Annotated in this window: 38 protein-coding genes and 1 pseudogene; 13 read left to right on the top strand and 26 right to left on the bottom strand. The window is 75.0% G+C overall.

What is annotated here, in order from left to right; genetic code table 11:
- Positions 1 to 536 precede the first annotated feature (536 nt).
- Positions 537 to 1,049, top strand: a pseudogene (locus tag ACIWVC_RS19345) (trypsin-like peptidase domain-containing protein); the annotation flags it as partial.
- 61 nt (positions 1,050 to 1,110) lie between these two features.
- Here ACIWVC_RS19345 and ACIWVC_RS19340 read toward each other — a convergent pair.
- Positions 1,111 to 1,896, bottom strand: a complete 786-nt coding sequence (locus ACIWVC_RS19340; RefSeq protein WP_396452788.1) for a SigB/SigF/SigG family RNA polymerase sigma factor — start codon at positions 1,894 to 1,896, stop codon at positions 1,111 to 1,113.
- A gap of 160 nt (positions 1,897 to 2,056) precedes the next feature.
- Between ACIWVC_RS19340 and ACIWVC_RS19335 the strand changes: the two genes are divergently transcribed.
- The 5 genes from ACIWVC_RS19335 to ACIWVC_RS19315 all read left to right on the top strand — a co-directional run bounded on the left by ACIWVC_RS19335 (position 2,057) and on the right by ACIWVC_RS19315 (position 5,158).
- Positions 2,057 to 2,524 (top strand): SRPBCC family protein, encoded by a 468-nt coding sequence (locus ACIWVC_RS19335; protein ID WP_396454404.1) that lies wholly within the window; start codon positions 2,057 to 2,059, stop codon positions 2,522 to 2,524.
- Positions 2,525 to 2,651: 127 nt separating this feature from the next.
- The gene (locus tag ACIWVC_RS19330; RefSeq protein WP_396452784.1) at positions 2,652 to 3,146 is read left to right on the top strand and encodes a fluoride efflux transporter FluC; all 495 of its coding nucleotides are present in this window, start codon (positions 2,652 to 2,654) and stop codon (positions 3,144 to 3,146) included.
- On the top strand, positions 3,143 to 3,505 hold the full coding sequence (locus ACIWVC_RS19325) for a fluoride efflux transporter FluC (RefSeq protein ID WP_396452782.1): 363 nt from the start codon (positions 3,143 to 3,145) through the stop codon (positions 3,503 to 3,505). Before ACIWVC_RS19330 ends, ACIWVC_RS19325 begins: the two co-directional genes overlap by 4 nt.
- Before the next feature lie 275 nt (positions 3,506 to 3,780).
- Positions 3,781 to 4,674, top strand: a complete 894-nt coding sequence (locus ACIWVC_RS19320; protein WP_396452780.1) for a polysaccharide pyruvyl transferase family protein — start codon at positions 3,781 to 3,783, stop codon at positions 4,672 to 4,674.
- Between the two features lie 82 nt (positions 4,675 to 4,756).
- On the top strand, positions 4,757 to 5,158 hold the full coding sequence (locus tag ACIWVC_RS19315; protein ID WP_396452778.1) for a DUF2267 domain-containing protein: 402 nt from the start codon (positions 4,757 to 4,759) through the stop codon (positions 5,156 to 5,158).
- A 72-nt stretch (positions 5,159 to 5,230) separates the two neighbouring features.
- On the opposite strand, the gene ACIWVC_RS19310 is transcribed toward ACIWVC_RS19315, so the two are convergent.
- The 10 genes from ACIWVC_RS19310 to ACIWVC_RS19265 are packed head-to-tail and all read right to left on the bottom strand — an operon-like array spanning position 5,231 to position 16,187.
- On the bottom strand, positions 5,231 to 6,187 hold the full coding sequence (locus ACIWVC_RS19310; RefSeq protein WP_396452776.1) for an NAD-dependent epimerase/dehydratase family protein: 957 nt from the start codon (positions 6,185 to 6,187) through the stop codon (positions 5,231 to 5,233).
- 9 nt (positions 6,188 to 6,196) lie between these two features.
- Positions 6,197 to 7,156, bottom strand: coding sequence for a glycosyltransferase family 9 protein (locus tag ACIWVC_RS19305; protein WP_396452774.1), 960 nt, complete (start codon positions 7,154 to 7,156; stop codon positions 6,197 to 6,199).
- Complete coding sequence (locus tag ACIWVC_RS19300; RefSeq protein WP_396452772.1) at positions 7,147 to 7,824, bottom strand: SDR family oxidoreductase; 678 nt, start codon at positions 7,822 to 7,824, stop codon at positions 7,147 to 7,149. Before ACIWVC_RS19300 ends, ACIWVC_RS19305 begins: the two co-directional genes overlap by 10 nt.
- Positions 7,821 to 9,227, bottom strand: a complete 1,407-nt coding sequence (gene rfaE2 / locus ACIWVC_RS19295; protein WP_396454403.1) for a D-glycero-beta-D-manno-heptose 1-phosphate adenylyltransferase — start codon at positions 9,225 to 9,227, stop codon at positions 7,821 to 7,823. The genes ACIWVC_RS19300 and rfaE2 overlap by 4 nt, the downstream gene beginning before the upstream one ends.
- Positions 9,224 to 9,823 (bottom strand): SIS domain-containing protein, encoded by a 600-nt coding sequence (locus tag ACIWVC_RS19290; RefSeq protein ID WP_396449771.1) that lies wholly within the window; start codon positions 9,821 to 9,823, stop codon positions 9,224 to 9,226. The genes rfaE2 and ACIWVC_RS19290 overlap by 4 nt, the downstream gene beginning before the upstream one ends.
- Positions 9,820 to 11,058, bottom strand: coding sequence for a glycosyltransferase (locus tag ACIWVC_RS19285; RefSeq protein ID WP_396454402.1), 1,239 nt, complete (start codon positions 11,056 to 11,058; stop codon positions 9,820 to 9,822). The genes ACIWVC_RS19290 and ACIWVC_RS19285 overlap by 4 nt, the downstream gene beginning before the upstream one ends.
- Positions 11,055 to 12,050: a glycosyltransferase family 4 protein gene (locus tag ACIWVC_RS19280; RefSeq protein WP_396449773.1), complete on the bottom strand. Its 996-nt coding sequence runs from the start codon at positions 12,048 to 12,050 to the stop codon at positions 11,055 to 11,057. The genes ACIWVC_RS19285 and ACIWVC_RS19280 overlap by 4 nt, the downstream gene beginning before the upstream one ends.
- Positions 12,047 to 13,054, bottom strand: a complete 1,008-nt coding sequence (locus ACIWVC_RS19275; protein WP_396449774.1) for a glycosyltransferase family 9 protein — start codon at positions 13,052 to 13,054, stop codon at positions 12,047 to 12,049. Before ACIWVC_RS19275 ends, ACIWVC_RS19280 begins: the two co-directional genes overlap by 4 nt.
- Positions 13,051 to 14,553 (bottom strand): HAD-IIIA family hydrolase, encoded by a 1,503-nt coding sequence (locus ACIWVC_RS19270; RefSeq protein ID WP_396454401.1) that lies wholly within the window; start codon positions 14,551 to 14,553, stop codon positions 13,051 to 13,053. The genes ACIWVC_RS19275 and ACIWVC_RS19270 overlap by 4 nt, the downstream gene beginning before the upstream one ends.
- Positions 14,550 to 16,187 (bottom strand): carbamoyltransferase, encoded by a 1,638-nt coding sequence (locus ACIWVC_RS19265; RefSeq protein WP_396449776.1) that lies wholly within the window; start codon positions 16,185 to 16,187, stop codon positions 14,550 to 14,552. The genes ACIWVC_RS19270 and ACIWVC_RS19265 overlap by 4 nt, the downstream gene beginning before the upstream one ends.
- A 221-nt stretch (positions 16,188 to 16,408) precedes the next feature.
- On the opposite strand from ACIWVC_RS19265, the gene ACIWVC_RS19260 reads away from it, so the two are divergent.
- Positions 16,409 to 17,296, top strand: coding sequence for a glycosyltransferase family 2 protein (locus ACIWVC_RS19260; protein ID WP_396449777.1), 888 nt, complete (start codon positions 16,409 to 16,411; stop codon positions 17,294 to 17,296).
- A 7-nt stretch (positions 17,297 to 17,303) separates the two neighbouring features.
- Complete coding sequence (locus ACIWVC_RS19255; protein WP_396454400.1) at positions 17,304 to 18,167, top strand: glycosyltransferase family 2 protein; 864 nt, start codon at positions 17,304 to 17,306, stop codon at positions 18,165 to 18,167.
- A gap of 47 nt (positions 18,168 to 18,214) precedes the next feature.
- Here ACIWVC_RS19255 and ACIWVC_RS19250 read toward each other — a convergent pair whose 3' ends face one another.
- The gene (locus tag ACIWVC_RS19250; RefSeq protein WP_396449778.1) at positions 18,215 to 19,684 is read right to left on the bottom strand and encodes an MFS transporter; all 1,470 of its coding nucleotides are present in this window, start codon (positions 19,682 to 19,684) and stop codon (positions 18,215 to 18,217) included.
- Between the two features lie 120 nt (positions 19,685 to 19,804).
- On the opposite strand from ACIWVC_RS19250, the gene ACIWVC_RS19245 reads away from it, so the two are divergent.
- On the top strand, positions 19,805 to 20,704 hold the full coding sequence (locus ACIWVC_RS19245; RefSeq protein WP_396449779.1) for a helix-turn-helix transcriptional regulator: 900 nt from the start codon (positions 19,805 to 19,807) through the stop codon (positions 20,702 to 20,704).
- A gap of 3 nt (positions 20,705 to 20,707) precedes the next feature.
- Here ACIWVC_RS19245 and ACIWVC_RS19240 read toward each other — a convergent pair whose 3' ends face one another.
- Both ACIWVC_RS19240 and mgrA read right to left on the bottom strand, forming a co-directional pair.
- Positions 20,708 to 21,055, bottom strand: coding sequence for a DUF6343 family protein (locus ACIWVC_RS19240; protein ID WP_396449780.1), 348 nt, complete (start codon positions 21,053 to 21,055; stop codon positions 20,708 to 20,710).
- Positions 21,056 to 21,097: 42 nt separating this feature from the next.
- Positions 21,098 to 22,123 (bottom strand): L-glyceraldehyde 3-phosphate reductase, encoded by a 1,026-nt coding sequence (gene mgrA / locus ACIWVC_RS19235; protein WP_396449781.1) that lies wholly within the window; start codon positions 22,121 to 22,123, stop codon positions 21,098 to 21,100.
- 208 nt (positions 22,124 to 22,331) lie between these two features.
- Between mgrA and paaZ the strand changes: the two genes are divergently transcribed.
- Together paaZ and ACIWVC_RS19225 are read left to right on the top strand one after the other, a co-directional pair.
- Positions 22,332 to 24,389 carry a phenylacetic acid degradation bifunctional protein PaaZ gene (paaZ, locus tag ACIWVC_RS19230; protein WP_396449782.1) on the top strand — a complete coding sequence of 686 codons (2,058 nt, stop codon included), beginning with the start codon at positions 22,332 to 22,334 and terminating at the stop codon, positions 24,387 to 24,389.
- A 61-nt stretch (positions 24,390 to 24,450) separates the two neighbouring features.
- Positions 24,451 to 25,377, top strand: a complete 927-nt coding sequence (locus ACIWVC_RS19225) for a LysR family transcriptional regulator (protein WP_396449783.1) — start codon at positions 24,451 to 24,453, stop codon at positions 25,375 to 25,377.
- A 17-nt stretch (positions 25,378 to 25,394) separates the two neighbouring features.
- Here the strand turns inward: ACIWVC_RS19225 and ACIWVC_RS19220 are convergent, their stop codons facing one another.
- Both ACIWVC_RS19220 and ACIWVC_RS19215 read right to left on the bottom strand, forming a co-directional pair.
- A complete protein-coding gene (locus ACIWVC_RS19220) occupies positions 25,395 to 26,537 on the bottom strand; it encodes an NAD(P)/FAD-dependent oxidoreductase (RefSeq protein ID WP_396449784.1) in 1,143 nt (380 codons plus the stop codon).
- A 10-nt stretch (positions 26,538 to 26,547) separates the two neighbouring features.
- On the bottom strand, positions 26,548 to 28,086 hold the full coding sequence (locus ACIWVC_RS19215) for an aldehyde dehydrogenase family protein (RefSeq protein ID WP_396454399.1): 1,539 nt from the start codon (positions 28,084 to 28,086) through the stop codon (positions 26,548 to 26,550).
- A gap of 186 nt (positions 28,087 to 28,272) precedes the next feature.
- On the opposite strand from ACIWVC_RS19215, the gene ACIWVC_RS19210 reads away from it, so the two are divergent.
- Entirely contained in the window at positions 28,273 to 30,474 is a 2,202-nt protein-coding gene (locus tag ACIWVC_RS19210) for a thiamine pyrophosphate-dependent enzyme (protein ID WP_396454398.1), read from the top strand.
- Here ACIWVC_RS19210 and ACIWVC_RS19205 read toward each other — a convergent pair.
- From ACIWVC_RS19205 to ACIWVC_RS19190, 4 genes are read right to left on the bottom strand one after another with little or no spacing between them, the layout of a single operon-like run.
- Positions 30,458 to 31,192, bottom strand: coding sequence for an ABC transporter ATP-binding protein (locus ACIWVC_RS19205; RefSeq protein WP_396449787.1), 735 nt, complete (start codon positions 31,190 to 31,192; stop codon positions 30,458 to 30,460). The two genes, ACIWVC_RS19210 and ACIWVC_RS19205, sit on opposite strands and share 17 nt — an antisense overlap.
- Complete coding sequence (locus ACIWVC_RS19200) at positions 31,189 to 32,940, bottom strand: ATP-binding cassette domain-containing protein (protein WP_396454397.1); 1,752 nt, start codon at positions 32,938 to 32,940, stop codon at positions 31,189 to 31,191. Before ACIWVC_RS19200 ends, ACIWVC_RS19205 begins: the two co-directional genes overlap by 4 nt.
- The gene (locus ACIWVC_RS19195; RefSeq protein WP_396449789.1) at positions 32,937 to 33,836 is read right to left on the bottom strand and encodes a branched-chain amino acid ABC transporter permease; all 900 of its coding nucleotides are present in this window, start codon (positions 33,834 to 33,836) and stop codon (positions 32,937 to 32,939) included. The genes ACIWVC_RS19200 and ACIWVC_RS19195 overlap by 4 nt, the downstream gene beginning before the upstream one ends.
- Position 33,837: 1 nt before the next feature.
- The gene (locus tag ACIWVC_RS19190; RefSeq protein ID WP_396449790.1) at positions 33,838 to 35,055 is read right to left on the bottom strand and encodes a branched-chain amino acid ABC transporter substrate-binding protein; all 1,218 of its coding nucleotides are present in this window, start codon (positions 35,053 to 35,055) and stop codon (positions 33,838 to 33,840) included.
- 159 nt (positions 35,056 to 35,214) lie between these two features.
- Here ACIWVC_RS19190 and ACIWVC_RS19185 point away from each other — a divergent pair, with 159 nt between their 5' ends.
- On the top strand, positions 35,215 to 36,192 hold the full coding sequence (locus tag ACIWVC_RS19185) for an ornithine cyclodeaminase family protein (RefSeq protein ID WP_396449791.1): 978 nt from the start codon (positions 35,215 to 35,217) through the stop codon (positions 36,190 to 36,192).
- Between the two features lie 6 nt (positions 36,193 to 36,198).
- On the opposite strand, the gene ACIWVC_RS19180 is transcribed toward ACIWVC_RS19185, so the two are convergent.
- The 6 genes from ACIWVC_RS19180 to ACIWVC_RS19155 form a co-directional block, all read right to left on the bottom strand.
- Positions 36,199 to 37,578 (bottom strand): NADP-dependent succinic semialdehyde dehydrogenase, encoded by a 1,380-nt coding sequence (locus ACIWVC_RS19180; protein WP_396449792.1) that lies wholly within the window; start codon positions 37,576 to 37,578, stop codon positions 36,199 to 36,201.
- 70 nt (positions 37,579 to 37,648) lie between these two features.
- On the bottom strand, positions 37,649 to 38,656 hold the full coding sequence (locus ACIWVC_RS19175) for a lactonase family protein (protein ID WP_396449793.1): 1,008 nt from the start codon (positions 38,654 to 38,656) through the stop codon (positions 37,649 to 37,651).
- 144 nt (positions 38,657 to 38,800) lie between these two features.
- Positions 38,801 to 39,529, bottom strand: a complete 729-nt coding sequence (locus tag ACIWVC_RS19170; protein ID WP_396449794.1) for a hypothetical protein — start codon at positions 39,527 to 39,529, stop codon at positions 38,801 to 38,803.
- Positions 39,530 to 39,539: 10 nt separating this feature from the next.
- Entirely contained in the window at positions 39,540 to 40,454 is a 915-nt protein-coding gene (locus tag ACIWVC_RS19165) for a WXG100 family type VII secretion target (RefSeq protein WP_396449795.1), read from the bottom strand.
- An 8-nt stretch (positions 40,455 to 40,462) separates the two neighbouring features.
- The gene (locus ACIWVC_RS19160) at positions 40,463 to 40,813 is read right to left on the bottom strand and encodes a DUF6317 family protein (protein ID WP_396449796.1); all 351 of its coding nucleotides are present in this window, start codon (positions 40,811 to 40,813) and stop codon (positions 40,463 to 40,465) included.
- Between the two features lie 26 nt (positions 40,814 to 40,839).
- The coding region (locus ACIWVC_RS19155; protein ID WP_396454396.1) for an SseB family protein at positions 40,840 to 41,247 on the bottom strand (408 nt) is incomplete at its 5' end.

The raw sequence follows: 41,247 nt of genomic DNA, 5'->3' as shown, positions 1-41,247 counted from the left end.
CCTGGACCGACCAGCAGCGCCAGGACGGCTACGCCGGCTGGAAGAAGGCCGTCGAGCGCACCTACGGCTGGGTGGACGTCGACTGAGGCGGCGGTCCTTCTCATCGGGGCGAAGATGATCTAGCATCCGGTCGGTGATGGCGCCGTCGCCGACCGGAGGGCGTCCGGCCCGCCGAGAGAGGATCGCCCTCATGCGCCGACCCCTCGCCGCGGCGGCTCTCGCCGCCGCGGCCGCCGGGACCCTCACCGCGAGCGGCGGCCAGGCCGCCCCCGTCCCGCGCGAGGCCCCGGCGAAGGCGCCGCACGGCGCCGGGGCGGAGGTCGACTTCGACGGGATCGTCGCGCTCGGCAACTGCTCCGGGGCGCTCGTGCGCGGCCCGCGCTCGCGCGACGCCGACGCGGCTCTGGTCCTGACCAACGGCCACTGCCTGGAGTCGGGGATGCCGGAGGCCGGCGAGGTCATCGTGGACCGGCCGTCGTCGAGGACGTTCCGGCTCCTCGACCGGTCGGGCCGCGGCGAGCTCGGCCCCCCTCCGGGCGGCCAGGGTCGAGTACGCGACGATGACCGACACCGACGTGACCGTCTACCGGCTGGACGCCAGCTACGCCGAGATCCGCCGCCGGTACGGCGCCACCGCGCTGCCGCTGTCCGCGGACGCGCCGCGCGACGGCACGGAGATCCGGGTCGTGTCGGGCTACTGGCGCAAGATCTACGCCTGCCGGATCGACGCCACGGTGTACCGGCTGCGCGAGGCAGGCTGGACGTGGCGGGACTCCATCCGGTACACGCCCCAGTGCGGCACGGTCCACGGCACGTCCGGCTCACCCGTCGTCGACGCGCGGACGCGGCGCGTCGTCGGCGTCAACAACACCGGCAACGACGACGGCGGGCGCTGCACGCTCGACAACCCCTGCGAGGTCGGCCGCGACGGCGAGGTCACGGTCCGCCGGGGCGCCCGCTACGGGCAGCAGACGTACATTCTCGCCCGCTGCCTCGGCGAGGGCGGCGACGTCGTGCTCGGCGGGGCGTGCGCGCTGCCCCGGCCGTGACGCCGGAGCCGTGCCCGGCACCGGACGCCGCGGCGCGCCGGACGCGGGCCGGGGCGTGCGGTCACCCTTCCGCCAGCAGCCCCATGCGGAGCCGGTTGAGGGTGGCGCGGAGCAGCCGCGAGACGTGCATCTGCGACAGCCCGATCTGCTCGGCGATCTGCGTCTGCGTCTTGTTGCCGAAGAACCGCAGCAGCAGGATCGTGCGCTCCCGCTCGGGCAGGTCGTCGATCAGCGGGCCCAGGGAGTGGCCGTCGATGAAGGCGTCCAGGGCCGGGTCGTCGGAGCCGAGGTACTCGCCCACCGTGCCGTTCTCGCCGCCCGGCGACCCGTCCGCGGGCGCCTCCAGCGACAGCGGCCGGTACGCGTCGCAGGCGATGATCACCTCGATGGTCTCGTCCTCGGTGATGTCCATGAGGGAGGAGATCTCCGCGGTCGTGGGGGCGCGGCCGCGCTCGCGGGTGAACTCCTGCACGGTGCGCTGCAGGATCGGCCGCAGCTCCTGGATGCGGCGCGACACCCGGATGCCCCACGTCTTGTCGCGGAAGTGCCGCTTCACCTCCCCGGTCACCACGGGGTAGGCGTAGGTGACGAAGCGGTCGCCGATGCCCGGATCGAAGCGGTTGATGGCCTTCACCAGCCCCAGGTAGGCGACCTGCTGGAGATCGTCCAGGGGCTCGCCGCGGTTGGCGTACCGGCGCGCGACCCCGCGGACGAGCGGGGCGTGCATGTCGACGATCCGCGCCCGGAGCCGCTCCCTGCGGGGGTCGCCGTCCGGCAGCCGGTTCATCTCCGCGAGCAGGATCTCGGTCTGGCCGTCATTGAACCGGGTGTTCTGCGCCGACGTCATGCGAGTGCTCTCCTTTGCGGACGCGGCCGGCGAGGGCAGGGGGCGATCGCTCGGTGCGCTCCCCCTACCCGGCAGGAGGGCGATCACACGGTGCCGCCGTGATCGGGCGGATAGCCGCACGTCAGGCGGGTAACCGGGCGGTGAGGCAGGAGGTGGAGCCGTGAGCACGATCACCGAATCGGTCAACGTCACCGTCCCGATCCGCCGCGCCTACGACCAGTGGACGCGGTTCGAGGCGTTCCCGCGGTTCATGGACGGCGTCGAGGAGGTCCGCCGAGTCGACGACACGACCCTGCACTGGCGGACGCGCATCGCCGGCGTCACCCGCGAGTTCGACGCCCGCATCACCGAGCGGCGGCCCGACGAGCGCGTCGCGTGGAAGTCGCTGAACGGCCCGACCCACGCCGGAGTCGTCACGTTCCACCGCCTGGACGACACCACGACCCGCGTCACCGTGCAGCTGGAGATCGACCCGGAGGGCTTCGCCGACAAGGCCGGGGACCGGCTCGGCGCGCTGACGCACCGCGTGCGGGGCGACCTGCGGCGGTTCAAGACGTTCGTCGAGTCGCGCGGGGTCCCGGCCGGCGGCCGGCCCGGCCGATCACTCCCGCCCCTGACCGCCCGGTAGACTCGCGCGCAGACCCCGGCACACGGGGATGCGGCGGTGGGGCCCGCCGCGCCCGGCACGGGCGAACCGCGGAGACGACCGCCAACGGTCCCTACCGGAACGCCGCCGCGACTGGTAGGAGATCGCCATGCACATGCCCATGCCCCCGCCCGGCCCTCCCGTGGACCCCGACGTCGATCTGCACGTCCCGGCGCAGCGCGCCGAGCTGCGCCGGGCGCCGTGGGAGACGCTGGGCGCGATCTCCGCGGGCGGCGTGCTCGGGGCGCTCGCGCGGTACGGGCTGAGCACCGCCTTCCCGTACCGCCCGGGAGAGTTCCCCTGGCCGGTGTTCTGGGTCAACGTCACGGGCTGCCTGCTGATCGGCGTGCTCATGGTGCTGATCACCGGGCCGCGGCCGGCGCACCGGCTGCTGCGCCCCTTCCTCGGGGTGGGCGTGCTCGGCGGCTTCACCACGTTCTCGACCTACGCCGTCGACGTCCAGAAGGCGGTCGAGCACGGCGCGCCGCGGATCGGGCTCGCGTACCTGGTGCTGACACTGGCCGCCGCGCTCGCCTCCGCCCTCGCCGGGGTGCGGATGACCAGGGCGCTGGTCCGCCGCCGGGGCGCGGAGGCGGGCGGGTGACGGTCCTGCTCGTCGCGCTGGGCGCCGCGCTGGGCGCACCGCTGCGCTACCTGGCCGACCGCGCGGTCCAGGCCAGGCACGACTCGGTGTTCCCATGGGGGACGTTCACGGTCAACGTCGCGGGGTCGTTCGTGCTGGGGCTGGTGGCGGCGCTGCCGGTGGACGGCGGCGTGATGGCCTTCGCCGGGACGGGCTTCTGCGGCGCCCTGAGCACGTACTCGACGTTCGGCTACGAGACGCTGCGGCTGGCCGAGACCGGGGCGCGCTCGTACGCGGCGCTGAACGCGGCGGCGAGCATCGCCGCGGGGCTGGGGGCCGCCTACTGCGGCATGGTCGTCGCCCAGGCGCTGCAGGGGTGACCTGCCCGGCCGCTGATATGTGGCGCGGCCCAGGCTCGCAGTTCGGGGCACTTGGCTCCGAGCTCGCGAGTGGGCCGCGAGATGACTCTGCCCATAAGGCCGTGTCCGTAAACCGGAAGGTGTCTGAAGTGTCGCCTGGGGGGCAGGGCGACCTGCTGGGCGCGGAATCCCGGTGCCGGCCGGCGGAACCGGGGCCGGCCGGGACATGGGACGGGCGGCCGAGGGTAGCACCCACGCCACGGGCCGATCGCTACATGGCGCGGGGAGGTCGGCGGATGCGTGTCCTGGTGGCCGGGTGGCCCAGCTTCCTGCACGGTGAGGCCACGGCGGGCGACGTCCTGGCCATGGAGGCCGTCCGCCGCGGGCTGGCCGAGGCGGGCGTCGAATGCGACCTCGCGTGGAGCCCCGTCTTCCGGCCGGGCGGGCTGGAGCTCGACCGCGCCGACCCCGCGTCCTACACGCACCTGGTGTTCGCGTGCGGTCCGCTGCACGGGCCGCAGATCGAGGAGCTGCACCGCCGGTACGCGCGCTGCACCCGCGTCGCCGTGGGCGTTTCGGTCATCGACCCGGACGACCCGGCGGTGGCCGGGTTCGACGCCGTCCTCGCCCGCGACGCGCCGGCGGAGGCGCCGCGGCGCGATCTGGCGGCGCTGCCCGCGACCCCGTCCGTGCCCGTCGTCGGGGTCGTCCTCGCGCCCGGCCAGCCGGAGTACGGCGGGCGGCGGCTGCACGACCGGATCCAGCGCGAGCTGACGGACTGGCTCGCGGCGCGCGAGTGCGCGCGGCTGCCCCTGGACACGCGGCTCGATCCGCGCGACTGGCGCCTGTTCGGGACGGCGGCCGAGCTGGAGTCGGCGCTGCGCCGGCTCGACCTGGTGGTGACGACCCGGCTGCACGGCCTCGTGCTGGCGCTGAAGAACGGCGTCCCCGCGCTGGCCGTGGACCCGGTCGGCGGCGGCGCGAAGGTGGCGGCGCAGGCGCGCGCGTGGTCGTGGCCCGCCGTCGTGACCGTGCCGGAGCCGCGTCGGGGTGAGCCGCTGCTGGACCCGGCGGAGCTCGACCGGTGGTGGGAGTGGGCGCTGTCGCCCGAGGGGGCCGCGCGGGCGCCTGCGGCGGCGGCGGACGGCGCCGTGATCGGCGAACTGCTGGACGTGCTCGGCGCGCGCTGACGGCGCACGCCATGCCGCACGCGTTACGGAGCGTACATAACGGGCATTTTCTGCATTTCATATGCAGGAAGGAGCGTCCGCCATGCGGCACGAAGAGTTCATCGGACAGGTCCAGAACCGCGCGCACCTCTCCGGCCACGGCGAGGCGGAGCGCGCGACCCGGGCGGTCCTGGAGACCCTCGGCGAGCGGATTCCCGAGGGCCTCGCCGACAACCTCGCGGCGCAACTGCCGCACGAGATCGGCGAGCATCTGCGCCGGACCGAGGTCTACGGCGGCGCGGGGACGGGCGAGCGGTTCGACCGGCACGCCTTCATCGAGCGCGTCGCGGCCCGGTCCGGGACCGACGAGCCCCGCTCGGCGTACCTGGCGCGCGTCGTGCTGGAGGTGACCGACGAGGCGACCGAGGGCGGGATCCTGGACAAGGTGCGCGGCAGCCTCCCCGGCGACCTCCGTGAGCTGGTGTCGGCCGGCCACACCGGCTGAGCACCGGCCCCGGGCGCGCGAAACGGCCGCGATGAGGCGCATCGCGGCCGCCGGGGCGCGGGCGCGCGCGGGTCAGGCGGGGCGGGCGACGAGCAGCTCCCTGCCGAACCACTCGATGGTGCCGCGCAGGCCCTGCTCGACCGTGACGCGGGGGCGCCAGCCCAGCGCCCCCTCGGCCAGGGCGGTGTCGGGGCGCCGGACCCTCGGGTCGTCCTCGGGGCGGCCGATGAACCGGATACCCGACCTGGAGCCGGTGAGATCGATGATCAGGCGGGCGAGGTCGCCCATGGACATCTCGTACGGGCTGCCGATGTTGACCGGGCCCGGATGGGCGGACAGGGCGAGGGCGAGGATGCCGCGGACGGTGTCGTCCACGTGGCAGATCGAGCGGGTCTGCGAGCCGTCCCCGGTGACCGTGAGGTCCTCGCCGGTCAGCGCCTGCCGCACGAACGTCGGGACGGCGCGCCCGTCGTCGGGGCGCATCCGCGGCCCGTAGGTGTTGAAGATCCGCACGATCGCGGCGTCGAGGCCGCGGGCGTGCCGGAACGCCGACGTGAGCGCCTCACCGAACCGCTTGGCCTCGTCGTACACGCTGCGCGGCCCGACCGGGTTCACGTTGCCCCAGTACGACTCCGGCTGCGGGTGCACCAGCGGGTCCCCGTACACCTCGGAGGTGGAGGCGAGGACGAACCGGGCGCCCTTGGCCTCGGCGAGGTCCAGCGCGTTGCGGGTGCCCTGGCTGCCGACCTCCAGCGTCTGGATCGGGAACCGCAGGTAGTCGGCCGGGGACGCGGCCGAGGCGAGGTGGAAGACGTAGCCGACGTCGCCGGGGACGTGCACCGGCTCGGTGAGGTCGCGCTTCACGAACTTGAAGTCCCGCCGGCCCGTGAGGTGCGCGATGTTGCGGGACGTCCCGGTGAGCAGGTTGTCCAGGCACACCACCGAGATCCCCCGGGCGAGGAGCGCCTCGCACAGGTGCGAGCCGAGGAATCCGGATCCTCCGGTGACGACGGCGCGTGGATGTCTCATCTCTCCCCCTCATCGGTTCTCATGGGTGAGCACCGCCCCGGCGGCCTCGACGGCCTGGTCCGCGGAGATCTCCAGCAGGCCGGGGCAGGGCTCGCGCCCGTGCGGGTCGCCGCGGCGGCCCGCCCACAGGACGCGGTGCTCGGCGCGGTCGGGCGGTCCCCACCGGCCGGGCGGCGTCGGGCCGAACAGCAGCACCGACGGTGTGCGGAAGGCGGTCGCGAGGTGCGCGACGCCGGTGTCGCCGCACACCACCAGCCGGGCCGCCGCGACGAGCGCGGCCAGCTCGGGCAGGGGAGTGCGGCCGGAGAGGTCGGCGGCCGGGTCCAGCCCGGCGAGCTCCACGACGCGGCGGGCGAGGGGCGTCTCGCCGGGCCCGCCGGTGACGACGACGCGCTCGCCGCGGTCCCGCAGCGCCGCCGCGACCGCCGCGAACCGCTCGGCGGGCCAGCGGCGCGCCGGGAACGCCGCCCCCGGGTGGACGACCACGGCGCCCCGCGCGGGCGGCTCGGCCGCCGGGGCCGGCAGGTCCAGGTCGGCCGGGTCGGCGGCGAACCCGTAGAAGCCGGTGAGGCGGCACCAGCGCGCCACCTCGTGCTCGCCCGGGTCCCACTCCGGCCCGCCGGAGTGCGGCGCGTCCGGGCAGGCGAACGCCAGCAGCCGGCCCGGCGCCAGGGCCGCCAGGAGCCGGTGGCTCCGCGGCCCGGAGCCGTGCAGGTTGACGGCCGCGTCCACCGGCCCGGCGGCCGGTGGCGGAGCGTCCAGCCCGTCCGCCGGGAGGACCTCGTCGACCGCGCCGGTCGCGCGGGCCAGCGGCTCCAGCACCGCCGGCGCGGCCAGCGCGATCCGCGCGCCCGGCATGCCGCGCCGCAGCGCCCGCAGCGCCGGGACGGCGGTCAGCAGGTCCCCGAGCCCCAGCGCCCGCAGCACCAGGACGCGGGGTGCCGGACCGCCGGGGGCGGTCACGGCCACGACGGCTCTGCGGAGGGGCAGACGACGAGTTCCCGCACCTCGCAGCCGGCCGGCTGCGCGAGCGCGAACGCGACGGTCGCCGCGACGTCCTCGGGCCGGTTCAGCTTGGCGTCCGCCTCTGGCTTGTACCGGTCGGGGCGGTCGTCGAAGAACGCGGTGTCCATCCCGCCCGGCACGATCATCGTGACGCCGACCCGCCCCGCCATCTCGGCGGCGAGCGCGCGGGTGAACCCGACGACCCCGAACTTGGACGCGCAGTACGCGGTCGCGTCGCTCAGCGCGCGGAACCCCAGCGTGGACGCGACGGTCACGACCCGCCCGTGCGGCTCGTTCTCCAGGTAGGGGAGCGCGGCGCGGACGACGGCGGCGGTGCCGAGCAGGTTCACCTGCACGACCCGCTCCCAGTCCTCGGCGGGGACGTCGCAGAGCGTCCCGCAGGCGTCGATGCCGGCGGCGGTGACGACGGCGTTCAGCCCGCCCGCGGCGCGCGCCAGGCCGTGCACGGCGCGTTCGGCGCACCGCCGGTCGGCCAGGTCGGCCTGCATGTGCTCGAAGTTGTCCTTCGGCGGGTGCCGGTCCAGGACGAGGGGCCGGCCGCCGTCGGCGGCGACCCTGCGCGCGACGGCCGCGCCGAGCCCTGAGGCGCCGCCGGTGATGAGGACGTTCATGACGCACTTCCCTTCGTGGTCTGCGTGGTCGAGAGCAGGCGCGTGGTGGAGCGCCCTTCCAGCAGGGGCAGCAGGACGATCTCGCCGCCGTGCGCCCGGACCGTCCCGGCCTCGGGCAGCTCGGCCCCGGCGTAGTCGGCGCCCTTCACCCACACGTCCGGGCGCAGCCGCTCCAGCAGCGGCTCCGGGGTGTCGTCGTCGAACACCACCGCGGCGTCGACGTCGCTGAGCGCCTCCAGCACCCGGACGCGGTCGGCGGCGGGCGTCACCGGGCGGCCCGGCCCCTTGCGCCGCCGGACGGACGCGTCGGAGTTGACGCACACGATCAGGCAGTCGCCGAGCCGCCGCGCCTGCTGCAGCAGGCTGACGTGCCCGGCGTGCAGCAGGTCGAAGCAGCCGCCGGTCGCCACGACCGTGCCGCCCGCGCGCCGGGTCCGCTCGACGACGTCCCAGGCGTCCTCGCCGCGCTCGGGCACGAGCCGGGCCGAGCCCGTCTCGGCGAGCTGCGCCGACAGCGCGGCGGCGGCCCCGGCGCGGACGAACTCCGACGCCCGGCGGACGCCCTCGGTGACGGCCGCGGTCAGCGCCGCGCCGTCGGCGAGCGCGCCGGCCGCCGCGGCGGCGAAGCCGTCGCCGGCGCCGCACGAGTCGCCCCGCGCCGGCTCGGCGGGCGCGAGGAACGGCGCGCCGGACCCGTCGCACAGCAGCGCGCCCTCCGCCCCGAGCGTGACCGCGACGCCGTCGATGCCCCAGGCGCGGCCGAGGTGCCGGCCGCGCCGCCCGGCGGCCGACAGCCCGAACCCGCTGATGTCGGCGCCGCCGGCGGCGGCGAGCCGGGCGGCCTCCTGCTCGTTCGGGGTGAGCAGCCGGACCCCGGGGACGGGCGGCTCACCGCGCGGATGCGGGTCCCACACGACGGGCGCGCTCGCGGGCAGCTCCCCGAGCAGGGACCGGACGGCGCGGTGCCGGGCGACGCCGCGGCCGTAGTCGGAGACCAGAACGGCGCCGGCCCCGGCGATCGCGTCGGTGACGCGCGGACCGACGGGCCCGTCGAGGGCCTGCCCTTCCCCGGCGTCCAGGCGCGCCACCGACTGTCCTCCGGAGCGGATGCGCAGCTTGCAGGGAGTGCGGCCGTGCAGGTGGAACGCGGCGACCTCCAGGTGCTTCTCCAGCATCGCGCGCAGCCGCCGGCCCGGCTCGTCGTCGGCGAGCGCGGTGACCAGCACGACCTCGCGTCCGGCGGCCGCCGCGAGCAGCGCCGCGAGGCCCGCGCCGCCGGGGCGGGGCCGCTCCTCGGCCTGCTCCACGACGGGGACGGGCGCGTCCGGGCACAGCCGGCTGCTGGTGCCGACGATGTCGATGTCGAGCAGGACGTCGCCGACCACGACGAGCGGCGCGGTCATGACGCTCCCAGCGCTTCGTCGACCACCCCGCACAGCAGGTGGATCGCGGCGAGGTGGATCTCCTGGACGGTCGAGGCGGACACGGCGTCCACGGTGATCGCGTCGTCGCACGCCGCCGCGAGCGGGTTCGGGCCCGGCCCGGTGACCGCCCAGGCCGAGAGCCCGAGCCGCCGGGCGCGGTGCGCCGCCGCGACCACATTGGGGCTGCGGCCGCTGGTCGACAGGCACACCAGCACGTCGCCGGGGCGGCCGTGCGCCTGCACCTGCCGCTCGAAGACGTTGACCGGGCCGTAGTCGTTGCCGATCGCGGTGACCGAGGAGGTGTCGCCGTGCAGCGGGATCGCCGACAGCGGGCACCGCTCGCTCTCGAACCGGCCGACGAGCTCGGCGGTCAGGTGCTGGGCCTCGGCGGCGCTGCCGCCGTTGCCGCAGACGAGCAGCCGGCCCCCGCCGCGCAGCACGCGGGCGAGGCGGCGGCCCCAGGTCTCGATGGTGGGGATCTGGTCGCGGAACCGGAGCGCCGCCTCGGCGAGCGCCTCCAGCCGCGCGTCGTGGACGGTGGAGGTCCGGGTGCCGACGCCGGTCTGCGCGGTCATGCGGCCACCTCGCCCAGCGCGGCGGCGTGCCGGTAGACCTCGGCGGTGGCGGCGGCGACCCGCGCCCACGAGTAGCGTTCGCGGGCCCGGTCGCCCGCCGCCCGCCCCATCGCGGCCCGCTTCGCCGGGTCGGCGAGCAGCGCCCGGATCGCGCCGGCCGCGGCCTCGGGGTCGCGCGGCGGGACGAGCGCGCCGGTGACGCCGTCCAGGACGGTGTCGAGGTGCCCGCCGACGGCGCTCGCCACCACGGGCACGCCGCAGGCCATGGCCTCGAGCGGGACCATGCCGAACGGCTCGTACCAGGGGAGCGTGACGACGACGCTCGCCGAGCGCAGCAGCGGCGGCACCTCGGCGCGGCCGACCCGGCCGAGGAACTCCACGCGCCCGGCGACGCCGGCGTCCCGCGCGACCCGGCGGAGCCTGCGCACCTCGGGGTCGGCGTCCAGGGCGCCGCGCGGCGGCCCGCCGGCGACGGCCAGTTCGGCGCCCGGCAGGTGCGCGAGCGCGCGGATGGCGGTGTCGACGCCCTTGCGCTCGACGAGCCGGGACAGCGCCACGATGCGGTGCGGGCCGCCGTCCCCGCGGCCGGCGGCGCGGCCGTCCGGGGTGAACAGGCCCAGGTCGACCCCGCACGGCACCACCCGGACGCGGTCGCCGGGGACGCCCATCGCGGCGAGCTCGGCGACCTCGTCGGAGCAGGTGGCGATGACGGCGTCGGCGCCGCGCCCGATCGCGCGCTCCAGCCGGACCCGCGAGGCGGGGCTGGTGTCCTTGGCGCCCTGGTGGCGGCGCTTGACGGTGCCGAGCGCGTGGTAGGTCTGCACGACCGGCACGCGCCGCGCCCCGGCGGGCTGCGCGGCCTGGATCGCGGCGAGGCCGCTCATCCAGAAGTGGGCGTGCGCGACGTCGGGCGGGTCGGCGGCCCAGCGCCGCTCCAGGTACGTCCCGAAGTCGTGCATCCAGGGCAGCAGGGCGTCCTTGGCGATGTGCTCGGGCGGGCCCGCCGGGACGTGCTCGACGGTCACGCCGGGCGCGAGCCGCACCCGGCCGGGCAGGGCGGGGGCGTCCCGCCGCGTGTAGACGGTGACGTAGTCGCCCCGGCGGCCGAGCTCGGCGGCCAGTTCCGCGACGAACACGTTCTGCCCGCCGCCGTCCGCCCCGCCCAGGCCCTTCTCCGCGGGGCCCGCCTTGGCGGCGAGGGGGCTGGCGTGCTCGGAGATCATGGCAATTCTCATCGCGTTACCTCCTGGAGAGTTCGCCGCCAGTCGCGCAGGAAGCGCGCCAGGCCGTACCGGTCGACGGCGTGGGCACGCGCCTCCTTGCCCATCTGGCGCGCGCGCAGCGGGTCGGCGGCCAGGGTGCGCGCGGCGCCGGCCAGCGCGGCGACGCGCGTGGACAGCACCCCCGCCTCGGGCGGCACCGCCTCGACCGCCTCGGTGGTGGCGAGCGCCACCACCGGCAGGCCGAGCATCATGGCCTCGATCAGCGCGAGGCCGAGCGAGGTCCACCGGTAGGGGTGGACGTAGACGCGGCGGCGGGCGAGCTCCTCGTGCATCCTCGCCTGCGGCAGGTCCTCGAAGGTCCAGAGGGACTCGGGGGGAATGCCGAGGCGCTCGGGCGCGCCGGCGACGTTCATGCCGAACAGGTCGAGGGGGACGGCCGCCGCCAGCTCGGCGAGCAGGTCGGTGCCGGCGACGCGGCCGCGGCGCAGCGGGTCGTTGACGACGACGCCGGCGCGGGGCATCTCGGCGGTGTACCGGTAGCCGGGGTCGGCGACGCCGTGCTCGATGACGGTGGTCGGCGCGCGGCCGCAGTTCCAGAACAGCCGGTTGAAGTGGGTGACGTGCACGACCGGGATGTCGGAGCGGTCGTGCAGGAAGTGCCGGCTGTCGGGCACGACCTCCTCGGGGAGCCCCGCGTCGGACGGGGTCCGGCGCGGCGTGTCGTGCTCGACGTAGACGGCGGGGACGTCGCGTCCGGGCCGCCGCCCGAGCCATTCCTCGGCCAGCCGCAGCTCGCGGGGGCGCTGCAGGACGACGACGTCCACGTCCTCGTGGCGGAGCCGCTCTGGCGGCACCTCGACCGCCCGGTCGGGCCAGGTGAAGGTGTCGGGCCGCCCCCTGCCGTCCGGCCCGCGGCCGGGGACGACGGGGACGAGCGTGGTCTGCGCGCCGTGAACGAACGACGTCGCCCACGAGCCGTGCACGTGCCACATCAGGACTCTCATCGGGTGGGGACCTCCTCCACCGACGCCAGGATCTCCACGGCCGCGGCGACCTCGTCGGCGCTGACGGACGCCAGGCACGGGTGCCCGTCGACCGGGCATTCGCGGGCGCGGCTGTCCTTGCACGGCGCCTGCTGGTCGCCGAGCAGCGCCAGCGGCACCCCGAACGGCGCCCACCGGGCGGCGGGCACGGTCGGCGCGAACAGCGACACGACCGGGGTGTCCACGGCCGCCGCGAGGTGCGCGGGACCGGTGTTGCCGGCGACGACGGCGGAGGCGCCCGCCAGCACGGACGCCAGCTCCGGCAGGGAGGTGCGCCCGCCGAGGTCGAGGCCGTCCTCGCCGGCGACGAACGCGGTCAGCTCCTTCTCGTCGCCGTGGCCGGTGACGACCACCCGGTGCCCGGCCGCTCGCAGCAGCCGGACGGCCTCCGCGCAGCGCTCCGGCGGCCAGGCGCGCGCGGGCACGGACGTCCCCGGGTGCACCACCACGTAGGCGGGCCCGCCGGTGAGGTGGTCGGTGTCGGGCAGCGGTTCCCGGACCCGCAGCCGCGTGTCGGCGGGGGAGGGGAACCCGGCGTCCTCCGCCAGCGCGAGCATCCGCAGCGGCTCGGGAACGTCGGTGTCGGGGTGCCGCAGGTCGAGCAGCGATCCGGGGTAGTCCTCGCAGATGCCGCCGATCCACGGCGTCCCGGCGAGCCGGAGCAGCAGCGCGAGCGGCAGCGGCGACTGGTGGAACGAGGTGAGGATCAGCGCGCGGTCGAAGCCGCGCAGCTCCCGGACGACCCGGTCGACCGCGGCCTTCTCGACGGCCACGTGGTCGGGGTCGATCCAGGGGGCGCACCACTCGACGACGCGGTCCACGCCGGGCAGCATGTCGGCGGCGGCGCGGCCGCGCGGCCCGCACAGCAGCACGACCTCGTCGGCGCGGGCGGCGACCGCCCGCACGGCGGGGCCGGCGAGCAGCACGTCGCCGATGTTGTCCTGGCGTGCGACGAGGACTCTCATGGACGCCGCCTTCCGCCGAGGACCAGATCGACGGCGGCGTCCAGCGTCGGCGCCGTCTCCGCCGCCCGCGCGATCTCCGCCGGCCGGGTCCGCCCGGTCGGCACGAGGATGCCGCGCGCGCCGGCCGCCGCCGCGGCCTCGATGTCGCCGCCGGCGTCGCCGATGACGGCGCAGTCGGCGGGCGGCACCCCGAGCCGCTCGGCGGCCCGCTCGATCATGCCGGGCTCCGGCTTGCGGCACGCGCAGCCGTCGCCGTCGTCGTGCGGGCAGAACTCCCACACGTCGATCCGGCCGAGCAGCTCCTCGACGCGGGCGTTGACGCGCCGCACGTCCCCGGCGGCGATGAGGCCCTTGGCGACGCCGGACTGGTTGGACACGACGCCGATCCGGACGCCGTGCCGGCGCAGCCGGTCCAGGGCGCGGCGCGCGCCCGGCATCGGCTCGACCCGCGCCGGGTCCCCGTTGTAGGGGACGTCCCTGATCAGGGTGTCGTCCCGGTCGAACAGCACGGCGCGCGGCCCGCCCCGGCTCCGCGCCCGCCGGTGGGCGGCGAGGCCGCGGAGCCGGTGCCAGACCGCGGCGGGCGGGATGGCGGCGCTGGTGACCAGCATCGCGGTCACCTCGCCCGGCGTCCCCGGGCCCGGCCGGATGCGCTCGTAGGCGAACCGCGCGGTGAGCGCGGCCCACGCGCCGCCCGCGGCCGCGGCGGCGGCGCGGCTCTTCGGCGCGGCCGCGAGCGCGAGGAGCCCCGCCGCGGTCGTGAGCGCGTGCCGGCCGAGCAGGCCGCGGCCCTCGCCGGCGCGGGCCCGCCAGGACGCCCCGTGCACGTGCCGCATGAGGACGTCGTCGGCGTTGCCGGCCTGCGCCCGCACCGACGTCCAGAACCCGGCGGGCCGGACGGGGTGCGTGATGCGCCGGTCGCCGAGGACGAGGCCGTGCCCGGCGTTCAGCACCCGCAGCGCCAGGTCGGCGTCCTCGCGGTAGGCGCGGCGGAACCGCTCGTCGAAGCCGCCCAGTTCGGCGAGGACGCCGCGCCGGTAGGCCATGTCGGCGGTGATCCAGTCCGCGCTCGCGAGCCCGGCGGTGCTGCGCTCCCAGTCCGTCGGCGGCCGGCCGGCCGGCAGCGGGACGGTGACGCGGCCCTGCGTCCCGGCGACCGAGGGCGGCAGGCCCGCCAGGTCGGCGGCGAGCCGGGCGGGCCAGCCGGGCTCGGGTACGACGTCGTCGTCCAGGAACGCCACCCATTCGGTCGCGGCGGCGCGCCAGCCGGCGTTGCGCGCGGCGGCGGGCCCGCGGCCCCCGGACCTGATCACGCGGATCTCCGGCCCGGCCGAGGGCGGCAGCGGCAGCGGCGCACCGGGCACAGGGCGGTCGTCCACGACGATGATCTCGCGCGGCCCGGCGCCGGGGGCGCGGTCGATCGCGGTGAGCAGCGCGTGCAGCGTGACGCGCAGGCTCTCCCGGCCGACGGTGGGGATGACGACGGTGCAGCCGTTCAACCGTGCACCTCCCGGCGGCGGACCACGTACGGCCCGATGGCGAGCAGGTCGACCGGCGCCGAGCCGAAGCACTCCAGCGCGTCGCGCGGGTCGTCGGCCATCGGGCGGCCGGCGGTGTTCAGGCTGGTGTTGACGACGACGGGCACCCCGGTCCGGTGGCGGAACTCCTCGAGCAGGCGCGCCACGAGCGGTTCGTCGTCCGCCGACACCGTCTGGATGCGGGCGGTGCCGTCCACGTGCACGACGGCCGGGATCCGCGCGCGCCACTCCGGCCGGACGCGGTGGACGAACAGCATGTACGGGCTCGGGAGCGGGCCCTCGAAGATCTCGGCGGCGCGCTCCAGCTCGACCATCGGCGCGATCGGCCGGAACTGCTCGCGGCCCTTGACGTCGTTGAGCCGCTCGACGTTGCCGGCGTGGCCGGGGTGGGCGAGCAGGGAGCGGTGCCCGAGAGCGCGCGGCCCGAACTCCGAGCGGCCCTGGAACCACGCGACGATCTCGTTGCGGGCGAGCGCCTCGGCGACGGTGGCGGCCAGGTCGTCCGGCCGCTCGTAGGGGATCTCGGCGGTGTCGAGCCGCGCGGCGATCTCCCGGTCGTCCCACCGGCGGCCGAGGTCCGCGCCGGGCATGCCGGTGAGCGGGTCCCCGGCCCCCTGGGCCGCGTGGAGCGCGGCGCCGAGCGCGGTGCCGGCGTCGCCCGCCGCAGGCTGCACCCAGATGTCGCCGTAGGGCCCGTCCTCGGCCAGCCGGGAGTTGGCGACGCAGTTGAGCGCGACGCCGCCGGCGAGCATCAGCCGGCGGGAGCCGGTCTCGCCGTGCAGCCAGGCCGCCAGGTCCAGCAGCACCTCTTCGAGGCGGGCCTGGACGCTGGCGGCGAGGTCGGCGTGGTCGCGGGTCCACTCGCCGTCCGGCCCGCGGGCCTTGGCGAGCGAGCCCCAGTCGATGCCGGCGACCGCGAACCCGCCGTCGCCGGTCGCGCGGACGTGCTCGCGCAGCTCGTCCAGGAAACGCGGCTCCCCGTAGGACGCGAGCGCCATGACCTTGTACTCGTCGCTGGAGCGCAGGAAGCCGAGGTGCTCGGTGAGCTCCTCGTACATGAGGCCGAGCGAGTGCGGGAGGCGCTGGGCGCGCAGCGGCGTCAGCACGCCGTCCTCGTACGTCCCCGCCAGGTGCGATTGGGACTCGCCGCGGCCGTCCAGGACCAGCACGTCCCCGTCGCCGGGCGCGGGCGCCGCGAGCGCGGCGGACGCGGCGTGCGCCACGTGGTGCGGGACGAACCGGACGATGCCCGGGTCGAGGCCGGGCAGCGCCGTCGCTAGGAAGTTCGGTGCGCGCCGCGCGTACAGGGTGCGCAGCCGCTCCCACTCGCCGTCGTGCCCGCCGAGCCCGGGCTCGACGAGCGACGGGTCGTAGGAGTAGGCGACGGCGTCGAGGTCGCCGGGCTCCAGCCCGGCCTCCTCCAGGCACCAGCGGGCGGCCCGCTCCGGCAGTTCCCATCCGGAGAAGGCGACCGGCCGCTTGCCGTGCTTGCGGCGGCTGAAGCGTTCCTCCTCCGCGGCCGCGACGACCCTTCCCTCCGCGACGAGCGCGGCGGCCGGGTCGTGGAAGACGGCGTTGATTCCGAGCACGCGCATGTCGGCCCCGTTTCGGCGCAGCGTTCGATGGCGTGCCGATGACGTCGTCTTAGACATCGGCTCTGGCGTTCTCGCCGGGAGCGAATCCCCTGTAGGTGATTCGGCATTGCCGATAGCGGTGGACCTAAACGCTCAAGTCCGGAAAGTCGCCGCTGGAGGAACCAGCAGGTCGCGCGGGCTCCGTGCACATGGCGGGCGGGAAGCCGGGTACCTGCGGGTTCATGCGCTTCACCGTCGTCGTCATCACCCGGGACAGGCGCCGGTCCCTGCTCGCCGGCCTCGCGCACGCGCGGAAACTGGCCGAGGACGCCCCGGTCATCGTGGTGGACAACGACTCGCGGGACGGCACCGCCGACGCGGTCGCGGCCGGATTCCCGGAAGTGCGGCTGATCCGGGCGCCGGGCAATCTCGGCGCCGTCGGCCGCAATCTCGCGGTCGACCACGTCCGCACCCCGTACGTCGCGTTCTGCGACGACGACACCTGGTGGGACCCGGACGCGCCGTCGCGCGCCGCCGACCTGCTCGACGCGCACCCGCGCCTCGCGGTCGTCACCGGGCGGATCCTGGTGGAGCCCGGCGGGCGCGAGGACCCGATCGTCCCCGAGCTGCGGCACTCGCCCGTTCCGGGACCGCCGTGGCTGCCCGGCCCCGCGCTCGGCTCGTTCCTGGCCGGGGCCTCCATGGTCAGGGCGGAGGCGTTCCGCGAGGCGGGCGGCTTCTCCCCGCGGCTGTGGCTCGGCGGCGAGGAGGAGCTGCTCGGCGCCGACCTCATGGCGCTCGGCTGGCACCTCTGCTACGCCGAGGACGCCGTGGTCCACCACGAGCCGTCCCGCCTCCGCGACCCGCACCTGCGGCGCAGGCACGGCATACGCAACACGCTGTGGTTCACCTGGCTGCGCCGCCCGCTTCCGGTCGCGGTGCGCCGCACCGCCGGGCTGCTGCGCACGCTGCCGCGCGACCGCGTCACCGCGGGCGCGCTGGCCGAGGCCGCCGCCGGGCTTGCCTGGGTGGCGCGGGAGCGCCGCCCGCTGCCGCCGGACGTCGAGGAGCGGCTGCGCACCCTGGAGACGGCCCAGCGGGAATCGACGGCCCGCCGCTACGTGAGCTGAGGAACCGATGCCCGACGCGACCCCCGACGCGACCCCCGACGCGACCCCCGACGTGACGGTCGTGGTGGCGACCCGCGACCGCGCCCCGGAGCTGCGCCGCAGCCTCCGCCGCCACGAGGCGCCGGTCATCGTGGCCGACAACGCCTCCGCCGACGGCACCGCCGCCGTCGCCGAAGCGGCCGGCGCCACCGTCCTGCGGCTGCCCCGCAACCGGGGCGCCGCAGCCCGCAACGCCGGCGCCGAGCGCGCCGCCACTCGCTACATCGCCTTCGCCGACGACGACTCCTGGTGGGCGCCCGGCGCGCTGGAGCGGGCCGTGGAGATCCTCGACGCCCACCCTCGCACGGCGCTGCTCGCGGCCCGCGTCCTCATCGGCGAGGAGGAGCGGCTCGAACCGGTCTCCGCGCAGATGGCCGGCTCGCCGCTCGGCCGGCCCGAAGGGTCTCCGGGGCCGGCCGTCCTCGGCTTCCTCGCCTGCTCGGCCGTCGTGCGCCGGGACGCCTTCCTCGGCGTCGGCGGCTTCTCCGACGTCCTGCACTTCGCGGGGGAGGAGGAGCTGCTCGCGCTCGACCTGGCCGCCGCCGGGTGGGGCCTCGCCTACGTGCCGGAGCTCGTCGTCCACCACCATCCGTCCAGGGCGGGCCGTGACCCGGCCGGGCGGCGGCGCCGGGAGGTCCGCAACCGGCTGCTCACCGCGTGGCTGCGCCACCCGCTCCCGGCCGTCGCCCGCGCCGCCGCGTCCGCGCTCACCAGCAGGGACGGCCGCGCCGGCCTGGCCGCCGCGGCCCGCGCCCTGCCGTCCGTCGCCCGCGCCCGCCGCCGCCTCCCGCCCGCGGTCGAGGAGGCGCGGGCGCGGCTCGCCGCGTACTGAGCCGGCGGCGGTGACCGGTGCGGCCGCGCGGGTGACCCGCCGGCCGGTCACCCGCGCGCCGGCACCCGGTCGCGGGCCGCCCGCCCGGCGGCCGCCCGGTCGCGGGCCAGGGACAGCGCGCACAGCGCGCCCACCAGCGTCGCGGCGGCCAGCGCCCATCCGGTGCCGTACTCGGCGTGCCGGGTCGAGCCGCCGGACTCGGCGAGGGAGAGGAACAGCGTGCCGGCGGTGGCGATGCCGATCACCTGGGCCAGCTGCATCAGCGTGAGCAGCAGCCCGCTGGCGTCGGCGGCGTCCTCGGCGGGGACGTGCCGCAGCGCGGTCGTCATGATGATCGGCATCACCCCGAGGCCGAACCCGATGACGGCGGTGAGCGCCTCGTAGGCCGCGCCGCCGCCCGCGAGCGGGCCGACGCACAGGTAGCCGGCCGCGGCGATCGCGAACCCGGCGGGGATCAGCCGCCGGTGCCAGCGCGCGGGCAGCCGCTGCCAGCTCAGCCCGACCAGCGCGAAGGCCGCCACGCACGGCACGAACGCCAGCCCCGACTCCAGGGGCGACATCCGCAGGTCGCCCTGCAGGTGCAGGGTGGTGGTGAACAGGAACGCCGCCCAGCTGCACGGACCGAACAGGATCGCGACGCAGGCCGGCACGAGCAGCGGCGCGCGCAGCACCCGCACCGAGATCAGCGGCTTCCCGCCCGCGGCGGCCACGCGGCGCTCCACGGCGGCGAACGCGGCGAAGAATACGGCGCTCGCGGCGAGCGACGCCCATCCCCACGCCGGCCAGCCCAGCTCGTGGCCCATGATCAGCGGGACGACGAACAGCAGCACCGCGGCGGCGAGCGTCAGCAGCCCTGGCAGGTCCAGCTGCGCGCGGAGGTTCCGGAGGCCGGGCACGTCCTCGTCGCGGGGCAGCACGCGCGGCCCCGCGATCAGCAGCGCGATCCCGATCGGCACGTTGACGAGGAAGACCGTCCGCCATCCGGTGCCGAACAGGTCGGCGCTGACCAGCAGCCCCCCGGCCGCCTGGCCGACCACGACGGCGCCCGCGGTGACGGCCGAGTAGAGGCTCAGCGCGCGGGCCCGGGCCGCGCCGGTGAAGTTCCGCTGGATCATGGACATGACCTGCGGGGTGAGCAGCGCGGCCGCGGCGCCCTGCAGGAAGCGGAACGCCACCAGCGCGCCGGTGGACGGCGCCAGCCCGCACGCCAGCGACGCCGCCGTGAACGCGGCGAGGCCGAGGTGGTACAGGCGGCGGTGCCCCGCGAGGGCGCCGAGCCGCGCCCCGGTGATCAGCAGGACGGCGTAGGAGATGATGTATCCGGCGACGACGAGCTGCAGCCCGGCCCCCGAGGCCTGCAGGTCCGCCCGCATCGTCGGGAGCGCGACGTTGACGATGCTGGCGTCGAGAACCCCCATGAACTGGCCGAGAAGGACGACGGCCAGCAGCAGGCCGCCGGGTCCGCTCCGCGACCCCTGTCCGGGAACAATCCCGCGCAGATCGGTTGTCTGTGTCATGTGTACGAGCGTGCGGCGACGCCGGTACCCGTAACGAGAGCCTGTCGATACTGGTACTGACAGCACCTGGCAGACGCCTGGTGGGCGCCGCCCGCGGGATGCAGGCTGGGAGACGTGACGATGACCAGTGCAGAGACCACCGCGTCCGGGCGCCCGGCCCGGAACGGGACGGGGCCGCGCCGGCGCACCGAGCTGGCGGCGTTCCTGCGCAGCAGGCGCGAGCGGATCACGCCCGACGACGTGGGGATGCCGCCGGGGCCGCGGCGCCGCACGCCGGGCCTGCGGCGGGAGGAGGTCGCGCAGCTCGCCGGGGTCGGCGTGACCTGGTACACGTGGCTGGAGCAGGGCCGTCCCATCAACGCGAGCACGCAGGTGCTGGACGCGGTGGCGCGCACGCTGCGGCTGGACGGCGCCGAGCGCGAGCACCTGTACCGGCTCGCCGACGTCCCCGACACCGCGGTGGCGGAGGAGGCCGACAACCTGCCCGAGGACGTCCAGATCGTGCTGGACGCGCTCAGCCCCATGCCCGCGTCGGTCACCAACGGCCGGTGCGACGTCCTCGCCTGGAACGCCGCCTACGCCGCGATCCTCCCCCAGCTCACGGTCGTCCGGCCGTGCGAGCGGAACACGATGTGGATGGCGTTCACGCTGCCGCCGTGCTGCAACCCGGTCGCGAACCTCACCGAGACGGCGCCCGGGCTCGTCGCCGCGTTCCGGCACCGCTACAGCCGGCACCTGGACGAGCCGGGCTGGAAGATCCTCGTCCGGCGGCTGCAGGAAGTGAGCCCGGAGTTCGCGCGGCTGTGGGCTTCCCACGACGTCGCGCTGCCGGGGGCGAGCATCAAGATCTTCCGGCACCACGCCGCCGGTGAGATCCGGACCCGGACCATGCACCTGGAGGTCAGCGCCGCGCCGGGCGCCCGGATGGTCACCTACACGCCCATCGACGAGGAGAGCCGCGAGCGGATCGACTGGCTGCTCGCCCACCCGGAGGCCGCCGCCGCGGACCACCGCCACTGAGGCTCAGGTGCGGGCGCGCCGCGCGATCACGACGAGGTCGATCGCGGCGATGACGGCGACGGCCGCGCAGATGCCGGCCGCCGCCCACGCCCCGTCGTCGCCCTGCGCCCCGACCGCGAACACGATCGCGGCGCCGACGGAGACGACCAGCGCGATCCCGGACAGCACGGCCCGCAGCCGCAGCGGGCTGCGGGCGTTCAGCGGCTCGCTGCCGCGCGGCTGCTCGTGCCGGTAGGGCCCGCGCGAGCCCGGGCCGAGGAACTCCGGGCCGTACGGCTCCGGTTCGCGGCCCTCGGGGTCGCGCCGGTCGGGGTCCCGCCGGTCCGGGGAGCCCCTGGGGTCCTCTTCCATGTGCTGGTCGTGCCCGGTCGCGCCCGGTCGATGCGTAGCCGATCAGTGCGCGCTGGAGGCCGCCCAGATGTTGATGCCCGCCTCGACGGCGTCCCGGTCGATGGCGGCCAGCTCGTCCGCGGTGAAGTCGAGCCGGTCCAGGGCCGCGAGGTTCTCCTCCAGCTGCGCGACGCTGCTGGCGCCGATCAGCGCGGAGGTGACCCGCCCGTCCCGCAGCGACCAGGCCAGCGCCATCTGCGCGAGCGTCTGCCCGCGCCCCTTGGCGATCTCGTTCAGCGTCCGGACGTGCCGCAGGTTCTCCTCGGTCAGCAGGCCGGAGGAGAAGGACGTGCCCTTGCTCGCCCGCGACCCCTCCGGGATCCCGTCCAGGTACTTGTCGGTCAGCATCCCCTGCGCCAGCGGCGAGAACGCGATGCAGCCGACGCCCTCGCGGCCGAGCGTGTCCAGCAGCCCGCCCTCGATCCAGCGGTTGAGCATCGAGTAGGACGGCTGGTGGATCAGCAGCGGCGTCCCCATCTCCCGCAGGATCGCCGCCGCCTCGGCCGTCCGCTCGGGGGAGTACGACGAGATCCCCGCGTACAGCGCCTTCCCGGACCGGACGGCCCGGTCCAGCGCGCCCATCGTCTCCTCCAGCGGCGTCTCCGGGTCGAACCGGTGGCTGTAGAAGATGTCGACGTAGTCGACGCCCATCCGGCGCAGCGACTGGTCGAGGCTCGCCAGCAGGTACTTGCGCGACCCCCACTCCCCGTAGGGGCCGGGCCACATGTCGTATCCGGCCTTGGTGGAGATGATGATCTCGTCCCGGTAGGGCGCGAGGTCCTCCCGCAGGATCCGGCCGAAGTTGATCTCAGCGGAGCCGTACGGCGGCCCGTAGTTGTTCGCCAGGTCGAAGTGCGTCACGCCGAGGTCGAACGCGCGCCGCAGGATCGCCCGCTGGACGTCCAGCGGGCGGTCGTCGCCGAAGTTGTGCCACAGCCCCAGCGAGATCGCCGGGAGCCGCAGGCCGCTGCGCCCGCACCGCCGGTAGGGGATCCGCTCGTACCGCTCACCGTCCGCAACATAGGTCATGGTCACGAGTATTTCAGCCGCGCCCGGCGCGCCGCGCCGGATGCGCGGCAGCACGCCCGGCAGCGCGGTGAGCCGGGGAACATATCCACAAGAGTTGTTCCTCTGATTCGCGCTAAACCGTCCACGAGTACACAAACGGAACCCGTCCCGGCTGTCATCTCTGCGAGGCGTGAACGAAGCTCGAAGGTGGCAAGAAGACTCAGGAGATATGGACGAGGAGGTCCCGGTGGTCGTGCTGCGCAGTTATGTGTCGGGTTCATGGCGTGCTCCGGACGACGAGGGCGAGCCTTTGCACGACGCCGTCACGGGGGAGGAGATCGCCCGGATCTCGTCGTCCGGCGTCGACATGGGCGCCGCGCTCCGGTACGGGAGATCGGTCGGCGGCCCGGTGCTGCGGGAGCTGACGTTCCACCAGCGCGCGTCCCTGCTCAAGGCGCTCGCCTCCCATCTGAGGGAGCACCGGGACGAGCTGTACGCCCTGTCGGCGCGGACGGGCGCGACGCTGAACGACGCGAGGTTCGACGTGGACGGCGGCATCGGGGTCCTGTTCGGCTATGCGAGCAAGGGGAAGCGCGAGCTGCCGAACGACCGGGTGCTGATCGAGGGCGACGTCGAGCCGCTCGGCAAGGGCGGGACGTTCGTCGGGCAGCACCTGTGCACGCCGTCGCGGGGCGTCGCGGTGCAGATCAACGCGTTCAACTTCCCGGTGTGGGGGCCGCTGGAGAAGCTGGCGCCCGCGTTCCTCGCCGGGGTGCCGAGCCTGATCAAGCCGGCGAGCCAGACCGCCTACCTGACCGCCCGGCTGGTCGAGCTGATCGTCGAGTCGGGCATCCTGCCCGAGGGCACCGTGCAGATGGTCTGCGGCAAGCCGCGCGACCTGCTCGACCACCTCACCGAACAGGACGTCGTCGGGTTCACCGGGTCGGCGTCCACGGCGCGGCTGCTGCGCACGCACCCGGCGATCGTGGGCAACGCGGTGCGGTTCAACGCCGAGGCCGACTCGCTGAACTGCTCGATCCTCGGGCCGGACGCCGTGCCCGGCACGAGCGAGTTCGACCTCTACGTCGGGCAGCTCGTCCAGGAGATGACCGTGAAGGCCGGGCAGAAGTGCACCGCGATCCGCCGCGCGCTCGTCCCGGCCGCGCTGATGGACGACGTCGCCGAGGCCGTCCGCGACCGGCTGGCGGAGGTCACGGTCGGGAACCCGGCGGACCCGGACGTGCGGATGGGCGCCCTCGCCACCCTCGGCCAGCGCGAGGAGGTGCGGCGCTCCCTGAAGGCGCTCATGGACGCCGGCCGCGTCGTCTTCGGCGACCCCGAGCACGTCGAGGTCGCCGGCGCGGACGCCGAGCGCGGCGCGTTCCTCTCCCCGGTGCTGCTGCGCGCCGCCGACGCCGCCCGCGCCGAGCCGCACGAGGTGGAGGCCTTCGGCCCGGTCAGCACGCTGCTGCCGTACGAGGGCGCCGAGGAGGCGGTGGAGCTGGCGGCGCGGGGACGCGGCAGCCTCGCCGGGTCGGTCGTCACCGCCGACGCGGAGTTCGCGCGGGAGGTGGTCCTCGGCACCGCGCCCTGGCACGGGCGCCTGCTCGTGCTGAACGCCGAGGACGCGAAGGAGTCCACCGGGCACGGGTCCCCGCTGCCGCCGCTCGTCCACGGCGGCCCCGGCCGCGCGGGCGGCGGCGAGGAGATGGGCGGGATCCGCGGGGTCGTGCACCACATGCGGCGCACCGCCGTCCAGTCCGGGCCCGCGATGCTCACCTCGATCACCGGGCGCTGGGTCCCCGGCACCGACCGGACCGTCACCGACGAGCACCCGTTCCGCAAGCACCTGGAGGACCTGCGCGTCGGCGACACCGCCGTCGGCGGCCCCCGCACCGTCACCCTCGGCGACATCGAGCACTTCGCCGAGTTCACCGGCGACACCTTCTACGCCCACATGGACGAGGAGGCCGCCGAGGCGAACCCGTTCTTCGGCGGCCGCGTCGCGCACGGCTACCTCGTCGTGTCGTTCGCGGCCGGGCTGTTCGTGGAGCCGTCCCCCGGCCCGGTCCTGGCGAACTACGGGCTGGAGCGGCTGCGGTTCCTCACCCCCGTCAAGCCGGGCGACGAGCTGACCGTCACCCTCACCGCCAAGCAGATCACCCCGCGCGAGGGCGCCGGCTACGGCGAGGTGCGCTGGGACACCGACGTCACCAACCAGGAGGGCGCCTCGGTCGCCAAGTACGACGTGCTGACGCTGGTGGCCAAGAGGCCGAGGCACGACTAGACCATGTAGAGGGAGGCGTCTGCGGGGGAGACGCGCACACGGAGCCGAACGGGGTGCGCCCATGATCAGTCCCCTGCACATCCAGACGGTCCGCGAGGTGGTCCGCACCGGGTCGTTCGCGGACGCCGCCCGCAACCTCGGGTACACCGCGTCCGCCGTGTCCCAGCAGGTCGCCGCGCTGGAGCGCGCGTGCGGCCTGGTGCTGTTCGAGCGCCGGGCGCGCAGCGTCCGGCCGACCAGCGCCGCGTTCCTCCTGGTCAGCAAGGGCAACGACGTGCTGTCGGCGCTGGACACGCTGGAGCGCGAGCTGCGCGCCGTCGCCAGCGGCGAGCGCGGCGCGCTGCAGCTGGGCAGCTTCCCGACCGCCAGCTCCCGCATCCTGCCGCGGGTGCTGGCGGAGCTGTCCCGGGTCCGGCCCGGAATCGAGATCACGCTGTCGGAGGGGGAGCCGGACGAGCTGCTGCCCGAGCTCCTCGACGGCGACCTCGACCTCCAGCTCGTCTACCGGTACGACCTGTTCCCCCGCGGCTGGCCCGACCAGATCATCGAGACGCCCGTGATGGACGAGCACCTCGTGCTGTGCATGCCCGAGGAGCACCCGCTGTCCGGCGGCGGCACCGTCCGGCTGCGCGACCTGCGGTCCGAGACGTGGATCGCGAGCCGGCCGGAGAGCAGCGGCGCGCAGGCGCTGCTGCGGCTGTGCGGCACGGCCGGGTTCACGCCCAACATCGCCTTCCGCAGCAACGACTACGCGGTGGTGTGCGGGCTCGTCGGCTGCGGCCTCGGCATCGCGCTCGTCCCGGCGCTCGGCTGCGTGCCGGCGCCCGGCCTGCGGACGGTGCGGCTCGGCGGGCTCGACCCGCGCCGGCACGTCACCGTGCTGCGCCGCACCACCAACACGAACCCGCTGGTCAAGGACGCCATGCGGGGGCTGACCGAGGTCGCCCGCTGCGTGCAGGCGGAGATCGGGGGAGCCGCCGGCCCGTGAGCGCGGCGGCCGCCGCGTCAGACCCGGTTGATCTCCGGGCGGAGGCGGTCGCCGGCGAACCGCGCGGCGTGCAGCGGGCCGATGCCGATGGACGGCTCGCGCCCGAGGTACAGGTCGCGGACCGCCTCGCCGACGGCCGGCCCCTGCAGGAACCCGTGGCCGGAGAAGCCCGTCGCGTACAGGAACCGGGACACGCGCCGGTCCTCGCCGATGAGCGCGTTGTGGTCCGGGGTGACCTCGTAGAGGCCCGCCCATCCGCCGGTCAGCCCGACGTCCAGGAGCCGCGGCGCGCGGGCGGCGATCGCCTCGGTGAGCCGGGGCAGCCACGCGTCGGACATCTCCAGGGAGAATCCCGGCGTCTCCTCCGGGTCGGACATGCCGAGCATCAGCCCCTCGCCCTCCGCGTGGAAGTAGAACGACGAGGTGAAGTCGATCGTCATCGGCACGGGGCGCGGCAGGCCGGGCATCGGCTCGGTGAACACGATCTGGCGGCGCAGCGGCCGCACCGGCAGGTCGACGCCCGCCATCGCGCCGACCGCCGCGGACCAGGCCCCGGCCGCGCAGACGACCGCGGACGTCGCGACGCGGCCCTTGGACGTCTCGACCGCCGTGATCTCGCCGCCGCCCGCCTCGATGCCGAGGACCTCGCAGTGCGTGACGATCTCCGCGCCGTGCCGCCGCGCGCCGGTCGCGTATCCGAGGACGACCGACTCGGGCGTGCAGTGCCCGTCGTCGGGGGAGAACGCGGCGGCCAGCAGCCCGTCCGCGCTGATCAGCGGGGAGAGCCGGCGGGCCTCGGCCGCGGAGACCATCCGGCTGGGCACGCCCAGCTCGTTCTGCAGCGCGACGCTCCGCTCGAACGACGCGACGTCCTCCGGCCGCGACAGCAGGAACAGGTACCCGACCCGGTGCAGGTCGATCTCCTGGCCGGGACGCTCGCCGAACCGGGCGAACGCCTCCAGGCTGCGGGCGCCGAGCCGGATGTTCACCTCGTCGGAGAACTGCGCCCGCACCCCGCCCGCCGCCTTGCACGTCGAGCCGGACCCCAGTTCGTCCCGCTCGATGAGGACCACGCCCCGCACGCCGGCCTCCGCGAGGTGGAACGCGATGCTCGTGCCCATGACGCCGCCGCCGACGATGACGACCTCCGCCTCGGTCACCACGGCGGGCCTAGAGTCGGAAGCCGAGGTCGGGCTCGATCTCCAGGACGTCCATCTGCGCCTTCTGCAGCCTCCCCGAGTAGTCCCAGTTCATCGACTGCCAGCGGGTGAACTGGTCCAGCACCCACACCCCCGACTGGCGGCTGCCGTTGCCCGACCGCCCGTTGCCGCCGAACGGCAGGTGCGCCTCCGCGCCGGACGTGGAGTTGTTCACGCTCACCATCCCGGCCGAGATCCGCCGCCGGAACGCGAACACCTTCGCCGGGTCGGTGGTGTAGATGGACGCGGAGAGGCCGTATCCGGGCGCGTTGGCGAGCGCGATCGCCTCGTCGAGCGCCCGGTACCGGGCCACGCCGATGACCGGGCCGAACGTCTCGTTCATGAACAGCTCGTCGCCGGGGGCCACCCCGTCCACGATCACCGGGTGGTAGTACAGCCCGGCCTCGGCGTCGCCGGTGAACCCCTCGCGCGGGTTCGCCGCGGTGATCCGCCCGGTCCCGGTCGAGCCGTGCACGGTGTGGCCCGGCCCGATCCAGCCGAGCGCCTTCTCGAAGCCGCCGGCGAACCGCTCGCTGATCATCGGCCCGTACAGCACGTCGCCCGCCGGGTCGCCGACGACCGCCGCCCGCGCCGCCTCGTCCAGCAGCCGCACGAACTCCCCGTGCACCTCCTCGTGTACGATCGCGGTGCCGAGGGACGTGCAGCGCTGCCCGGCCGTTCCGAACCCGGAGAACAGCGCGCCCCCGACGGCCAGCGGCAGGTCGGCGTCCTCGGTGACGACCATCGGGTTCTTGCCGCCGAGCTCCAGGCAGGGCGTCTGGAGGTGGCGCCCGCACAGCTCGCCGATCCGCGACCCGACCTCGGTGGAGCCGGTGAAGCCGACCTTGTCGACGAGCCCCTCGCCCAGGGCCCGCTCCAGGCCCCGGAACGTCTCTGCTCCGTCGGCGTACACGACGTTGAGGACGCCGCCCGGCAGCCCGGCGTGCGCGAACAGCTCGTAGAACGCCTCGGCGCACGCGGCCGCGTACTCCGCCGGCTTCCACACCACCGCGTTCCCGCACAGCAGCGCCGGGACGATGTACCAGGACGGCACGGCGACCGGGAAGTTCCCCGCGGTGATGACGGCGACGACGCCGACCGGGTCGCGGAACGTGAACAGCTGCTTGTCCGGCATCTCCGACGGGACGGTGCGCCCGTACAGCCGCCGCCCCTCGCCGAGGAAGAACGCGCAGGTGTCGGCGATCTCCTGGACCTCGCCGAGCGCCTCGGCGTACGGCTTGCCGACCTCGCGGGTCACGACGCGGGCCAGCGCCGCCTTGTTCGCCTCCACTAGCCGGCCGAGCGCGGCCACGGCCTGCCCGCGGACGGGCGGCGGCACGTCCCGCCAGGCGTCCTGCGCGGTGCGCGCGGCCCGGCAGGCGTCGGCGAAGCCGCCGGCGTCCGCCAGGGAGACCTCGGCGACCGTCTCGGACGTGCGGGACGGGTCGGTGGAACGGTACGAGCGCGGCCCCGCCGGTATCCGGGCGCCGCCGATGACGGAGGAGAGCACGCTTCCAGCGTGAACGGACCGCGGCGCCCGAGCCAAGGCCGGGCAGAGCACGGCTTCCTTACCGCCAGCCCAAGCACGGCTGAGCCTCTGCCCGCACGGGGGTTAAGCGATCCTTGGCCAAGTCCCAACCGGTTCGCGGCCTCGCCGAGCTTGGCCCCGGCGCCGCCCGCGTCCGATGCTCGACGCATGGCCGAACCCGCCGACGCCCATTTCCTGGAGGCGGCCGCCGCCCTGGCGCCGCCGGGCCCGCCCGCCCCCGCCGGGCCGCTGAGCGGCGAACGCCTCCTGGAGCTGTTCGACGCCCAGCTCGGCAGCCGGCACCTCGACCTCGCCGCGCGGTGGCTCCGGGCACGGGGCCGCGGCTTCTACACGATCGGCTCGTCCGGGCACGAGGGCAACGCCGCCGTCGCCGCCGCGCTCCGTCCCGGCGACCCCGCGCTGCTGCACTACCGCTCCGGCGCGTTCTTCCTGGAGCGCGCACGGCAGGTGCCCGGCCGGACCCCGCTGCGCGACGTGCTCCTGGGCCTGGTCGCCGCCGCGGAGGAGCCCATCGCGGGCGGACGCCACAAGGTCTTCGGCAGCCACCGGCTGAACGTCGTCCCGCAGACGTCCACGGTCGCCTCGCACCTGCCGCGCGCGCTCGGCGTGGCGTTCGCGATCGAGCGCGCCGCACGCCTGGGCCTCGGGACGCCGTGGCCGCGCGACGCCGTGACCGTGTGCAGCTTCGGCGACGCCTCCGCCAACCACTCCACCGCCGCGGGCGCCATCAACGCCGCTGTCAACTGCGGTTACCAGGGCCTCCCCATGCCGCTCCTCCTGGTCTGCGAGGACAACGGCATCGGCATCAGCGTCCGCACCCCGCCCGGCTGGATCCGCGCCGCCTACGGCTCCCGCCCCGGCCTCGCCTACTTCCACGCGGACGGCTGCGACCTCGCCGACGCCCACGCGGTCTCGGCGCGGGCCGCGGCGCGGGTCCGCGAGCGGCGCCGCCCCGCGTTCCTGCACCTGCGCACCGTCCGCCTGATGGGCCACGCCGGCTCCGACGTCGAATCCTCGTACCGGACGCCCGCCGAGCTGGCCGCCGACCTCGACCGCGACCCCCTGCTGCGGACCGCCCGCCTCCTCGTCGAGCGGCGGGTGGCGACGCCCGCCGAGATCATCGAGCGCTACGAGGCCAAACGCGCCGAGGTCATGGCCCTGGCCGAGGAGGTCGCCGACGCGCCCCGCCTCTCGTCCGCCGCCGAGGTCATGGCGCCGCTCCGGCGCACCGCGGCGGAGACCCCCGGCGCCCGGCCTGCGCGCACGCCTCCCGGCTCCGCGCCCGCGGCGTCCGGGACGGGCGCCCCCGGCCCGGGGGACGCCCGCGGGGGAGGGGGAGAGGGGGTGACGGTGGCGCAGGCGATCAACCGGACGCTCGGGGAACTGCTCGACGAGCGGCCCGGCATGGTCGTGTTCGGCGAGGACGTGGCGCGCAAGGGCGGCGTGTACGGCGTCACCCGCGGGCTGCTGGGGAGGGCCGGGGCCGCGCGGGTGTTCGACACGATCCTGGACGAGCAGTCGATCCTCGGCCTCGCGCTCGGTCTCGGCCTCGCCGGGATGCTGCCGGTCCCGGAGATCCAGTACCTCGCGTACCTGCACAACGCCGCCGACCAGATTCGGGGCGAGGCGGCGACGCTGCCGTTCTTCTCCTCGGGCCGCTACCGCAACCCGATGATCGTGCGCATCCCCGGCTACGCCTACCAGAAGGGCTTCGGCGGCCACTTCCACAACGACAACGCGGTGGCAGCGCTCCGCGACATCCCGGGCCTTGTGATCGCCTCGCCGTCCCGCCCGGACGACGCCGCCGGGACGCTGCGCGCCTGCGCGGACGCCGCACAGGCCGCCGGCCGCGTCTGCGTGGTGCTGGAGCCCATCGCGCTCTACCACGTCCGCGACCTGCACGAGGACGGCGACGGCGGCTGGCTGGCCCCGGCCGGGGGAACGGTGCCGCTCGGCCGGGCCCGCACCTACGGGGACGGCCGCGACGTGACCGTCGTCACGTTCGCCAACGGCCTGCGCATGAGCCTGCGCGCCGCGCGCCGCCTCGCGGCCCGGGGCGTCCGCTGCCGGGTGCTCGACCTGCGCTGGCTTGCCCCGCTGCCCGTCGAGGACCTGCTGCGGGAGGCGCGCGCGACCGGCGCCGTCCTGGTCGCGGACGAGACGCGCCGCACCGGCGGCGTCTCCGAGGCCGTCCTGGCCGCGCTCGCCGACGCGGGGTTCCGGGGGCGCGCGGCCAGGGTCGCGAGCGAGGACAGCTTCATCCCGCTCGGCGACGCCGCCGGCCACGTCCTCCTCTCCGAGAAGGCGATCGAGGACGCGGCCGAGAAGCTCGTCAAGTCCCTTCTATGACCGGGTCGCCGCCGAGGTAGGCGGCCTTCACGCGGTCGTCCCGGGCGAGCTCGGCGGCCGGGCCCTCCAGGACGATCCGGCCGGTCTCCAGGACGTAGGCGCGGTCGGCGAGGCGCAGCGTCTGGTGCGCGTTCTGCTCCACGATCAGGATCGTCGTGCCCTGGTCCCTGATCTCCCGGACGACCCCCAGCACCTGCTGCGCCGTCCGCGGCGCGAGCCCCATCGTCGGCTCGTCCAGCGCGAGCAGCCGGGGCCGCAGCATCAGCGCCCGGCCGATCGCGAGCATCTGCTGCTCGCCGCCCGACAGCAGGCCCGCGAGCTGCCCGCGCCGCTCGCCGAGCCGGGGGAACATCGCGTAGACCTCCTCGCGGCGGGCCGCGACGGCCGCCCGGTCGCGGCGCCGCAGGTAACCGCCGAGCAGCAGGTTCTCCGCGACGTTCAGCGCCGGGAACACCCGCCGCCCCTCCGGGACGTGCCCGAGCCCGGCGGCGACGACCCGGTGCGCGCCGAGCCGGGTGATGTCGCGGCCGGCGAACTCGACGCGCCCCGACCGGGCGCGGTGCAGGCCGGTGACCGTGCGCAGCGCGGTCGTCTTGCCGGCGCCGTTGCTGCCGAGCAGCGCGACGATCTCGCCCTCGCCGACCTCGAACGAGACGCCGGACAGCGCCTCCACCGACCCGTACCGGCTGTGCAGGCCGCTCACCCGCAGGAGCGTCACCGCAGCACCTCCGTGACGAGGTCGGTCTCCGGGTCGTCCGGGACGCCGAGGTAGGCGGCGATGACGCGCGGGTCGTCCTGGACCTCGGCGGGCGGCCCCTCGGCGATCGTCCGCCCGTACTCCAGGACGGTCACCCGGTCGGAGATCGACATGACCAGCGCGACGTCGTGCTCGATCAGCACGACGGCGGCGCCGAGCGCGCTGATCCGCGCGATCAGCGCCATCAGCGCCCGCTTCTCCGTCGGGTTCGCGCCCGCCGCCGGCTCGTCCAGCAGCAGGACGCGGGGCTCGGCCGCGAGGGCCCGCGCGATCTCCAGCCGGCGCCGGTCGCCGTAGGGGAGCCCGCCCGCCGGCCGGTCCGCCGCGTCGAGCAGGCCGACGAAGTCCAGGCAGCGCCGCACCGCGTCCAGGTCGGCGCGCGACAGCGGGCGCAGCAGCCCCCGGTCCCGGGCGAACCGGCCGATCAGCACGTTCTCCGCGACCGTCATCCCGTCGAACAGCCGGATGCTCTGGAACGTCCGGGCGAGCCCGGCGGCGGCCACCCGGTGCGGGGACAGCCCCCGCACGCTCCGCCCCGCGAGGACGACGGTCCCGGCGGACGGCGGGATCATCCCGGTGATGCAGTTGAACGCGGTCGTCTTGCCCGCGCCGTTCGGGCCGATCACGCTCACCACCTGCCCGGCGTCCGCGCGGAGGGAGAGCCCGTCCACGGCGGTGACGCCGCCGAACCTCCGGGACAGGCCCTCCACCTCCAGGAGCGTCCCCGGCGCGGACGGCGGCTCCGGGGCCGGCCCCGCCGCGTCGGGAAGGCGCAGGCGGCGCGGCCGGTACGGCCACACCCCCTGCGGGCGGAGGATCACGATGAGGATGAGCAGCAGCGCGAAGAACAGCCCCCGGTACTCCTGGACGGTCCGCAGCACCTCCGGCAGCGCCACGATCACGACCGCGCCGATCATGACGCCCGGCCGGGACCCCATCCCGCCGATGATCACCACGAGCAGGATCATCAGCGAGGTCAGGAAGGTGAAGCTGGACGGGTCCACGGTGCCGAGCTGGGCCGCGTTCAGCGGCCCGGCGACCGCGCCGACCATGGCGCCGAGCACGTACGCGAGCAGCTTCACCCGGCGGGCGGGGACGCCGACCGCCTCCGCCGCCGTGTCGTCGGCCCGGATCGCGCGCCACGCGTAGGCGAGGCGCGACCGGGCCAGCAGCGCCGTCGCGGCCAGCACCGCGACGAAGAACGCGAGCGCGAGGTAGAAGAAGTCCTGCGGCAGGACGATCTGCCGGCCGCCGACCGACACCGGCGGGATCCCGGTCAGCCCGTTCGGCCCGCCGGTGACCTCCAGGTTCACCACCGTGATCCGGATGATCTCCCCGAAGCCGAGCGTGACGATGGCGAGGTAGTCGCTGCGCAGCCGCAGCGTCGGGTATCCGATCACCGCCCCGGCGACGGCGGCGGCCGCGATCGAGGCGGGCAGGGTCGGCCAGAAGCCCCAGCCGAGCTTGAGCATCAGCAGCCCGGACGTGTAGGCGCCGATCGCGAAGAACGCCGCGAAGCCGAGGTCCAGGAGCCCGGCGTAGCCGACGACGATGTTGATGCCGAGCCCGAGGATCGCGTAGACCAGGATCGTCCCGGCGACCGTCAGCGCGTAGTCGTCGAAGCCCTGCCCGGCGGCGAGCGCCAGCACCACCAGCAGCGGCCAGCCCCCGTACCGGACGGCCGCCCCCGCGCCCGCCGGCCGCCTCATGCGCGCTCCACGACGCGCTCGCCGAACAGGCCGGTCGGCCGCAGCGCCAGCACCGCGATGAGCAGCCCGAAGATGATCACGTCCGTCCAGCGGGACGAGACGTACCCGGCGGAGAACGACTGGACCAGCCCGATCGCGACGCCCGCGACCATCGTCCCCGGCAGGTTCCCGATGCCGCCGAGCACGGCGGCGGTGAACGCGCGCAGCCCGATGAGGAACCCCATCCCGAAGCTGATCTGCACGTAGTAGAGCCCGTACATGACCCCGGCGGCGCCCGCCAGCAGCGAGCCGATGAAGAACGTGACCAGGATGAGCCGCTCCACGTTGATGCCCTGCAGCCGGGCGGCGTCGCGGTCCATCGCGAGGGCGCGCATCGCCGTCCCGGTCATGGTCCGGGTGACGAACAGCCAGAGCGCCGCCATCAGCACCACCGACAGCACGACGAGGGCGAGCTGGCCCCAGGTGACGTGGACGGCGCCGCTGAAGATGCGGCCGCCGTCCAGCGCGTTCGGGTACGACTTGAACCGGGCGTGGGTGAGGACCTTCACGCCCTCCTCCAGCGCCAGCGACACTCCGATCGCCGAGATCAGCAGCGCCAGGCGCGGCGACGACAGCAGCGGGACGTAGGCGGCCTTCGCGATCCCGGTGCCGACGGCGCCGGTGGTGAGCGCGCCGACCAGCACGGCCGCGACGATCGCGGGCAGCGCCATCCCGCCGGTCGCGCCGAGCGCGGTCAGCGTCCCGAACCCGGCGAACGCCCCGATCATGAACACGTCGCCGTGCGCGAAGTTGATCAGCCGGACCACCCCGTAGATCATCGAGTAGCCGAGCGCGATCAGCGACAGGAACGCCCCGATCGTCAGCCCGTTCACCAGGTACTGGACGAACTCGGTCATGTCACGACGTCTTGGCGTCCACCCAGGTGGCGCCGCTCTTGTCGAGCTTCTTGTAGGCGGTGAACGCCCCGTCCCGGACGCGGACGGTGATGTAGAGCGGGTCGGTCCGGTCGCCCTTCTCGTCGAACGTGATCGGCCCGGTGATGCCGGGGAAGTTCGCGATCTTGTGCAGGGCCTCGGTGATGTCCGGCCCCTTCGTGGAGCCGGCGTCGTCGATGGCCTTCGCGACGACCTTCACCGCGTCGTACTCGTACACCGAGAACGGGCCGGGGTCGGCGCCGTTCGCCGACTTGTAGGCCGACACGAACTTCCCCGCGGCGGGCAGGTCCTTGGCGAGCGGCGCGGTCGTCGCGATGTAGCCGTCGGCGGCCGGGCCGGCGGTCTTCAGGACGGTCGAGTCGGTCGTCGCGTCCCCGCCCATCAGCGTGAACTTCAGCCCGAGCTGCCTGCGCTGCTTCATCAGCAGGCCCGCCTCGGCGAAGTAGCCGGTGAAGTACAGCACGTCGGGCCGCGTCGAGGCGATCTTCGTCAGGACGGGGCTGTAGTCGGACTGGCCGGGCTGCAGCGCGTCCTCGTAGACGACCTGCCCGCCGACCTGCTTCAGCGAGTCGGCCGTCGCGTCCGCGAGGCCCTTGGCGTAGGTGGTGTTGTCGTGCAGCAGCGCGATCCGCTTGGCGCGCAGCTCGCCCGTCATGAACTTCGCGGCGACCACGCCCTGGTTGTCGTCGCGCCCGCAGGTGCGGAACACCTTGCCCTTGCCGGTGTCGGTGAGGGACGGGTTCGTCGACGCGTCCATCACGAACGGGACGTTCCGCCGCCCGTAGATCGGGATGGCCGGCACCGCGGCGCCCGAGCAGTACCCGCCCGCGACGGCGACGACCCCGCTGTTCAGCAGCTTCTGCGCCGCCTGCGCGCCCTGCTGGGCGCTGCACTGGTCGTCGGCCTGCACGATTTCGATCTCGCGGCCGTCCACGCCGCCCGCCCGGTTGATCTCGGCGGCGGCGACCTTCGCGGCGGCGAGGATGTCCTGCCCGGCCGAGGCCGAGTCCCCGCTCAGCGGCGCCGGGACGCCGATCTTGATGGGGCCGGACCCGCCCGCGCCGTCCGAGCCGCAGGCCGCGGCGAGCGGCACGAGCAGCAGCCCCGCGCCGGTCGCGGTGAGGAGGCGGAACCGGCGGCCGCGGTCCCGCGGTGCCGGCTGGTTCATCGGCGAGGTCATCGGCGCATCTCCGTCGCTCGCGGGCCGGATGATGTCAGCGTGGAACGTCCCGGGACGGCCGTCGAGGCGGCCGAGCATGCGATCTCATGTAGTGATCGGTAAGAACCGCTTGCCCTTCCGCCCTCGACAGCGCCGCCGCGTCCTCGCGAGGATCACCCCATGGCCGATGTCCTGCTGCTGTCCGCGGCCGACGTGCGCGCGGTGTTCGACCTCCCGGCGGCGATCGCCTCGCAGCGGGCCGCGTTCGGCGCGCTCGGCCGCAAGGAGGCGCGGCTCGCGCCCCGGCTGCTGCTGGACGGCCCGGGCGGCGACGTCGCGTTCTGCTACGTCTCCCGGCTGCCCGGCACCGGCGCGGTCGCCAAGTTCGGCAGCGTCAACCCGGGCAACGCGGCGCGCGGGCTGCCGACCGTCGCCGCGCTCGTGACCGTCCAGGACCCGGTGGACGGGCGGCCCGTCGCGATCATCGAGGGGGAGGCCGTCACGACGCTGCGCACCGCGGCGGCGAGCGCGGTGGCCGCCGACCACCTCGCGGTCCCGGACGCGTCCCGCCTGGCGGTGGTCGGCTGCGGCGTGCAGGGCCGCGCGCACGTCCGGGCGATGGCCGCGGTCCGCCCGATCGAGCGGGCCGCCGTCGCCTGCCGCCACCCCGACACCTGCACCGCCGCCGCCGAGCTGTCGGCCGAGCTGGGGACGCCGGTCGAGCGGGCGGCGTCCGCCCGCGCGGCGGTCGAGGGCGCGCAGATCGTCGTCACCGCCACCACCAGCGCCGAACCGGTCGTCCTCGGCGCGTGGCTCGGCCCCGGGTGCACGGTGCTGAGCGTCGGCTCGTTCGCGCCGGACCGCGCGGAGGTGGACGACGAGGTCCTCACCCGCGCCGCCGCCATCGTCGTGGACGACGTGCCCACCGCCCTCGACCACGCCGGCCCCGTCGTGGCCGCCGTCCGCGCCGGGCACCTGAGCCCCGCGGACGTCCGGCCGCTCGGTCCGGTCGTCGCGGGCCTCGCCGCCGGCCGGGAGGACCCGGGCGGCATCGTCTTCTACAACAGCGTCGGGATCGGCGTGCAGGACACCGCCGCCGCGTCCGTCATCGTGGAGCGCGCCCGCGAGGCCGGCGTCGGCCGGCGCGTGGAGCTGTGAGCCGGGTCAGCCGACCCACACGGTCTTGGCGTTGCAGAACGCGCGCAGGCCGTCCGCCGACAGCTCCCGCCCGTAGCCGGAGCGCTTCACCCCGCCGAACGGCAGCTCCGGGTACGACGTCGTCTTGCCGTTGACGAACACCTGCCCGGCGTCCAGCTCGCGGACGAACCGCTCCCGCTCGGCGGCGTCCCGCGTCCAGGCGTTCGAGCCCAGCCCGAAGCCCGTCGCGTTCGCGAGCTCCACCGCCTCCGACACCCCGCGCACCCGGAACAGCGACGCGACCGGCCCGAAGACCTCCTCGTGGTACATGCGCATCCCGGGCGTCACCCCGGAGACCACGGTCGGCGGGTAGAACCAGCCCGGCCCGGCCGGGCGCTCCCCGCCGCACAGCACCGTCGCGCCCTTCTCCACGGCGTCCGCGACCAGCGCCTCGACCTCGGCGCGGCCCTCCTCGCTGACGAGGGGGCCGACGTCGGTGGCGTCGTCCATCGGGTCGCCGACCTTCTGCGCGCGCATGTTCTCCACGAAGAGCCGCTCGAACTCGTCGGCGCAGCCGATGTCGGCGATGAACCGCTTCGCCGAGATGCAGCTCTGCCCGTTGTTGAGGCACCGCGACTCCGCCGCCGTGCGCGCCGCCGCCTCGATGTCGGCGGACGGCATCACCACGAACGGGTCGCTGCCGCCGAGCTCCAGCACGCTCGGCTTGATCTCGTCCCCGGCGATCGCCGCGACCGACCGCCCGGCGGGCTCGCTCCCGGTCAGCGTCGCGGCCTTCACGCGCGGGTCGCGCAGCACCCGCTCGACCTTCGCCGAACCGATCAGCAGCGTCTGGAACGCGCCCTCGGGGAACCCGGCGCGGCGGAACAGGTCCTCCAGGAACAGCGCCGTCTGCGGGACGTTCGAGGAGTGCTTCAGCAGCCCCGTGTTCCCCGCCATCAGCCCCGGCGCCGCGAACCTGATCACCTGCCAGAGCGGGAAGTTCCACGGCATGACCGCCAGCACCGGCCCGAGCGGCTCGTAGCGGACGTAGGCGTCGGACGCCCCCACGTCTGCCGCCCCGGCGGGCCGCCGGTCGGCGAGGAACTCGGCCGCGTGCCCGGCGTAGTACCGGCACGCCTTCGCGCACTTCTGCGCCTCCGCCCCGGCGGCCTTCAGCGTCTTGCCCATCTCCGTCGTCAGCATCGCGCCGATCTGCTCGGCCTCCCGGTCGAGGATGTCCGCCGCCGCGTTCATCCACTCCGCGCGCCGCTCCAAGGGCGTGTGCCGGTAGGAGGCGAACGTCTCAGCCGCCAGCGCGATGCGGCGGTCGACCTCCTCGTCGGTGTGGGCGTCGAAGGTCTTCTCGACCTCGCCCGTCGCGGGGTTGGTCGTCGCGATCGTCGTCATGTCGGGATGCTCCCTGATAGTCCGGTCCGTTGACCGGCACGTGCCCGGGTGGCCTCCCAGGAAACGCCCGTCAGGCGGGGACCACGCACACCGGCGACGGCACGGCGAGGGGCGTTCCGGCCGGCACCGGGACGCCGTCGCCGCCGATCCGGAAGGTCGTGATCGTGCCTTCGCGCTCGTTCGCCACGTGCATCCACTCGGCGTCCGCGTGCAGGTCGCGGGGCCAGTGCCCGCCGGACGGGACGTCCGCGACCGGCGCGAGCGCCGCGCCCCCGTCCAGCACCCGGTGCGCCGTCACCACGTCCGCGCCGCGCATGGAGGTGTACACGAACCGGCCGCCGTCCCCGAGCTTGATCGCCGCGCCCTGGCCCGTGCCCGGACCGGCCGTCGCCGGCGACTCGGCCGCGACCTCCAGGGCCGCGTACCCGCCCAGCGGCCGCAGCACGAGCACCGCCGCGGCCAGCTCGGTCAGCACGTACACGTGCCCGCTCGGATGGACCGCCAGGTGCCGCGGCCCGTACCCGTCCGGCAGCGGCGTCTCCCCGGCGAGCCGCAGCGCGCCGCCCTCGACGCGGAACGACCGGACGAGGTCGGCGCCGAGGTCGGTGGTGAGCACGGTCCCGTCGGGGGCGTGCACCGCCATGTGGGCGTGCGGGCCCTCCTGCCGGTCGGCGCGCGGCCCGCCGCCGTGCCCCTCGGCCACGCCGGCGTCCCCGGCGAACCCGCCGCCGGCCGCCAGCGGGTAGGCCCGGACCGTCCCCGACCCGTAGTCGGCGGCGACCAGGTGGCTCCCGTCCGGCGCCACGGACAGGTGGCACGGCAGCGCCCCGGCCTCCCGCCGCCCGATCTCCCGCAGCCGCCCGCCCTCGGCCGCGTAGGCGGTGACGCCGCCCGCGTCCTCCTCGCGCACCGCGTACAGGGCGCCCCCGTGCACCGCCAGGTAGGACGGGCAGACCGCCTCGGCCGCGAGCTCCGGCGGCTCCAGCGCCCCGCCGGCGCCCCGCAGCACCCGGTAGATCCCGGCGCCGTCCCCGGCCTCGCCGGTGTACGTGCCCACCCAGAACGCCCGCTCGCTCACCCGGCCCCACCCCGATCGTGATCCACACTGAGACGGCCGACGGCGAGCCTAGCCCCGGCCGCGCCCGAGATCCCCCGCGACACGGCCACCGGAACCCGACCGGGCGGAACACGATGAACCGCGGCGAGCCGCCGAGTGCGGGAGTCAGCGCAACGAGGCGACGACGGCTCGGGCGATCCGCTGGGCGTCGCGGTTCGCGGTGGCCTGGTCCAGCCCGGTTCCGGTGGTCACCGCCCAAGGACGGGCGTAGTCCTGCCCTTCCCAGTCGATCACCATGTTGACGTTCTGGACGCGGCAGTACAGGTAGCGGCCGCTCATCGAGTAGTCCTGCCGGGGGTCTCCGATCACCCCGCTCACGGCGTTCTTGCGTGATATCCGGAATCCCAGGCATTCGTCCGCGATGTTGGCCACCTTCTCGACCGGCCCGGTCTCCACGACCTGCCGCCCCTCGCGCGTCCGGTCGTCCGCCAGCTCTTTCCGCACGTACGAGGCCTTCTTCTTCGCCTCCGCGATGCCGGCCTTCAGCGTCACCTGGAGGGTGAGGACGCGATTGCGCCGGGCGCCGAGCACCGTCCAGGAGAAGTGCTCCTCTCTCGTCCGGCTGTTGAACGGGTCGCTCCAGAACTTGCTCCCGGCGAGGTCGGCGGGGAGCGCGCCGGAGACGGCGCGGTCGATCTCGGGAAGTCCGGTGACAAGGCCCTCCGCGTTCGTTTCGACCGCGGACGGCGTGCCCGGAGCGGGCGCCGCGGAGTCGCGGCCGTCGCCCGTCGTGTCCGAGAGCGGGCCGCACGCGCCCGCGCCCACGACGCAGAGGAGCCCGATCACGGCCCTTGCCCCGCCGCGCCTCACGCCGTTCCGATGCGGCCCCGTCATGGGCGGCACCTCACTTGCCGAAATGCTCGGTGACCTCACCGAGCTGGGACACGACGCCGCCGACCGTGTTCACGGTCTCACCGGCCGGCTTCAGCGGCCCGATGAGCCCCATCAGATCGCCGACGGTCTGCGCCCCTCCGCCGATCTTCTGCATGTCCGCTCCGACGGTCTTGGCATCCAGGTTCAGGCCCTCAAGGTGCTCTTTCTCCGATTTCAGCTGCTTGCTCAGTTCGTCGATCCGCGGGGAGTACCACTGGACCTGCCCCTGCCGCAGCAGCCCGCCGGGATCCAGCTGCCCCACCTTGGACTTGCCCCGGTAGTAGTTGAGCATTTCCAGGAGCACTTCACCGATCTTCGCCAGCTCTTGGGCGGCTATCTCGCGGGCCTCCTGGGCCTGCTTTATGTACTGAGCGCCTCGATGGACGTATTGGCTCATCAGGGTGTTCGATCCGGGATAATCGAGATTGGGGCGGGGCGCGCCCGTCTTCTCCCAATCGTGCCCCCGCAGGAAGTAGCCCTTCTCCAGGCCTTCGCTCACCTCCTGCTCGATCGCGTGCTCAAGGGTGGCGAGCTTCTCCGCGAGGTGATCGACGATGCCGGCGGTGGCGGCCACTATCTTGTCCAGTGCGGAGAGCATGGACGAATCCTGGCCGTAACTGGCTCTGAAGGCCCCGGCGCTCCGGCCGCTCCACTGCACCCCGTCCTGCCTGTCCAGCAGTTTGTTGACCGTGCCGCGCAACTGATCGACGAGCGGGTTCCCCTTCAGCGCCAGATCGTAGAGCGAGGTCGCCAGGTTCTGCAGGCCGTAGAAGTCGCCGTGCACGTAGTGCCCCCATGTGGGGGGAAGGTAAGGGCGCACATCCGGCATCTCGGCGGGAGTGAACGCGTGAATGGCCGGTGCGTCCGGGTCCGGGTCCGGTGCCACGGTGGTCCTCAGCCTTTCGGTCCGGTGAGTGCGCTGAAGTTGGGCAGGTCCGTCCGCAGGGTGGAGGCGGTCACCGCGGCCTGCATGATGGAGGCGATCGACTCGTCATCGGCCGCCTGGTAGTTCTCGGCCACCAGCTGGAGTTTCTCCCCGTGCTGCCATACGGCGTCCGCGAGGGCCCCGTGCACCAGGTAGATCATGTCCAGGACGGTGCCGAGCGTCTCGTCCGTGTGCGGGTCGCCCGTCGGGGGCTTCGCCAGGCTCCCGGACGTTGCGTAGCTCTTATATTCTTCGGCCACTTTCTTGAAGCCGTGGCCGGCATAGATGATCGCGTCGATGTCGGCTTGGTATCCGCCCATCTCATCCCCCTGTTCGCGTGATGGCGCTAGCCGATGGCCGATCTCAAGGCCGGGTCGACTACGACGGGAACCCTTCCGGCCACCTGCCGGAGAAGTTCGATGATCTCGACCTCCACGTAGTTCTGCTCCGCGCCCAGCACCTGGAGGAGCTTGTCAGGTGATGTGTAGACGGCGAGTCCCGCCGTTCCCTCGTTCAGTTCCCGCAGCTCGTAGGCCGCCCCGGTTCGTTCCGTCGTCTCCGAATGCGGTGCCGACGTGGGGACGAACACGAGAGAGGACGTCCGCTGGGAGTCGGGAACGGCTCGACGGCCGTTATCCGCCTGCGGTGGCGCTCCGGGACTTTCTCCCGTGCCGGGCGGCGAACTTCGCAGGCGGTCGGCCGCATCCTCTGGATCGCTCGGGGCGAAAGGGGTCGCGTGATTCAGCAAATCATT

It is taken from the genome of Actinomadura sp. (assembly GCF_044508335.1).
In the GTDB taxonomy this organism is placed as follows: domain Bacteria; phylum Actinomycetota; class Actinomycetes; order Streptosporangiales; family Streptosporangiaceae; genus Spirillospora.
Note: the sequence above shows the minus strand (reverse complement) of the source record. Positions and strands in the feature narration are given on the sequence as shown.

What these genes read in the sequence shown, in the direction of transcription:
- rfaE2 (WP_396454403.1), bottom strand. Translation starts at nt 9,227, where the DNA reads ATGACCGCGCCGCTCGTCGTGGTCGGCGACGTCCTGCTCGACATCGAC.
- ACIWVC_RS19275 (WP_396449774.1), bottom strand. Translation starts at nt 13,054, where the DNA reads ATGAGAGTCCTCGTCGCACGCCAGGACAACATCGGCGACGTGCTGCTC.
- ACIWVC_RS19250 (WP_396449778.1), bottom strand. Translation starts at nt 19,684, where the DNA reads ATGACACAGACAACCGATCTGCGCGGGATTGTTCCCGGACAGGGGTCG.
- ACIWVC_RS19255 (WP_396454400.1), top strand. Translation starts at nt 17,304, where the DNA reads ATGCCCGACGCGACCCCCGACGCGACCCCCGACGCGACCCCCGACGTG.
- ACIWVC_RS19180 (WP_396449792.1), bottom strand. Translation starts at nt 37,578, where the DNA reads ATGACGACGATCGCGACGACCAACCCCGCGACGGGCGAGGTCGAGAAG.
- ACIWVC_RS19210 (WP_396454398.1), top strand. Translation starts at nt 28,273, where the DNA reads ATGGCCGAACCCGCCGACGCCCATTTCCTGGAGGCGGCCGCCGCCCTG.
- ACIWVC_RS19265 (WP_396449776.1), bottom strand. Translation starts at nt 16,187, where the DNA reads ATGCGCGTGCTCGGAATCAACGCCGTCTTCCACGACCCGGCCGCCGCG.
- mgrA (WP_396449781.1), bottom strand. Translation starts at nt 22,123, where the DNA reads ATGACCTATGTTGCGGACGGTGAGCGGTACGAGCGGATCCCCTACCGG.
- ACIWVC_RS19185 (WP_396449791.1), top strand. Translation starts at nt 35,215, where the DNA reads ATGGCCGATGTCCTGCTGCTGTCCGCGGCCGACGTGCGCGCGGTGTTC.
- ACIWVC_RS19195 (WP_396449789.1), bottom strand. Translation starts at nt 33,836, where the DNA reads ATGACCGAGTTCGTCCAGTACCTGGTGAACGGGCTGACGATCGGGGCG.
- paaZ (WP_396449782.1), top strand. Translation starts at nt 22,332, where the DNA reads ATGGACGAGGAGGTCCCGGTGGTCGTGCTGCGCAGTTATGTGTCGGGT.
- ACIWVC_RS19190 (WP_396449790.1), bottom strand. Translation starts at nt 35,055, where the DNA reads ATGACCTCGCCGATGAACCAGCCGGCACCGCGGGACCGCGGCCGCCGG.
- ACIWVC_RS19200 (WP_396454397.1), bottom strand. Translation starts at nt 32,940, where the DNA reads ATGAGGCGGCCGGCGGGCGCGGGGGCGGCCGTCCGGTACGGGGGCTGG.
- ACIWVC_RS19310 (WP_396452776.1), bottom strand. Translation starts at nt 6,187, where the DNA reads ATGAGACATCCACGCGCCGTCGTCACCGGAGGATCCGGATTCCTCGGC.
- ACIWVC_RS19330 (WP_396452784.1), top strand. Translation starts at nt 2,652, where the DNA reads ATGCACATGCCCATGCCCCCGCCCGGCCCTCCCGTGGACCCCGACGTC.
- ACIWVC_RS19170 (WP_396449794.1), bottom strand. Translation starts at nt 39,529, where the DNA reads ATGACGGGGCCGCATCGGAACGGCGTGAGGCGCGGCGGGGCAAGGGCC.
- ACIWVC_RS19340 (WP_396452788.1), bottom strand. Translation starts at nt 1,896, where the DNA reads ATGACGTCGGCGCAGAACACCCGGTTCAATGACGGCCAGACCGAGATC.
- ACIWVC_RS19245 (WP_396449779.1), top strand. Translation starts at nt 19,805, where the DNA reads ATGACCAGTGCAGAGACCACCGCGTCCGGGCGCCCGGCCCGGAACGGG.
- ACIWVC_RS19280 (WP_396449773.1), bottom strand. Translation starts at nt 12,050, where the DNA reads ATGAGAGTCCTGATGTGGCACGTGCACGGCTCGTGGGCGACGTCGTTC.
- ACIWVC_RS19320 (WP_396452780.1), top strand. Translation starts at nt 3,781, where the DNA reads ATGCGTGTCCTGGTGGCCGGGTGGCCCAGCTTCCTGCACGGTGAGGCC.
- ACIWVC_RS19260 (WP_396449777.1), top strand. Translation starts at nt 16,409, where the DNA reads ATGCGCTTCACCGTCGTCGTCATCACCCGGGACAGGCGCCGGTCCCTG.
- ACIWVC_RS19315 (WP_396452778.1), top strand. Translation starts at nt 4,757, where the DNA reads ATGCGGCACGAAGAGTTCATCGGACAGGTCCAGAACCGCGCGCACCTC.
- ACIWVC_RS19300 (WP_396452772.1), bottom strand. Translation starts at nt 7,824, where the DNA reads ATGAACGTCCTCATCACCGGCGGCGCCTCAGGGCTCGGCGCGGCCGTC.
- ACIWVC_RS19290 (WP_396449771.1), bottom strand. Translation starts at nt 9,823, where the DNA reads ATGACCGCGCAGACCGGCGTCGGCACCCGGACCTCCACCGTCCACGAC.
- ACIWVC_RS19285 (WP_396454402.1), bottom strand. Translation starts at nt 11,058, where the DNA reads ATGAGAATTGCCATGATCTCCGAGCACGCCAGCCCCCTCGCCGCCAAG.
- ACIWVC_RS19160 (WP_396449796.1), bottom strand. Translation starts at nt 40,813, where the DNA reads ATGGGCGGATACCAAGCCGACATCGACGCGATCATCTATGCCGGCCAC.
- ACIWVC_RS19225 (WP_396449783.1), top strand. Translation starts at nt 24,451, where the DNA reads ATGATCAGTCCCCTGCACATCCAGACGGTCCGCGAGGTGGTCCGCACC.
- ACIWVC_RS19240 (WP_396449780.1), bottom strand. Translation starts at nt 21,055, where the DNA reads ATGGAAGAGGACCCCAGGGGCTCCCCGGACCGGCGGGACCCCGACCGG.